The organism is Vibrio sp. 1F263, from assembly GCF_041439035.1.
GTDB lineage: Bacteria > Pseudomonadota > Gammaproteobacteria > Enterobacterales > Vibrionaceae > Vibrio > Vibrio tasmaniensis_A.
On record NZ_JBGONI010000003.1, the window covers coordinates 104621 to 161414 of the forward strand.

56 protein-coding genes (1 of these 56 only partly in view) are annotated in these 56794 nt (G+C 43.1%); 25 read left to right on the plus strand and 31 right to left on the minus strand.

Annotation, left to right across the window (positions count from 1 at the left end; all coding sequences use genetic code 11):
• The 3 genes from ACED25_RS02950 to ACED25_RS02960 all read right to left on the minus strand — a co-directional run.
• Nucleotides 1–834 carry the 5' portion of a GGDEF domain-containing protein gene (locus tag ACED25_RS02950; protein WP_029222878.1) on the minus strand. It extends 384 nt beyond the left edge of the window, so 834 of the gene's 1218 nt are visible here — the first part of the coding sequence; the start codon lies at nt 832–834; its stop codon lies beyond the left edge, outside the window.
• A gap of 171 nt (nt 835–1005) precedes the next feature.
• A complete protein-coding gene (gene pyrC, locus ACED25_RS02955; protein ID WP_012600249.1) occupies nt 1006–2034 on the minus strand; it encodes a dihydroorotase in 1029 nt (342 codons plus the stop codon).
• A 192-nt stretch (nt 2035–2226) separates the two neighbouring features.
• Nucleotides 2227–2385, minus strand: a complete 159-nt coding sequence (locus ACED25_RS02960; RefSeq protein WP_008215717.1) for a YqaE/Pmp3 family membrane protein — start codon at nt 2383–2385, stop codon at nt 2227–2229.
• A 218-nt stretch (nt 2386–2603) separates the two neighbouring features.
• Here ACED25_RS02960 and ACED25_RS02965 point away from each other — a divergent pair, with 218 nt between their 5' ends.
• Nucleotides 2604–4445, plus strand: a complete 1842-nt coding sequence (locus ACED25_RS02965; RefSeq protein WP_017102749.1) for a hybrid-cluster NAD(P)-dependent oxidoreductase — start codon at nt 2604–2606, stop codon at nt 4443–4445.
• 107 nt (nt 4446–4552) lie between these two features.
• Here ACED25_RS02965 and nadE read toward each other — a convergent pair whose 3' ends face one another.
• Nucleotides 4553–5383 (minus strand): ammonia-dependent NAD(+) synthetase, encoded by an 831-nt coding sequence (nadE, locus tag ACED25_RS02970; RefSeq protein ID WP_017102750.1) that lies wholly within the window; start codon nt 5381–5383, stop codon nt 4553–4555.
• Nucleotides 5384–5492: 109 nt separating this feature from the next.
• Here nadE and ACED25_RS02975 point away from each other — a divergent pair, with 109 nt between their 5' ends.
• Nucleotides 5493–6014, plus strand: coding sequence for a nicotinate-nicotinamide nucleotide adenylyltransferase (locus tag ACED25_RS02975; protein ID WP_017102751.1), 522 nt, complete (start codon nt 5493–5495; stop codon nt 6012–6014).
• 22 nt (nt 6015–6036) lie between these two features.
• Nucleotides 6037–6528 carry a hypothetical protein gene (locus ACED25_RS02980; protein WP_017102752.1) on the plus strand — a complete coding sequence of 164 codons (492 nt, stop codon included), beginning with the start codon at nt 6037–6039 and terminating at the stop codon, nt 6526–6528.
• 115 nt (nt 6529–6643) lie between these two features.
• Here the strand turns inward: ACED25_RS02980 and ACED25_RS02985 are convergent, their stop codons facing one another.
• Complete coding sequence (locus ACED25_RS02985; protein WP_371694592.1) at nt 6644–7270, minus strand: AraC family transcriptional regulator; 627 nt, start codon at nt 7268–7270, stop codon at nt 6644–6646.
• Between the two features lie 175 nt (nt 7271–7445).
• On the opposite strand from ACED25_RS02985, the gene ACED25_RS02990 reads away from it, so the two are divergent.
• Nucleotides 7446–8552 carry a 1-acyl-sn-glycerol-3-phosphate acyltransferase gene (locus ACED25_RS02990; protein WP_029223825.1) on the plus strand — a complete coding sequence of 369 codons (1107 nt, stop codon included), beginning with the start codon at nt 7446–7448 and terminating at the stop codon, nt 8550–8552.
• A 126-nt stretch (nt 8553–8678) separates the two neighbouring features.
• On the opposite strand, the gene ACED25_RS02995 is transcribed toward ACED25_RS02990, so the two are convergent.
• The gene (locus ACED25_RS02995) at nt 8679–9278 is read right to left on the minus strand and encodes a hypothetical protein (protein ID WP_371694593.1); all 600 of its coding nucleotides are present in this window, start codon (nt 9276–9278) and stop codon (nt 8679–8681) included.
• 101 nt (nt 9279–9379) lie between these two features.
• Between ACED25_RS02995 and ACED25_RS03000 the strand changes: the two genes are divergently transcribed.
• Nucleotides 9380–9682, plus strand: coding sequence for a YnjH family protein (locus ACED25_RS03000; RefSeq protein WP_371694594.1), 303 nt, complete (start codon nt 9380–9382; stop codon nt 9680–9682).
• Nucleotides 9683–9718: 36 nt separating this feature from the next.
• Here the strand turns inward: ACED25_RS03000 and ACED25_RS03005 are convergent, their stop codons facing one another.
• Nucleotides 9719–10018 (minus strand): YfcZ/YiiS family protein, encoded by a 300-nt coding sequence (locus tag ACED25_RS03005; RefSeq protein ID WP_009845739.1) that lies wholly within the window; start codon nt 10016–10018, stop codon nt 9719–9721.
• A 529-nt stretch (nt 10019–10547) separates the two neighbouring features.
• Between ACED25_RS03005 and ACED25_RS03010 the strand changes: the two genes are divergently transcribed.
• Nucleotides 10548–11009 carry a TetR/AcrR family transcriptional regulator gene (locus ACED25_RS03010; RefSeq protein ID WP_009845738.1) on the plus strand — a complete coding sequence of 154 codons (462 nt, stop codon included), beginning with the start codon at nt 10548–10550 and terminating at the stop codon, nt 11007–11009.
• A gap of 392 nt (nt 11010–11401) precedes the next feature.
• Here ACED25_RS03010 and ACED25_RS03015 read toward each other — a convergent pair whose 3' ends face one another.
• The 6 genes from ACED25_RS03015 to ACED25_RS03040 all read right to left on the minus strand — a co-directional run bounded on the left by ACED25_RS03015 (nt 11402) and on the right by ACED25_RS03040 (nt 16286).
• Nucleotides 11402–12184, minus strand: coding sequence for a heme ABC transporter ATP-binding protein (locus ACED25_RS03015; RefSeq protein ID WP_371694595.1), 783 nt, complete (start codon nt 12182–12184; stop codon nt 11402–11404).
• A complete protein-coding gene (locus tag ACED25_RS03020) occupies nt 12184–13221 on the minus strand; it encodes a FecCD family ABC transporter permease (protein WP_371694596.1) in 1038 nt (345 codons plus the stop codon). Before ACED25_RS03020 ends, ACED25_RS03015 begins: the two co-directional genes overlap by 1 nt.
• 123 nt (nt 13222–13344) lie before the next feature.
• Nucleotides 13345–14235 (minus strand): hemin ABC transporter substrate-binding protein, encoded by an 891-nt coding sequence (locus ACED25_RS03025; RefSeq protein ID WP_371694597.1) that lies wholly within the window; start codon nt 14233–14235, stop codon nt 13345–13347.
• Nucleotides 14236–14410: 175 nt separating this feature from the next.
• Nucleotides 14411–14824 carry a biopolymer transporter ExbD gene (locus tag ACED25_RS03030; RefSeq protein ID WP_009845734.1) on the minus strand — a complete coding sequence of 138 codons (414 nt, stop codon included), beginning with the start codon at nt 14822–14824 and terminating at the stop codon, nt 14411–14413.
• Nucleotides 14821–15522, minus strand: a complete 702-nt coding sequence (locus tag ACED25_RS03035) for a MotA/TolQ/ExbB proton channel family protein (RefSeq protein ID WP_371694598.1) — start codon at nt 15520–15522, stop codon at nt 14821–14823. Before ACED25_RS03035 ends, ACED25_RS03030 begins: the two co-directional genes overlap by 4 nt.
• A 2-nt stretch (nt 15523–15524) precedes the next feature.
• Nucleotides 15525–16286 (minus strand): TonB family protein, encoded by a 762-nt coding sequence (locus ACED25_RS03040; RefSeq protein ID WP_371694599.1) that lies wholly within the window; start codon nt 16284–16286, stop codon nt 15525–15527.
• 160 nt (nt 16287–16446) lie between these two features.
• Here ACED25_RS03040 and hutW point away from each other — a divergent pair, with 160 nt between their 5' ends.
• The 3 genes from hutW to hutZ all read left to right on the plus strand — a co-directional run bounded on the left by hutW (nt 16447) and on the right by hutZ (nt 19108).
• Nucleotides 16447–17856: a heme anaerobic degradation radical SAM methyltransferase ChuW/HutW gene (hutW, locus tag ACED25_RS03045; protein ID WP_371694600.1), complete on the plus strand. Its 1410-nt coding sequence runs from the start codon at nt 16447–16449 to the stop codon at nt 17854–17856.
• 58 nt (nt 17857–17914) lie between these two features.
• On the plus strand, nt 17915–18436 hold the full coding sequence (hutX, locus tag ACED25_RS03050; RefSeq protein ID WP_371694601.1) for a heme utilization cystosolic carrier protein HutX: 522 nt from the start codon (nt 17915–17917) through the stop codon (nt 18434–18436).
• A gap of 141 nt (nt 18437–18577) precedes the next feature.
• Nucleotides 18578–19108 (plus strand): heme utilization protein HutZ, encoded by a 531-nt coding sequence (gene hutZ / locus ACED25_RS03055; RefSeq protein WP_004731858.1) that lies wholly within the window; start codon nt 18578–18580, stop codon nt 19106–19108.
• A 53-nt stretch (nt 19109–19161) separates the two neighbouring features.
• Here hutZ and ACED25_RS03060 read toward each other — a convergent pair whose 3' ends face one another.
• Nucleotides 19162–20076 (minus strand): chemotaxis protein, encoded by a 915-nt coding sequence (locus ACED25_RS03060; RefSeq protein ID WP_269334661.1) that lies wholly within the window; start codon nt 20074–20076, stop codon nt 19162–19164.
• A 283-nt stretch (nt 20077–20359) separates the two neighbouring features.
• Between ACED25_RS03060 and ppiC the strand changes: the two genes are divergently transcribed.
• A complete protein-coding gene (ppiC, locus tag ACED25_RS03065; protein ID WP_009845728.1) occupies nt 20360–20638 on the plus strand; it encodes a peptidylprolyl isomerase PpiC in 279 nt (92 codons plus the stop codon).
• A 283-nt stretch (nt 20639–20921) separates the two neighbouring features.
• Nucleotides 20922–22307, plus strand: a complete 1386-nt coding sequence (locus tag ACED25_RS03070; RefSeq protein WP_269334662.1) for an alpha-amylase family glycosyl hydrolase — start codon at nt 20922–20924, stop codon at nt 22305–22307.
• A 152-nt stretch (nt 22308–22459) separates the two neighbouring features.
• Here ACED25_RS03070 and ACED25_RS03075 read toward each other — a convergent pair whose 3' ends face one another.
• From ACED25_RS03075 to ACED25_RS03090, 4 genes are all read right to left on the minus strand, one after another.
• On the minus strand, nt 22460–24331 hold the full coding sequence (locus tag ACED25_RS03075) for a methyl-accepting chemotaxis protein (RefSeq protein WP_012600268.1): 1872 nt from the start codon (nt 24329–24331) through the stop codon (nt 22460–22462).
• 455 nt (nt 24332–24786) lie between these two features.
• A complete protein-coding gene (locus tag ACED25_RS03080) occupies nt 24787–26157 on the minus strand; it encodes a YjiH family protein (RefSeq protein ID WP_012600269.1) in 1371 nt (456 codons plus the stop codon).
• A 228-nt stretch (nt 26158–26385) separates the two neighbouring features.
• The gene (locus tag ACED25_RS03085; RefSeq protein ID WP_135380741.1) at nt 26386–27060 is read right to left on the minus strand and encodes a YoaK family protein; all 675 of its coding nucleotides are present in this window, start codon (nt 27058–27060) and stop codon (nt 26386–26388) included.
• Nucleotides 27061–27210: 150 nt separating this feature from the next.
• The gene (locus ACED25_RS03090) at nt 27211–27693 is read right to left on the minus strand and encodes a GFA family protein (protein ID WP_017100814.1); all 483 of its coding nucleotides are present in this window, start codon (nt 27691–27693) and stop codon (nt 27211–27213) included.
• Between the two features lie 32 nt (nt 27694–27725).
• Between ACED25_RS03090 and ACED25_RS03095 the strand changes: the two genes are divergently transcribed.
• The 3 genes from ACED25_RS03095 to ACED25_RS03105 all read left to right on the plus strand — a co-directional run bounded on the left by ACED25_RS03095 (nt 27726) and on the right by ACED25_RS03105 (nt 30315).
• On the plus strand, nt 27726–28373 hold the full coding sequence (locus tag ACED25_RS03095; RefSeq protein WP_371694602.1) for a hypothetical protein: 648 nt from the start codon (nt 27726–27728) through the stop codon (nt 28371–28373).
• A gap of 123 nt (nt 28374–28496) precedes the next feature.
• The gene (locus ACED25_RS03100) at nt 28497–28796 is read left to right on the plus strand and encodes an isoamylase early set domain-containing protein (protein ID WP_012600273.1); all 300 of its coding nucleotides are present in this window, start codon (nt 28497–28499) and stop codon (nt 28794–28796) included.
• A 226-nt stretch (nt 28797–29022) separates the two neighbouring features.
• Nucleotides 29023–30315, plus strand: a complete 1293-nt coding sequence (locus ACED25_RS03105) for a peptidoglycan DD-metalloendopeptidase family protein (protein WP_371694603.1) — start codon at nt 29023–29025, stop codon at nt 30313–30315.
• A 192-nt stretch (nt 30316–30507) separates the two neighbouring features.
• Here the strand turns inward: ACED25_RS03105 and ACED25_RS03110 are convergent, their stop codons facing one another.
• Together ACED25_RS03110 and ACED25_RS03115 are read right to left on the minus strand one after the other, a co-directional pair.
• Nucleotides 30508–32352: a putative bifunctional diguanylate cyclase/phosphodiesterase gene (locus ACED25_RS03110; protein ID WP_371694604.1), complete on the minus strand. Its 1845-nt coding sequence runs from the start codon at nt 32350–32352 to the stop codon at nt 30508–30510.
• 180 nt (nt 32353–32532) lie between these two features.
• Nucleotides 32533–33429: a LysR family transcriptional regulator gene (locus ACED25_RS03115; RefSeq protein WP_009845717.1), complete on the minus strand. Its 897-nt coding sequence runs from the start codon at nt 33427–33429 to the stop codon at nt 32533–32535.
• Nucleotides 33430–33537: 108 nt separating this feature from the next.
• Between ACED25_RS03115 and ACED25_RS03120 the strand changes: the two genes are divergently transcribed.
• From ACED25_RS03120 to ACED25_RS03130, 3 genes are all read left to right on the plus strand, one after another.
• On the plus strand, nt 33538–34743 hold the full coding sequence (locus ACED25_RS03120; RefSeq protein WP_371694605.1) for a multidrug effflux MFS transporter: 1206 nt from the start codon (nt 33538–33540) through the stop codon (nt 34741–34743).
• Between the two features lie 122 nt (nt 34744–34865).
• Nucleotides 34866–35216, plus strand: a complete 351-nt coding sequence (locus ACED25_RS03125) for a hypothetical protein (protein ID WP_004731829.1) — start codon at nt 34866–34868, stop codon at nt 35214–35216.
• A gap of 242 nt (nt 35217–35458) precedes the next feature.
• A complete protein-coding gene (locus ACED25_RS03130) occupies nt 35459–35593 on the plus strand; it encodes a hypothetical protein (protein WP_012600279.1) in 135 nt (44 codons plus the stop codon).
• A 179-nt stretch (nt 35594–35772) separates the two neighbouring features.
• Here ACED25_RS03130 and ACED25_RS03135 read toward each other — a convergent pair whose 3' ends face one another.
• The 3 genes from ACED25_RS03135 to ACED25_RS03145 all read right to left on the minus strand — a co-directional run bounded on the left by ACED25_RS03135 (nt 35773) and on the right by ACED25_RS03145 (nt 38493).
• Nucleotides 35773–36390, minus strand: coding sequence for a glutaredoxin domain-containing protein (locus ACED25_RS03135; protein ID WP_371694606.1), 618 nt, complete (start codon nt 36388–36390; stop codon nt 35773–35775).
• A 68-nt stretch (nt 36391–36458) separates the two neighbouring features.
• A complete protein-coding gene (locus ACED25_RS03140) occupies nt 36459–37349 on the minus strand; it encodes a DMT family transporter (RefSeq protein WP_017097059.1) in 891 nt (296 codons plus the stop codon).
• A 154-nt stretch (nt 37350–37503) separates the two neighbouring features.
• A complete protein-coding gene (locus tag ACED25_RS03145; protein ID WP_029223821.1) occupies nt 37504–38493 on the minus strand; it encodes a porin in 990 nt (329 codons plus the stop codon).
• 376 nt (nt 38494–38869) lie between these two features.
• On the opposite strand from ACED25_RS03145, the gene ACED25_RS03150 reads away from it, so the two are divergent.
• On the plus strand, nt 38870–39883 hold the full coding sequence (locus ACED25_RS03150; RefSeq protein WP_371694607.1) for a succinylglutamate desuccinylase/aspartoacylase family protein: 1014 nt from the start codon (nt 38870–38872) through the stop codon (nt 39881–39883).
• Nucleotides 39884–40049: 166 nt separating this feature from the next.
• On the opposite strand, the gene ACED25_RS03155 is transcribed toward ACED25_RS03150, so the two are convergent.
• The 4 genes from ACED25_RS03155 to ACED25_RS03170 form a co-directional block, all read right to left on the minus strand.
• Entirely contained in the window at nt 40050–40499 is a 450-nt protein-coding gene (locus ACED25_RS03155) for a PTS sugar transporter subunit IIA (RefSeq protein WP_041473047.1), read from the minus strand.
• Entirely contained in the window at nt 40496–41752 is a 1257-nt protein-coding gene (locus ACED25_RS03160; protein ID WP_009845708.1) for a PTS ascorbate transporter subunit IIC, read from the minus strand. The genes ACED25_RS03155 and ACED25_RS03160 overlap by 4 nt, the downstream gene beginning before the upstream one ends.
• Nucleotides 41753–41762: 10 nt before the next feature.
• Nucleotides 41763–42032 (minus strand): PTS sugar transporter subunit IIB, encoded by a 270-nt coding sequence (locus ACED25_RS03165; RefSeq protein WP_009845707.1) that lies wholly within the window; start codon nt 42030–42032, stop codon nt 41763–41765.
• A 284-nt stretch (nt 42033–42316) separates the two neighbouring features.
• Nucleotides 42317–42793, minus strand: a complete 477-nt coding sequence (locus ACED25_RS03170) for a hypothetical protein (RefSeq protein ID WP_009845706.1) — start codon at nt 42791–42793, stop codon at nt 42317–42319.
• 420 nt (nt 42794–43213) lie between these two features.
• Here ACED25_RS03170 and ACED25_RS03175 point away from each other — a divergent pair, with 420 nt between their 5' ends.
• From ACED25_RS03175 to ACED25_RS03190, 4 genes are all read left to right on the plus strand, one after another.
• Nucleotides 43214–43834, plus strand: coding sequence for a hypothetical protein (locus ACED25_RS03175; RefSeq protein ID WP_017100968.1), 621 nt, complete (start codon nt 43214–43216; stop codon nt 43832–43834).
• 441 nt (nt 43835–44275) lie between these two features.
• Complete coding sequence (locus tag ACED25_RS03180) at nt 44276–45484, plus strand: NupC/NupG family nucleoside CNT transporter (RefSeq protein ID WP_009845705.1); 1209 nt, start codon at nt 44276–44278, stop codon at nt 45482–45484.
• A gap of 358 nt (nt 45485–45842) precedes the next feature.
• Complete coding sequence (locus ACED25_RS03185) at nt 45843–46112, plus strand: hypothetical protein (protein ID WP_371694608.1); 270 nt, start codon at nt 45843–45845, stop codon at nt 46110–46112.
• A 45-nt stretch (nt 46113–46157) separates the two neighbouring features.
• The gene (locus tag ACED25_RS03190; RefSeq protein ID WP_065678147.1) at nt 46158–46769 is read left to right on the plus strand and encodes a trans-aconitate 2-methyltransferase; all 612 of its coding nucleotides are present in this window, start codon (nt 46158–46160) and stop codon (nt 46767–46769) included.
• A 108-nt stretch (nt 46770–46877) separates the two neighbouring features.
• Here the strand turns inward: ACED25_RS03190 and ACED25_RS03195 are convergent, their stop codons facing one another.
• Complete coding sequence (locus tag ACED25_RS03195; protein WP_371694609.1) at nt 46878–48086, minus strand: DUF3541 domain-containing protein; 1209 nt, start codon at nt 48084–48086, stop codon at nt 46878–46880.
• A gap of 273 nt (nt 48087–48359) precedes the next feature.
• Here ACED25_RS03195 and ACED25_RS03200 point away from each other — a divergent pair, with 273 nt between their 5' ends.
• Entirely contained in the window at nt 48360–49715 is a 1356-nt protein-coding gene (locus ACED25_RS03200) for a diguanylate cyclase (protein ID WP_371694610.1), read from the plus strand.
• Nucleotides 49716–49879: 164 nt separating this feature from the next.
• Complete coding sequence (locus tag ACED25_RS03205) at nt 49880–51451, plus strand: DEAD/DEAH box helicase (protein ID WP_371694611.1); 1572 nt, start codon at nt 49880–49882, stop codon at nt 51449–51451.
• Nucleotides 51452–52365: 914 nt separating this feature from the next.
• Here ACED25_RS03205 and ACED25_RS03210 read toward each other — a convergent pair.
• Nucleotides 52366–53898, minus strand: coding sequence for a DUF3612 domain-containing protein (locus tag ACED25_RS03210; RefSeq protein ID WP_017097047.1), 1533 nt, complete (start codon nt 53896–53898; stop codon nt 52366–52368).
• Nucleotides 53899–54068: 170 nt separating this feature from the next.
• On the opposite strand from ACED25_RS03210, the gene ACED25_RS03215 reads away from it, so the two are divergent.
• Nucleotides 54069–54671, plus strand: a complete 603-nt coding sequence (locus ACED25_RS03215) for a malate synthase (protein WP_102249384.1) — start codon at nt 54069–54071, stop codon at nt 54669–54671.
• A gap of 272 nt (nt 54672–54943) precedes the next feature.
• On the opposite strand, the gene ACED25_RS03220 is transcribed toward ACED25_RS03215, so the two are convergent.
• Nucleotides 54944–55960 (minus strand): GGDEF domain-containing protein, encoded by a 1017-nt coding sequence (locus ACED25_RS03220; RefSeq protein ID WP_009845697.1) that lies wholly within the window; start codon nt 55958–55960, stop codon nt 54944–54946.
• A 401-nt stretch (nt 55961–56361) separates the two neighbouring features.
• Nucleotides 56362–56574: a cold-shock protein gene (locus ACED25_RS03225; RefSeq protein ID WP_004730009.1), complete on the minus strand. Its 213-nt coding sequence runs from the start codon at nt 56572–56574 to the stop codon at nt 56362–56364.
• Nucleotides 56575–56794 lie beyond the last annotated feature (220 nt).

Below are 56794 nucleotides of genomic sequence, written 5' to 3' on the forward strand. Positions count from 1 at the left end.
AGTCTGGTGACCATGTTGATCGTTGACCTGTTTAAAGTGGTCGATATCGAGAATGATCACCGATAAGGGGTGATGATGCCTTACGCTGCGCATCCATTCTCGTCTTAACATTTCATTCATAGCGCGGCGATTATACAACTGGGTTAAGCTGTCTTTCATTGATGAGCTATAAAGTGATTGCATCAATCTGGCGTTTAGAAGCCAGTTGTAAGTGAAGCCGATCGTGCTAAGCAAAATAGCAGTCATGATGAACGCAAGTTGATGGATGCTACTTGCTTGTAAAAAGTCGTCAATATTAGGTTCCTTAAGGGTTATCCAGATCCTAACTAGCATGAAAATAGAGTGAGCACTGAATACACTCATCAATAGTACAAGCGCTGCTTTGACATCAGCGACAGTGCCTGTTTTTATGACCAATACACTGGCCACAGTACATAACGTGATATAAAAACTCATCGTTATCACTCTCGCATTGGTTGATGCATCGTAGAGGGTGAAGTAAATCAAGGTAACGATGACGACTGGTAATCCCAAGAAAACGCAAACGCTATAGAGCGAGGGCGATTGTCTTAATTGAGTCAGGCTAAACACCATTGAAGCGAATCCGCCGGCTATTGCCATATTTGATGTTATTTTTGAGAGCCAAGGTGAAATGTGGGAGCCAAAGCTCAGTAATGAAAACCCTACCATTAATAAAAATATGGCACAGAAAAAACTGCGCATTCCTAGAATACGAGCTTGGCTTTGTTGTTTGATTACTAGACCGATACAGTACGTACCAGACAAAAACACCATAATTAAACACAAAGTTCGAATATCTAAGTCTAGAGTCATATTTTACCGCTGATTTTTAACCGTACTTTTTGGGTGGTTATAAGGTAAGGTTAGGCGCTAATTGCCTAGAATCAAGGGTATTAAGAGATAATAAAAAAGCCCTTCACTTATGTGAAGGGCTTAGTGTTTTATAAGTTGTAATGAGCGCTTAAGCTTTACAACATCGGACTACTATTTTACAGCCCAAGCAATCGTTTCACCGCCACGGATTGGCACAACGATGTCTGAACCGAAAGGCATGGTTTCAGCAACATTCCACTCTTCTTTAACGAGCGTGATTGTGTCTGCATTACGTGGCATGCCGTAGAAATCCGGACCATTGTGGCTTGCAAACGCTTCCAAGTTCTCAATCTTGCCTTCTAAATCGAATACTTCAGCGTACAGTTCAACCGCAGCGTGTGCTGTGTAAGAACCTGCACAACCACATGCTGACTCTTTAGCGCCTTTCGCGTGTGGCGCAGAATCGGTACCCAAGAAGAACTTCTTGCTACCGCTTGTTGCCGCTTCGATAAGTGCTAACTGGTGTGTGTTGCGCTTAAGGATAGGTAGGCAGTAGAAATGTGGCTTAATGCCGCCAACCAGCATGTGGTTACGGTTGTAAAGCAAGTGGTGAGCTGTGATGGTTGCCGCTACGTTCTCGTTAGCGTTCTTAACGAAAGTCGCTGCATCTGCAGTCGTGATGTGCTCTAGAACGATCTTCAGGTTAGGGAAGTCGTTAACAATCGGTGCTAGAACCGTGTCTAGGAACTCTTTTTCACGGTCAAAGATATCAACATCGTGAGCCGTTACTTCACCGTGTACCAGCAGCAACATACCCACTTCTTGCATCGCTTCTAGTACGTGGTAGATCTTTTGAGCTGAAGTTACACCTGAATCCGAGTTTGTCGTTGCGCCAGCAGGGTATAGCTTCGCCGCTACAACAGCGCCAGATTCTTTCGCTTTGCGAATTTCATCAGGTGTTGTGTTGTCTGTTAGGTAAAGTGCCATTAGAGGCTGGAACTGTTCACTTGGCTGCTCTGCCATGATGCGTTCACGGTAAGCAAGAGCCATTTCGGTATCGGTTACCGGTGGGATGGTGTTTGGCATGATTAACGCTCGACCATTGTAGCGGCTGATATCGCGGACTGTATCTTTTAATACTTCGCCATCGCGTAGATGAACGTGCCAGTCGTCAGGACGAGTAATCGTAAGTTGTGTCATTGAAGGCTCCCACCATTTGAAGTGTTATGTAGTTGGAGCCTAAACTCAGCGAAATCTGTGAAAGCAATCGCTTACGTTTAGGCGACAGGATGATAGTGGAAAAGCACTTTCATTTCATCCTATTTTTAACTCTTCAGGGTTAGGAGCTTGTTTTTATGGATATTTTATTCGGTATCTATTTGTTAATAAGGGTTAGCGGGTGGCTACCCACAGACCATGGATCATTCCTGGAACCCAGAAGAAGAAGGTCAGGACGATGTTAATCAGTAAATCTTTACCTGCACCGCGAGCGAAGAACACACCAACGGGCGGAAGCAATACACATAAAATGATAATGACGAGTTTGTTCATGATAAATCCTTTTTATTCAATGAAAGTTCAATGCGATAACCGTGTTCATATTATAGAACGTATAGAGAGTGTTAATGCATTGCTGTCTTAATGTATACAAGGCAGTGATTTAAACATCTCAAGATATTAGCTTAGTATCAAGTGTTTAATGCCTGCCAGTTTATCTATTTATAACCATTTGTTAGCATTGGGACAAACAACAAAACATTGGAATCGTTATGTCGCAGTCACCTTTAGATCAAGCTCCCTCTTTATCTCAAATCAATGTGTTTCCGGTTAAATCAGTGGGCGGGATCGCACTCTCTTCTGCTTGGGTCGAAAAACAGGGTCTTACTTTCGACAGACGTTTTATGTTGGCACTGGCTGATGGCTCAATGGTGACAGCGCGTAAGTATCCGAAAATGGTCAAGGTATCTTCAAGCCTGCAACCAGACGGTTTGATCTTTACTTATGAAGGTAAAGAGCCGCTGCGTCTAAAGTATGCAAATTTCAAGATGCAAGAAGCACCAGCAACGGTTTGGAAAGACAATTTTACGGCTTACACCACCAATGATGAAGCCGATGATTGGTTCAGTGATGTGCTCGGAGTTCGTGTTGAGTTGCTGTTTTCTGGTGAGCAATCGAATCGAGTGCGTGAAAAGCTTGGCCATAATGTCAGTTTCGCTGACGGCTATCCAATGTTAGTGATCAGCCAAGCCTCTCTAGATGAGCTTAATCGCCGCAGCCCTGAAGTTCACTCTATGGATCAGTTCCGGACCAACTTTGTTGTTTCGAATACAGAAGCTTTTGCTGAAGATGGTTGGAAGCGTATCCGTATCGGTGAGGTTGAGTTCGAAGCGGTGAAGCCTTGCGAGCGTTGTATCCTAACGACAGTTGATGTTGAGCGTGGCGAATTTAGATCAACAAAAGAGCCTCTTAATACCTTCTCTACATTCAGAGCTAACGAGCGTGGTGGCGTTTTCTTTGGTCAGAATCTTGTGGCTAAAAATGAAGGTTTGGTTAAAGCGGGTGATGTGGTTGAAGTACTCGAAACCAAAGAGAAAGAACACTACGAAGACACTTGGGTTGAGTCGTTACATTTAACGTGTGTTGAGCGTGAAGAGATCGCTCGTGACTTTACGACCTTTTGGTTAGAGCCTGCCAAAGAGAACCATTCATTGCCAAGTTATCAGCCAGGGCAACATCTTCCGATTGAGATGGTGATTGATGGCGAGAAGGTTTCTCGTCGTTACACGTTATCTTCTAGTCCTTCACGAGCGGGTCGTTTAGCGATTTCAGTGAAGCGAGTGGACGATGGTCAAATCTCTAACTGGTTAAATGATCACTTTCAAGTGGGTGATACTTTGGTTGCTCAAAATCCAGATGGTGCGTTCTACTTAGAAGCGAATCCAACTCACCCGTTACTGCTTTTATCTGCTGGCAGCGGCATTACGCCAATGCTGTCGATGCTTCGCTACCTAGCCGACCATGGTCAAATTGATGATGTGGTTTTCTACCATCAATGCAGCAGCGAAGAAGACATTCCTTATCAAGCTGAGATTGATAAGATCGCCAGTGAGCACGCGGGTCTTCGTGTGATTTATTCATTAAGCCAACCAACCAAAGAGTGGGATGGTTTATCTGGGCGTCTAAGCGTGTCGCATGTCGCTAAAATTGAAGATCTACACAAGCGCCAAGCGTTCGTGTGTGGCCCTGACGGCTTTATGGATAATGCAAAGAAATTGCTGATTCAAATGGGGCTCAACCCTCAGCATTACCATCAGGAAGCGTTTGGTGTGGCTCAATCGACCGAGGAAGCTGTGAAGCAACTGCAGTTAAGTGTGAACGGCTACCTGTTCGAAGGTAATAATCAATCAACCTTGCTAGAGCAAGCGGAGTCGGCGGGGGTGTCTATTGCTTCAAGTTGTCGTGCGGGTTTCTGCGGTGCTTGTAAAGTGACGCTTGAGTCCGGACAAGTTCATCAACCGGATGTCCCTGCATTGCAAGATCATGAACGTAATATGGGGCAGATCTTGGCGTGTTGTAGCGTGCCTCAAACCGATATCGAAGTCGTAGATTAACGACTCGTTAGATCATTACGAAAAACGCATTAAAGAACACTAAATAGAAAAGGCCGGAAGTTCGTAAATGAGCTTCCGGCCTTTTTGATTCTGAGCTAATTCAAAGATTAATCGTAGATCGTTGGGATTGGTTGACGCTTGTGCTGTGTTGCTTTGTAGATGCCAACTAAGCGATCGGATACGTCTTGAGGTACTGTTTTACCTTCAAGGAAATCATCGATTTGATCGTAAGAAAGGTTCAATGCTGCTTCATCGGCTTTCTGTGGATCAAGCTCTTCTAGATCAGCAGTGGGTACTTTCTTAACAAGTTGCTCTGGAGCGCCCAACGTTGCTGCAAGCTCACGAACTTGGCGTTTGTTCAAACCAAATAGTGGTGCTAAATCACATGCGCCGTCACCGTGCTTAGTGTAGAAACCAGTGATGTTTTCCGCTGAGTGGTCAGTACCAATCACCAGACCGCCAACGTAACCAGCAATTTCGTATTGTGCGATCATGCGAGCACGAGCTTTCACGTTGCCTTTCACAAAGTCGATTTTTGCTGAATCTGTTGGTAGTAGACCTGTGCCTTCAAGAGCAACGTGAGATGCAGCGTGAAGCCCATCAACACCCGCTTTAATGTTGACAGAAACAGATTGAGAAGGCTGAATGAAAGAGAGAGCAAGCTGTGCTTCGTCTTCATCTTTTTGTTCACCGTAAGGTAGACGAACCGCGATGAATTGGTACTCGTCGCTACCAGCGCTTTCATTTAGGCTATCAACGGCCACCTGTGCCAAGCGGCCACAGGTTGTTGAGTCGACACCACCACTGATACCAAGGATCAGTGATTTGCATCCTGACTGTTGAAGTTTCGTTTTGATAAACTCCACACGACGAGTCACTTCGAAGTGAGGGTCAATTGAAGCTAGTACGCGCATTTCGTCACGAATTAACTGTTCCATTCGTATTCCTTTCCTGCAAGCAAATTAAAAATCTAGTGTTATCATACCTAAATCATCCGATTTAAAAACCTCTTTGCACAAGCTTAGAAAGAGAAGGCAGTAATAAGTAATGGAAAAAATAGCCATTTTCGGTAGTGCGTTTAATCCACCGAGTTTAGGGCATAAAAGTGTGATTGATTCATTGGCTCACTTTGACAAAATCCTGCTCGTTCCAAGTATTGCCCATGCTTGGGGAAAAGAGATGCTAGACTTTGATACGAGATGTCAGTTAGTTAACGCATTTATTAGCGATCTTTCATTGGAGCAAGTGGAGCTTTCTTTGGTCGAAAAGAGCCTATTTACTCCAGGTGAAAGCGTAACGACTTATGCGGTGCTTAGCGCACTTCAGAAGTTACATCGTGATGCGGAACTCACGTTCGTTATAGGTCCTGACAACTTCTTTAAGTTCTCATCTTTTTATAAATCAGATGAGATTACTGAGCAGTGGTCTGTAATGGCTTGCCCTGAAAAGGTGAAAATTCGTAGTACTGATATCCGCAATGCGCTGATAAGTGGAAGCGATGTTGCAAAACTGAGTACAAAGTCAGTTACAAAGATATTGCAAGATAATGGACTGTATACAATAATGTAGATTCACTCACTCAAGAGGTCTGATGACTATGCTAAAGCGCGCGATACCAGCGACGATGATCATTGCAGCATGCAGTTTACCTGCATATGCTGAGTGTGATTTTTTTAGCCTAGATTCGGTAATGCTGACTTCTGATGACGAAAATAGCTGCTTGGATTTCTCTACTAGCCTTGAATCTTTCGGTCAACGTATGATTGAGCTCAGTGGGTTAAGTGAACCTGAATCTGAGTCAAAGCCAGACTATTGGTCTGATTGGGTTATTCAAAGCAAAGATGCGCCTTTGTTAACTCAGAGCCTTGAGTCTAACTATGTTGGTCTCGGTATGTGGTTTCCAGAAGAGCTGGAAGATGAACAGTATAATATGTCGACAGAAGAGTGGTTGATGAACCATGGTCTTCAACTGAGCATAGGTTTTGGTGATAAAGTTGAAGGGCAGCCGCGTATGCGTTTTGATTACCGTTGGCATGACTCTAGTGATGCAGACTTAATGATGCAGGTTGAGCTGCCATTCTAGACAGGTAGTTCATTCTTTTCTGTCTAAGTGCTAAGAATTAAAAAAGCCGCAAAAACTCAGTTTTTGCGGCTTTTTAGTATCTAGTCTGTTGCTTTCAATATCAGCTATCGCCAGGTTATAAATCTTCACCAAACACGAGCATGCACAGTTGCTCGAACTCTTCTTCTTTGCCTGAGAACAGATCATCAATCACAAGAGTACGTTTCTGACCTGATTGCATACGTTTCTTCGCCTCGCGCATTACCATCACCAATGTGTGCTCTTGCGGTAAGTTCGAGTCATCAATATTCCATTGATTGAATCGCTGAGACAGAGCACTTTCACAAAGCAGTGGTTTAAACGACAACACTTCTTGCTTCAATACAGAAAGCATATCTTTAAACGCTTGCTCAGTATTATTCGTTTTTACACTACGAGACTTAGTAAGTTCTAGCTTTTCTAGTAACGCAGAAGAGAGGTTCGTTTGCGTGACGTATCCCGCTTGTCTTGGGAATGAATCCGTCAAGCGCACAGAAAAGTCGACACGATTAATCTGTGTGTTTGGAAAGTAGGTCAGTGATGTTAGGCAGTCATATGGAACCCAGACGCTCTGACCTGGCTCGACGGCATACTCTTGTTTGCCCAGCTTAATCAAAACCAAACCACTTTGAACCGATACAAGGCTATGCTTAAGTACTTTTTTGCGTGGTGTAATCACCAGGTGTGAAAAGTAAGCCGATGTATATTCAATAGCGAAGTTCATAGATAGTACCTTAGTCTTGGGGCGTCAAGATTACCGTTAATCTTAAAGAATGCCAATAATAACAGGGCATTTTCGATGTTTCTGGTCTGACCTTGTCAAAAGTATGGGCTCTGTAGCTGCGATAAGTCAAAACAACGCGTAGAATGAGCCAGCTTTTTATTATATGAATGAAAAAATGACCTCTCCAACCGATCCATATGTTGATATTCGTCCTTACGGCGATGATGAAATTCCTGCGGCACTAAACCGTCTTATTAATGATGAAGAATTTATCAGTGCAATCTTGCACTACCGTTTTTCAAACCATGCGTCTTGGTTCAAAGCATTAATGAGCCCGATTTTGCGTGTGTACTTAAAAATGAAATGGAGCAAGCTGACTAGCGTTGAATCCATTCAGATTGAAGTGAAAAAGTATTTACGCGATACGCTCGCTAAAACCACTAAAGGGGTGACATACACGGGTTTAGAGTCACTGGATGCGAACCAAGCGTACCTGTTTGTATCAAACCATCGTGACATTGCTATGGATCCAGCGTTAGTTAATTACGCTTTGCATCTGAAAAATCATCAAACTTGCCGTATTGCCATTGGTGATAACCTACTAAAGAAGCCATGTGCGACTGAATTGATGCGTCTGAACAAAAGCTTCATCGTAAAGCGTTCTCTAAAAGGGCCACGTGAAATGATGAAAGCGCTAGGGCAGTTGTCTTCGTACATTAAGCACTCTCTAGAAACAGGTAACTCTATTTGGATCGCTCAGAAAGAAGGTCGTGCAAAAGACGGCAATGACTTCACAGAGCCAGCAATTCTGAAGATGTTCCATGTTGAAGGGCGTAAGCAAAAAATCGTATTTCCTGAGTACGTTAAATCATTGAAGATCGTTCCTGTGGCTATTTCATACGAAAACGATCCATGTGACACAGCGAAAGCAATAGAGCTTTTTGAAAAAGACGTAAACGGCAGTTACGAAAAGGGTGAGTTTGAAGATATCGAAAGTATCATTCAAGGCATCATCGGTAATAAAGGGCGTGTTCATGTTGGTTTTGGTCAGGTTATTGACCAAGATTTCGATACGCCTGAAGCACTTGCTCAAGAGATTGACCGCCAGATTCATGATAACTACAAACTATTTCCTGTGAACTTACTGGCTGCAGAAAAAGAAGACGAGTCGATTACAGCTGCGGTGAAGCAAGAGTTTGAAGATAAACTATCGAGTTTGCCACAAGGTGCTCGTCAGTACTTGATCGATAGCTATGCGAATCCAGTGAAGAATATTGGTTAACGAGCGTTAGCAAACAAGTTCGTTGATTGAATTGAAAAAGGAGCCTAAGGCTCCTTTTTTTATAGCGATATAGGTGTCTTTTTCTAAGTACTGCTATTACCGTCAATCAATCAATCGAACAGCAGGTTAGCGAGCAACAGCACCACCAAGATCTAGTTGGGTCGGCCACGTGGTAATCGTGTTACCACCTAGGTAGATATTGCCTTTGACCGTCATGGTATCGGGAAATTCTGTAATTGCAGATCCGCCAATATATAAATCGCCATCAACCACTATCCCGTTTGGCAGCTCGGTTAAAGGAGTTCGGATCACGCTTAGGTCTCCTTTCACTCTAAAGCCGTTGGGAAGCCGTATTAGGGGGGTATCTGTGAGGTTGATGAATCCACCCACTCTCACACCTCTTGGCCAACGGGTAATCTTACTTCCTATCAAGTCGGCGTAGCCTTTTATTTTTACGCCCGATGGAACTCGGGCTAGTAGGCTGTTACCGCCTTTAAGGCTTCCGTTAACTTCCAACCCTTTGGGAAGGCGAGTGATTGCGGTTTTTTCTATATTTAAATTGCCATCGACGACCAATCCTGTCGGTAGCGATGTATAGGGCTTATTTCGTAAATATAAGTTTCCGTAATTATCCAGATGGTTCAATATTTGATACTGATCGAGTGGTTCTGCAGTCACATTTGTTATGGTTAAAGAACCAATAATAAGTACAATTATTCGGAGCATAACAAGCTTCTTATTACGATAGACGTTAACACTATAATGAAAAAATTGTTCTCGCATAGTGTTTTACTCATTTGTTGGTCGGTAAAAAAGAATAGAACACAATGAAAGGCGAATCTGTGATTGAAATAAAGCGTCAAATTCTAAAAGGCTTTGTGATTGTAACTTCTGTATTTTGTTCAGTATCAGCGAATGCTAATAAAATAATACCAACGCCCGCTAAGGCTGCAGTCGTCGTCACTCAGAGTAGTTCACAGCAACGAGTTTGTTATTATGATGATAAGGCCTTTAGCCTAGGTGCGGTCGTTGAGGTTTCTGGGGTGTTGATTCGATGTGCTGCCGAAAACGATTTTGAGACCAATGGTGCTCTAGGTTGGATTGAGATTATAAAAAAAGACGAGAAATAAACTCGTCTTTCATTGGTATGAGTGTTGGTGCTTATATTAACGTGCTAGAGAGCGAGTCTTAAGTTCGAAAATAATCTTCTCAGCACTGACTTCAAACTTAAAGCGAGCATTTAATTCTGTGCTTTCTTCTGTCAGTTCTGATGCTTCAAACTCAACGTTGCTAGACACTTGTTTAGCAAGCTCAACGTACTTAGCAAACTCAGTTTCAATGAGTGCTTTAGAGTTACCGTAAACCGTTACTTCGGCAACATCGTCGCCTTCTTTAATGATAAACCCGATTTCACCTGCGCAGCCGCAAGCCTCACATACATCATTGTTACCAATATCTTGGCTCATAAATAATCCTCTTACAAAGTCTGCGGTTATTCTAGCGAGCAATTTGAACTGTATCTACAAAAATCAAAATCTTTGAACTAAATTTTACTAGTATGCTATGCTGTTTGATAGGATATTTAATGAATATGTATATTCGCGACGATAAATATGTATGTGATTAATATCACGTTTTCCTGAAGAGGTACGTTATTTATTTGTCAGAATATCATTCACTTAGTTGCGCCAGGAATGATTTTATAAGAGTATCTATCGCTTGACAGTTATTTATACAATGAATTTTTCGTTGGGTATTTCATATTCTAAGTAGTTATTTAAACTTATCGACTTAGGATTGTAAGGTGATTTTCGAAGAATAATTAGACAAAGTGCCCAAAGAGGCAACACTGTAAAATTGTTCGTACAAAGTATTTGTGGGTATTTAATGGAAATACTTGCGAAAAAATACCTTGCTCACATAATGCTGATAACGATTTTCATTCTGACTTCATTCGGTTGAGTTAGATGGATTTACAAAGAGAAGAACCTGAATATGCCAAAGCGTAGTAAAGAAGATACAGAAATCACGATCCAGAAGATCATGGATGCCGTTGTAGACCAGTTATTGAGATTGGGTTACGACAAAATGTCATACACGACGTTGAGTCAACAAACAGGCGTTTCTCGTACAGGTATAAGTCATCACTTTCCAAAGAAAACGGATTTTACTGCTGCCCTAGACGGTCGTATTTTCAAGATGTTTATGGAACACATTGACTTTGAAAATGGCCTTGATGCATTTTCGGCTAGCTGGGTTGCAGCACTTGAAGATGCTGAGTTCCTAGCGATCTTACGTTTACTTTTCCATCATATCGTTACAGCTGAGAATGCACATGAGTTCGCGGCAAACGGTATCGACCGCTTGTACAAGCTAACTGAAACTCAGTTTGGTGATGCTAGTGGTAAAGAATTAGAGTGGTTGATTGGTAAATCATTGATTCATATGAGCCAATAATCAACACGCAATGAAAGAAGCTCCTGAGGGGGCTTTTTTTGTACCTGTAGTTTCACTTTTCTTTCTTTTTTCTCTAGCTCTCACGCCGTTGTCGTTATCTTGTCTTTGTGCTGAGTAAGGTTATTTCTTTTCTTTTTAGATGATTAGGGTTTCGCCTGCATTTTACTGAGTAACTAAAAGCTTACTAACATTAACTGATGGTGTTTATTTCTAGAGCCTCAAACGTTCAAGGTGAGCCGTTTTAAGGGGTATTGCCATGGTAACTAACAAAATTGATTTTAAGGCGAGAGAGGGACTGTGAGACAATAAAAAGCCTCGAAGAAATCGAGGCGTTGAATGGTGTGGTTGTTAGAGAAAGCGAATACTCAAAACAAACCTGTTCTTAATCGGACTTATTGTGCGGGGTGAACCTGAGGGAAGCTCATGGTTGGGTGTTTTTCTACGATACTTTTGTAACCATACACATCTTCTATCATCGAAGGTTTCAGCGCATCCCAAGGCTTGCCATCACACACCAAATTGCCATCTTTCAATACCACCAATCGATCGGAATACTGCGCGGCTAAGTTGAGATCATGCAAAACTACGATAACCGCGGCATTGTGGTTGTCGGCTAGCTCTCTCGCGATCTTTAATGTGTTGTGCTGATGGGCAAGATCCAGTGCTGATGTGGGTTCATCAAGCATCAAGATACATTGGTCGCCAGAATAGTGAAGTTGGGTTAGCACTCGAGCCAAGTGAACACGCTGTTTTTCACCGCCAGATAGAGAAGGGTAGAGTCTTTTACTTAGGTGAGACACATCGGCAATATCCATTTTCTGGCTAGCTATGCTAGTGAGCTTCTTGTTGGACTCTTGCAACGGGATACCACCAAGCTCGACAACTTCGTGTGCCAGAAAAGGGAAGGTCAACGTACTATGTTGCGGCAACATCGCCAAGTGCCTAGCCAACTTTTGAGAAGACCACTTGTCTTTGGTGTGTCCAAAATACTGAATATCACCAGTGCTCGATATCTCCTGACATAAAGCTTTCAGCAGCGTACTTTTTCCTGCGCCGTTTGGTCCAAGTAGTGTGGTTACCTTTCCTGCTTCAATCTCAATAGAAACGCCATCTAAAATCACTTTGCTGCCGAACTTCACTTCGATGTCGGTTGCTTTTAACGCTGCAGGAAACATTAAAGGATTCTCCCTTTCTGTTGAAATAGTAGATACAAGAAAAATGGAGCGCCGATGATCGCAGTGACAATGCCTACTGGTAGCTCTGCTGGTGCAAGTACCACGCGCGAGGCCATGTCTGCAGCTGTTAGTAGTAACGCGCCTAGTACCGCTGAGAGGGGCAACAGAATTCGGTGATCTGGGCCTGCTAACATGCGACCTAAATGAGGAATAACCAGTCCGATGAAGCCAATCATGCCGGACAAGCTAACCGTGATACCAACGCCTGCCGCAGTAAGTAGAATGAGCTTTCGCTTGAGTTTCTGTACTGGGATGCCAAGGTGTTGTGCTTCTGATTCGCCCAGTAATAGAGCATTCAATGACATCGCTTGGCGGTAGAAAACAACAAACAATCCAACGAGTGTGACAGCAGCAAGTAAAATACCGGACCACTTAGCGCCAGCCAATGAACCCATCGACCACAACGAAAGATCACGCAGCATTTGATCATCAGCAATGAAGTTTAAGAAGCCAATACCTGCGCCTGATAGTGCGCTAATTGCCACCCCCGCTAATAACATGATGGTCACCGAGGTACCGAATTTTCCCGTACCTAGCTTATAAACCAACAGGGTAGTTAAAGCGCCACCTAAAAAGGCAAATACTGGAACGGCGGCAAAGTTCATGAAAGCAGGGTATTGCAGTGAAAGTTCAGAGAAAAGAACAATAGCCAACGCCGCGCCTAACGCAGCTCCGGCAGAGACGCCGATGATCCCAGGCTCCGCAAGCGGGTTTCTAAACAGCCCCTGCATGACCGCACCACATAACGCGAGAATCGCGCCGATTAGCATACATAAGATGGTTCTCGGTAAACGGATCTCTTGAATCACTAAATTGATGTGGGGAGCTAAGTCATTGCTGGGTTGGAATAGGCTGGCTGCGCTGTCAGCTAAGCTTATGTCCATAGGTCCAACGGTGACCGAGTACAGCGCGGTTAAGACTAGGATAGCGCCAAAGCCTAACATCGATGTTTTTAGTGGGACGGATCGTAACAACATAAAGAGCCTCAATGTCTATCACTAGCTTCAATCCTCGTAACCGACTTTGCGAAAGCGACGCAGTAATGAGGATTGAGCAAGTAACAGTAAAAATAGGGTAGTGAGTTATAGCGGGTAGATAAGTTATAGCGGATAGATAAGTGCGTTTATTCGCTTCGCTTCAGAAAGGCTTTCAAGACCAAGCCCTCCAACTAGAGCGCTGCCCTTTACGGTAATGATTTGCTTGTTCATGCCTGCTGGCGTTGCCGCTAGCATAGGTAACGATTTAAGAATGGCATCAGCGCCGCCCATTTTCTGGTAGCTACGGCCACTGACTAAAATCACATCTGGTTGCATTTCAACGAGTGATTCCATCGACAGTGGTTTGTAAGAGGTCAGGCTTTGAGCCGCAGGGTTAACACCGCCTGCCAGTTCAATGATCGCGTTGGGTGATGTTTCACCGCCAGCAACATTTGCAGGACGACCTTCATGCAGCAATAGGAACAAAACTTTCTTTGCTTTGTTGCTTGGTACTTGATTCGCTTTCAGTGCTGCGATTTTTTGATTCACTTCGGCTTTCACTTGCTGCGAGTGAGCTTCGGTATGCGTTATCTTAGCTATTTGGTCGATTCGCTTTAGTAGCCCTTCAACGTTTGCTTCGGTGTTGACGATTTCGACATCGACACCCACAGATTTTAATTGAGAAATGGCATTGTCTGGCCCCATCTCATCTGAGCCAATCAGTGTGGTTGGCGATAAGGCAATCAACCCTTCTGCAGAAAGGTTTCTGTGATAACCAATCTTTGGCAGCTTTTTTGATTGAGGTAAGTGACTGGTCACATCAATTGCAATCAACTGCTCTTCAGCACCCAGAGCAAGAACTAATTCGGTAACGGCGCTGCCAGCACTGATGATTCTAAGTTGTTTTACGTCGTCAGCATTGGCGATAGGTGCTGCAAGTACCAACCCCATAGCGGCGATTGCGAGTAAATGTTTGTTGTTCTTTAATTTATTGAGCACTTTTAAGTCTTTCATAATAATGTATTTGTACTTTCTTTTGATGGAGAGTAATCGCGAAGATGGCTTGTGATCAGCCTGTCCGCATGTTGAGTTTGAATCGATAGAGAGCTGGCTTTGGTTATTTGGTCTTATCAATAAAGAGTCCAATCTCATAAAAGGTGCTAGGTCTCATGAAAATTTAAGAGTCGTTCTAGCCTTCCTCCGTGAGTAATTGGGTTGCTGGAATACCGTTTTCTTGTAAGAACGACAACAACTTCACTAAGTTCTCAACGTTAGCTGCTTTATCGGCGCCAATGATGATCGGTTTCTTATCCGATGTGCCTGTTTCTTCTAACAGTGCGATCTTGAAGTTTTCCCAGTCGATGTACTCTTGGCCGTTGATCGCCCAGTAAGGTTCGTGATCTAAGATATTGACGCTAATCGAATCTTTATGAACTTCAGAAACGTTTTTAATATCAGAACTCGGAAGCTCCACTTCTAATGACTCCAACTTCACTGATGCTGTCAGTAGAAGGAAAACCATCACGATAAATATAATGTCCAGTAAGGGTGTTAAATCCGGAACTAAGCTCTGTGTTTGAGATGAGTGGGGCGTTTTAATCATGCTTGGCTCACATCACCGATAGAGGCTTTGCTGACGGGAGTACCTTGAGTGTCGCCAGACTGACTGGTTTGAATTGACATGCCTTCTAGCCAAACATTCACATAATTCAGAGTGTGTTCTAACTGAGCTAGCACTCGATCGGCCCATAACCCGAGTAGTTGAGCTCCTGAAATAGCAGGAAGCGCAATCATCAAACCCGCAGCAGTGGTTCTCATTGCTAATCCAAGACCGTCTGCCAAATCATTAGGCGTGATGCTGCCTGTTGTAGCTGCAACGCCTTTAAACATCTCAATAAGCCCAAGTACTGTGCCAAGCAGGCCAATTAGCGGGCTGATGACGCCGATCAAGCCAAGCAGTCTTAAACCTGCGTGAAGCTGGTGGCGTTTCTCTTGTAGCCAAATCCCTGCTGCATCTTCACGTAAACCTTTTGAGAAAGAGTGGTGAGCAAGCAGCATCGACACGCCCTTGTACAGCAGAGGTCGTTTACCAGAAATAGATTGTGCTAATGCTTCGATTTCTTTGCTATTGGTTGGTGAAATCTGATTGAGCTCACGACGAATAGCGCGTTTGCCAACCCCAATGCTTAGCATTACTTGGAAGATACGCTCTGCGATGATCATTGCTGTTAATGCTGAACAGATTAGAAGAGGCCATGTCATTAGGCCAAGTTGATCTTGTAAGTAACTGATTTGTTGCATGGTTAATCCAACTTAAAACGAACAGGTATTTGCACACGGTGAGCAATTGCTCGACCATTTACAGTATGAGGTGAGAACTTCCATTTCTTAATGGCTTTCAAGGCAGCGTTGTCGAGCATTAGTGCGCCTGATGAGTTGACTAATGCCTGTTTAATTTGTTTTCCTTCAGCATCTAACCAGATCTCATAAGTTGCGACACCTTCAACGCCTCGGCGCCTTGCTTGGCGTGGGTAGCTTGGTGGTGTTGGACGAGCTGAAAAAGAGGGCCTAGTGATTAACACCGGCTCTTGGTTAGATACGCCTTGATTAACTTGTCGAGGTTGGTTGGCGGACTCGTCCATATTTTTATCGACTTTTTTGTCGGCCAGCTTTTCTGGTTGAGTCACCGGTTTTTTTTGAATCGGCTTTTTCTCGGCTGTCTTCTCCACAACCTTTTTCTCTACTTTCTTGGGCTGAGGTTTATTGGTGATCGCTTTTTTCTTTGGTGCAGGTTTAGCTTGCTTTGGCTCTACTGCTTTCGGTTCGACAGGTTTAGGTTCTGGGTGTGAGACCGTTTCCTTGACTGGCTCAGGCTCAACTGGCTCTGTAACGGTTTTTTTCTGATCTTGTGAGGGAGCGCTCTTTGGAGTGAAGTTGATCGATACCGTGTTCGATTGGCTACCTGCAGGCATTGCAAAGACTTTGGATTCTTGAGCGACAAATAACATCGCCGCATGAATCACTAACGATGCACCGCCTGCAATAACATATCTAGGTACGTTCACATTCAATCCTTCACCAAATCTAAAATATGTATCGGATTATTGCTTAGAATCTAAATAAGATCAATTATCAATTGCATTATCATTTGCGTCTATTTATGATTCTCTCAGTTTTAGCAAACAGTCTTCCAGGCTTTGCTATATAAGTGTTTAGAGAGATTATATGAGCGTTGATATATATAAGTTTGACGAATCAATTCTGGGCGTTTCTAGCCCAGACCCACTTCGTTTTGCATTTGCCAAAAAGCAATCTGCACATGCTGGGGGAAGCTCAATCCCGGTCGACCCGAGCAAGAAATTGGAAATCTTTGATGAATTGATGCTGAGTGAAGGAAAGAAACAGGATAAACGTTGTTTGTATATCCATATTCCTTTTTGTCGCGTGCGTTGTACGTTCTGCAATTTCTTCCAAAATGCCGCAAGCCGTAAATTAGTGGATGAGTATTTTGATGCACTGATGGTTGAGCTAAAGCAAAAAGCTAAAACCTCTTGGGCTCAGTCTGGACTATTTCACGCCGTCTATATTGGTGGTGGAACACCCACCGATTTATCTCCTCTACAAGTTGAGCTGTTAGGTAAGGCTATTCGTCGATACTTCCCATTAGCGAACGATGTGGAAATGACCTTAGAAGGGCGTATTAATCGATTTGGCGACGAGATGTTTGATCGTTCGCTGGAAGGTGGCTTCAATCGTTTCTCATTCGGTATTCAAAGTTTCAATACTCAAGTTCGACGTAGTGCTAAGCGCTTGGATGACCGAGAAGTTGTGTTGGAACGTATCAGTTCACTGAGTCGCACTGAACAAGCGCCTATCGTTCTTGATTTGCTATACGGGTTGCCACACCAGTCTATGGAAGTATTTCAACAAGATTTAGAAGACTACATGTCGACTGGCGCACACGGTATCGACCTCTACCAACTGATTGTTTCGGGCAACGCGCCTATGCTTAATCTTGTTGAGAAAGGAAAAATCCCACCACCGGCTAATACGCCAGATAAGGCGAGTATGTACTTGGCGGGCGTTGAGTTCATGGCAAAGCACAAGGTTAAGCAACTGAGCGTGAATCACTGGACTCGTGATAACCGAGAACGCAGCATTTACAACAGCTTAGCAAAAACTTATGCCGAAGTTCTACCCATTGGTTGTGGCGCTGGTGGCAACATCGGTGGTCATGGTGTGATGCAACATCGAACTTTAGACAGCTACATGGAGTCTATAAAGCAAGGTCAATTGCCAATAGCCATGATGACCAAGCAAAGCTCACTAGAGCCAACCTTCTCTTCATTGAAAGCCGGTTTTGATTCTGGTGTTGTAAGAAGAAGTAAGTTGCCGAGTTTTATGGGGCAAGACACGTTTGACTACCTGAAGCCTCTGTTTTCACATTGGGAAAAAAATGGCCTAGTTGATCTTTCGGAAGATTACCTGAGCCTGACTATAGCTGGCAGTTTCTGGGCGGTAAGTCTTGCACAGACTGTGATTCAAGTGCTTAACACGGAATATCAGACCTTGCACCCAGCACCAACTGCCTCTGGCTTGGGTGCTCACCCGCATGCAAGTTTGAAGCACGCTTAATCTCGAATTTTTAGTTTATAACTTACGTAAATCACTCGTTTATACGGAAACTTATTCAATGACAGATACAACATTCGCAATGACAGAAACTTTAGAACAACGTGTCGCACGCATTCTAGAAGAAGAACCAAAACTACTTCCTACTGCGATTGCTGAGAAGCTAGGAGTTTCAGAAGTTGAAGTAGTGGCTGCTTTTCCTGGAGACATGGCGGTGATGCTAGATGGCAGCCGTGTTCAAGATATTCTAGAAGGTTTGGTTGGTTGGGGCCCAGTGACCACAATTATGCATTCATTTGGCTCAATCTTTGAAGTAAAGGCGCCGTTTCCTAAAGGCAAAGTAGCGCGTGGTTACTACAATCTGATGGGTAAAGAAGGCGAGCTGCATGGCCACTTAAAACTGGATAACATCAAACATATTGGTTTGGTGAGCAAGGCGTTCATGGGGCGTGAAAGTCATTACTTCGGTTTCTTCAGTGAAACAGGCGAGAACATTTTTAAGATTTACCTAGGTCGCAATGAAAAGCGAGAGCTGATTGTCGACCAAGTGGAACGCTTCAAAGCACTAAAAGAACGAGCTTAAGTACAGTCAACATCAAGCTTAAATAAGATTGCCAGCTAGCTTAAAGAAAATATGAATGCTCGAGGTCCACTTAGTTTACTAATGAACGCTCAACCTCGGGTAAAAATAATAAATAAGAGAAAGTGAAGAAAGGAATTATCGATGGAACAACAAGTAAAACAAGAACGTCTACAAGGTCGCCTAGGTCCAGAAATTAAAGAATTTCGCCAAGAGCGCCGTACCCTTCAACTTGCAACGGTTGATGAAGAAGGTCGCCCGAACGTAAGTTACGCCCCTTTCGTTCAGAACCAAGAAGGTTATTTTGTTCTAATTTCTGATATTGCTCGTCATGCTCGTAACTTGAAAGCAAACCCTCAAGTCTCTTTGATGATGATTGAAGACGAAGAGAGCTCGAAGCAGCTTTATGCACGTAAGCGTTTAACGTTTGATGCTCAGGCAAGTGTTGTAGAGCGTGAAACGGAGCTTTGGACTCAAGTGATCGGCCAGATGCAAGAGCGTTTCGGCGAGATCATTGATGGTTTGAGCCAGCTTCAAGATTTCTCTCTGTTCAACCTTAAAGCTGAGAATGGCCTGTTCGTAAAAGGCTTTGGTCAGGCATACCAAGTGTCTGGTGATGATCTGGTGGATTTCGTTCACCTGCAAGAAGGCCACAAAAAAGTATCTAACGAATAGTCTCGTTTAACTGGTTACCTAAGAAGCCCTCCTGTGAGAGGGCTTTTTTATGTCTAAGCAGTCATAGCCGCGTCGTTTAAGACTTTCGCTCCGCGCAACATGGCTTCGATTAATTCGCCTGCATTGAATTTCTCTAGCGCTTCATGTGCACCCACCTGATTAGCTCGGTCAACACAGATCTCACTGGATAGTGAAGTATGTAAAATACAGTAGGCATGACTGAGTGCGCTGTCGTTTTGTACTTCAAATGCAAGTTCATAACCATCTAACCCGGGCATCTCGATATCACTCACGAGAAGATCAATTGCTGTACCTTTTGCAGCCTCACCTCGCATCAGGTCAATAGCATCTAAACCGTTGTTACAAATGCTATAAGGGATGTTGATGCTGTCTAAGGCATCAGACAGCTGCTTTCGTGCAATCAAAGAGTCATCAACCAATAGAATGTTCAGAGCTTTTAGGCGTTCTCTCTCGACATCAGTCAGCATCGGAATATGTGCGTTTTCATAAGCAGGGTAAATCTTAGAAAGTAATAACTCTACGTCGAGCATCTGCACGATACGATCTTCAAAACGTGTAATGCCGGTAACAAACACATTGGTTCCTACACTTGCGGGTGGCGACTCAATACTCTTCCAGTCACATTCAATGATTTTATCAATCGAACGAACCAAGAATGCTACAACGGTTCTTAAGCAATCTGTCACGATGAGCACACAGTCTTGGTATTCCGTCGGTGTGATCGGCCGAAACCCAATAGCTGCGGACATATCAATAACTGGAACCGTAAGATCGCGAATCGTGATGGTACCAATCACATGGTGATGAGAGTAAGGAATTTGGGTCATTGGCTGGAAAGGAACGATTTCTCTGACCTTAAGCGTGCCTATCGCAAAACTTTGAGTGAGGGATAACTTGAACATCAGCATTCCCTGTGACTGACTCGCTTTACTTATCGGTTTGGCCATAAGTGGCTCCTACTTAATACGCGCTTAATCTATAAGGATTAATTTAAAGGGAAATGGCATCCGCAGCAAGTCACTATGCGGTTTTTAAAGATCTTTAAGGGGGTTGTTTTCGGTTATAGAGTGAAGAATGATGATTCTTGGGTTAAAATCACGCTAAACGCAGGCGTTTGATGGACTTTTGTCGACAAGTCGTTAGCCGTAAGCTGAATTACAACAGTCAGTACTCTGATGAATTCTACGTAATCATCACAAATAAACTGACCGCAACAAACTGAGAATTATCATGGCAAGAACAGCAGCAGCGCTTCATATATTGGTGAAGCATAAAGAATTAGCAGAAGACATCATGACGCAGCTTAAAAAGGGCGCTAAATTTCAAACGCTAGCGAAGAAGCATTCAACCTGTCCATCTGGTAAAAAGGGCGGCGACCTAGGCGAGTTCAAAAAAGGTCAAATGGTGCCTCAGTTTGATAAGATTTGTTTCTCTGGCGAGACGCTTGTACCACACCTGGTAAAAACAAAATTTGGCTGGCACGTAGTGAAGGTTCTTTACCGAACTTAGTTATTAATATGTGTTAGATTGAATAAAAGGAGCGTAGATACGCTCCTTTTTTGTCATTTTTGGGCGCATTTAAAAACATTATGGCTGAGTGTTCATCCCGGACGTTATGCGATAATTGGCGCTACGCCCTTAACTATCCACCTTGACTAATCGGTGGGAGGAGGAGGGGTTTTAATGAGTAACTCATATAATAAATACCATTCTTAAGGAAATTTATGCAGCTTTGCCTTTTAGCCTTTGTATTTATCTAGAAAGCTGTAAACGAGTTTGGTAGGAGAACAACATGGAGAGTTCAGCTATGTTAAGCACCCCAGCGACAGATGTTATATTGCATGCTTTTGACTGGTGCTACGCTGACGTAATGAAGAACGCCCCTCTGATTCAAGAGTTGGGTTATAAATCTGTTTTAGTCTCGCCGGCAATGAAGTCGTTACGAGGGCCTAAAGGCTGTGATCGAGATACAGGTACCCAATGGTGGCAGCGCTATCAACCCCAAGATTATCGTGTGATCGATAATCAGCTTGGTGATACGCAAGACTTCACTGCAATGGTGAACACGTTAAAGCAACATGGGCTTCGTACCTATGTGGACGTTGTGTTTAACCACATGGCTAACGAGTCGAGTATTCGCGGTGATTTGACGTATCCAAATCAACAAGACATGGCGTCTTACCAACAAGATTCTGAGTATTACGAATCCGTTCGTTTGTTTGGTGATCTTTCTAAACCTTTGTTTGATGAGAACGACTTTGTCGAAGCGTTTGGTATCAAGAACTGGAAAGATACTTGGGAGGTGCAAAACGGACGTATTACTGGTGGAGCAAGCGATCCAGGCCTGCCAACGCTGTTAGACAACGACAATGTGGTTACACAGCAGCGAGCTTACCTAAAAGCCTTGAAAGTGATTGGTGTGAAAGGGTTTCGCATCGACGCAGCGAAACACATGACACTGTCACATCTACGTAAGGTTTGGACTGATGATATTTGTGAAGAAATGCATATCTTTGGCGAGATCATTACTGACGGTGGTGCAACCAAAGAAGAGTACGAACTGTTCCTCGAGCCTTACCTTAAACACACTCGTTTAGGGGCGTATGATTTTCCGCTATTCAATACCATCTTCAAAGCTTTTGAAGAGCAGGGCAGTTTTAAGTCTCTGATCAACCCATACTGTTTTGGTCAAGCTCTGTCGAACATGCGAGCGATCACTTTTGCTGTCACTCATGACATTCCAAATAACGAGGTGTTTTTGGAACATGTGATGGATGAAGTCGACGAGCAATTAGCTCACGCCTTTATTCTTGGACGAGATGGCGGTGTGCCGCTTGTTTACAGTGAACTCAGCACCAGTGGTATTCTGGACAAGAGTGGCCAACCTCGTTGGCTTAACGACTGGCAAGCGCCTTATATGAAAAACATGATTCAATTCCATAACCATGTTCATGGCGAAGCGATGCAGGTGGTTGAAGCCAATGATGACTTGTTGGTGTTTGTTCGTGGCGACAAAGGCATTGTGGTGATTAATAAATCGAAACGAAGCAAGACGGCCTCATTAAATTGGACAGGCGCTGTGACGGATCTGTTGTCTGGTAAAGTGTTCGAATGTGTTGGTAAGGACTTAACTATTAAGGTTGAATCCAACCAGTGCATGATGCTGACGACCAACTAGCTCGAGCCTGTTACGAGTTAGAAAGCAAATTTTGCAAAGAAAACCCCGCTTACTGATTACCAGTAAGCGGGGTTTTTTATTTAAAGCTGTTTATTGCTTACTAAACAGGGTGTTAGTTAAACAAGGTGTTAGTTAGCTAAACGCTAAGGCGGTTAAACCGTAAACTTGTTTAATAGTTCGTCTTGTTGGCGAACATTGTCAGTTTGAACTTGCATTGCTGTGTTTGCGTCTTGAGCTGCGTTCGATACCTGTGTTGAAAGGTCTTTGATCTTAACTGTGTTGTTGTTGATCTCTTCCGCTACTAAACTCTGCTCTTCAGCTGCTGAAGCAATCTGAATATTCATATCAGAGATGCGCTGAATCGCGTCGCGGATGCGGTCAAGTGAAGAGTTTGCTTGCTGAGCGCGTTCAACGGCGTCAGTGGCTGTGTCTTTACTTTGATTCATCGCGTTAGATACAGAGCTTGCACCCGCTTGGAGCTGCTCAATCATGTTGCGGATCTCTGTGGTCGATTCTTGAGTACGTTGCGCTAGTGTGCGAACTTCATCGGCAACGACAGCGAAACCACGGCCCGATTCACCAGCACGCGCCGCTTCAATAGCAGCATTCAATGCAAGTAGGTTGGTTTGGTCTGCGATATCGTTGATTACTTTAAGAATCGTCTCGATATTTGCTGTTGCTGATTCAAGTACTTGTACTTCTGCAACCGCTTGGTCGATACGTGCTGAAAGGTTATCAATCGCTTGAGTCGTGTCACTTACTACAGATGTACCGTCTAGTGTCGCATCGTCAGCTTCACGAGCCGCGGCGGCTGCGCCTTGAGCGTTGTTTGCTACTTCCGTTGCGGTAACGGCCATCTCGTTCATTGCGGTGGCTAGCTGTTCAAGCTCTTGCAGCTGAGTATTCATCGCATTCGCTGACTCACCCGCGCCTTTTACTGTGATTTCAGTGCCACGTTTAATCTCTACACCAATCGCTTTGGATTGAATGATTTGATTTTGCAGGTTTTCAGTAAAGGTGTTGAAGCCTTTCGCAAGGTCAGAGAACTCTTTATCTGTATTGGTATCTAGACGTTTAGTTAAGTCACCTTGTCCGCTCGCAACATCTTGAATGGCTTGGTTAAGCGTCTCAAGCGGGCGCATTAACACACGAATAAGGACGGTTAATGCAATGATGCTGAGAATAACCGCAATTAAAGAGTAGATTATCGAGCTGTTTTTCAGATCTTCAACCGTTTGGAATGCGATCTCTTCATCAAGTATTGCGCCGATGTACCAATCTTCACTTGGGATGTGAGTGAAGTTCACTAGGAACTTTTTACCGTCGACTTCAATTTGTTGAGATCCCTCGCGAATAGTCGCTTGTGGCAGGTAGCTTGATAGCGTTTCGCCATTGTTCTTAGCATTAGGGTGAGCAATCGTCGTGCCGTCGGCAGTGACTAGGAATAAGTAACCCGCGTCAAACAAGTTCACTTGGTTTACCAAGGTCGCAAGGTTGGTTAGTTCTAGGTCGTAGAACATACCTGCAGTGAAACGGCCGTTTTCTTGCACTGGCGTACCAATTGAAATGATGACTTTCTTGCTTGATACGTCCACATAAGGGTCGGTAACAACTAAACTGTTTTTGGACTTAGCATCAATGAACCAAGGGCGGATTCGTGGGTCGTAATCCGGGCCAGCTTCCCAACCATCATCATTTTCAATAACGAAACCGTTTGCGTCATAACCAAAACCAACCGCGAGAAAGCTGCCTTTAAGTTTTGGCTTTTCTAGGATGTTTTGAACGTATGTACGATCTTGAGGGTTGATTTCGATGACTTCAGTCGTCGACTGAGCCAGTGCTTTTTTAGCATTCATCTCTGATGCTACGGTGTTCTTAATCCCAGAGACCATCTCTTTCAGGCTTGCATTGACGTGGTTCTCTACAGCACTTTTTACGGTGTAAAGTTGCTGTATTGAAAGCAATGATACTGTCACTAATAGCAAGGCTGATGATGCTGCAACCACCTTATGGCTAAATTTCATTGTGTTTTCCTCTTCTCACAAGCTTTGCGAAAACTAAAGCTAATCGTGTTTTTGTAATTATATATATCGACATTGTTGGGATTTACTTGAATGTAATTTCACAAAATAGACTACAAAAATACAACAACCCGCACAACGTAAAACTCAGTTAATTACATACTTGCTACTTTTGTTTTTTGGTTCAATGAGTTAAAGAGTTGGCTTAATCAAAGGCAAACAAAGTAAGGAGGGTATTAATTAGGCGAATATGCGTATGGTTTATTATATAAGGGAGAGGTGTAAGGGAATTAATATGAAATCAAATGATATTCTCAATTCGTATATTGGCGATATTTTAAACAGGAGAGTGTATGTATTTTAAACCGGAGAGTGAATATATTAGGCGAAAAAAAGCCCCACAAAAGTGAGGCTATTATAAATCAGGTTATTTATTACACTGTATCAGTACGTCTAATTTAAAATATTAGATGCGCTACACCTGCGATAACTGGAAGCGTAATTAACGTACGTAGAATAAAGATAATAAACAGTTCTAAGATGTTCACTGGAATCTTACTGCCTAGAAGTAGAGCGCCTACTTCAGACATGTAGATCAGCTGAGTTACCGACATTGCTGCAATAACAAAGCGAGTCATCTCGTTGTCGATAGAAGCGGCAAGGATCGCTGGGATGAACATATCCGCAAAACCAACAACAATGGTTTCAGATGCTGCAACCGCTTCAGGTACTCCAAGTAGCTCAAGGAATGGAATGAAAGGCTGACCTAGGAATGAGAACACAGAGGTGTATTCTGCAATCACCAATGCCATTGTACCTAGCCCCATTACAACAGGAAGAACGCCGAATACCATGTCGACTGCGTTACGAATGCCTTCACCAAATACAGACTTAGCAGACTTCACTTGTGATGCCTTATTTACCGCGAGTTCAAGACCCCAAGAGAAAGTCGAGTGACCCGCTGGGATTGCATCAGCATCTTTGTGAGGCTTTGTACCATCAATGAAGGTGTCTTTCTTCATGCTCAGTGGAGGAAGGCGAGGGATGATTACCGCGGCCACAATACCTGCTAAGCAGATTGCTGCGTAGAAAGGTAGGAATAGGTGCTCTAGTTCTACTTGAGCAATCACTACAAGGCTGAACGTGATAGATACTGCTGAGAAAGTCGTACCAACAACAGCGGCTTCACGTTGAGTGTAGAATTTCTTCTCGTACTGTTTGCTTGTAAGCAGGATACCAACGCTGCCGTCACCTAACCAAGAAGCCATACAATCGATAGCACTACGACCCGGCAGGTTGAAGATTGGACGCATCACTTTACTTAGTAAGGTGCCAAACAGTTCTAACAAACCGAAGTTAAGTAGAAGTGGTAATAGTAAACCGGCAAAGATGAATACTGAAAATAGAGTCGGCAATAGGCCCTCTAACACGAGACCACCGGTGTTTTCTTCCCAGATAAACTCAGGGCCAACTTGGAAGAAAGCCATGAATGCTGCAGCACCACCGATAATACGAACCAATAACCACAGTGGAGATGGGTTGAAAAGACCGTTTAGAAATGAATTCGATGTAATGAATGTAGGTTTGAAAATGGTGCTTAACACGGAAGCTACAGACATGAAGGCAACGATTGCAGTGATAATAGCAACTAGAGACTCACCGAAAACCGCTTGAATTGATTTAGCTAGAATAGCGACAGGGATCGTGAGATCACCTTGGTAGCTAATTGGCGCCATGAAGAGGAACAAACCAATTAGAGATGGGATTAAGAAAACCCAGAAACTGCCTTTAGATTTCTCTGGTTGAGCAGTATTCGTGTTGTTAGACATGTTAATTATTCTCGTATTTCTACATGTAAAAAAGCCACATCCTTGGCATTTTTATTCTCTAAACATCCGTATTTTCTCATTGGGTGCAAGATTACCGAGTATTAATATCACTTGCAATACTATTCATCAAATATCGCTAAATATTCACACGGGTTATTCTGCAACACATTATGAGTTTAGAATAAAGTGTTGCAGATGTTACATATTCTCATGGTTATTACTAGGCGTTTATAAATTTACTGAGGCTTCAGTTCGATAAGTTAGGTAAAGCCAGTAGCTAAACGCGATAATGAACGCGAAAGAGGCAGGGAACGCCAGTGCCAAAATTTCAAAGCGCTGGAACAGGCAAGCACCACTTAAACCACCAAACAGAAAGCCAACAACGATGAACATAAGAAGTTTGGCTTTACGGCGGTCAAAAGGCATCCCCTTTAAGCGTGCGCCAATCATGATCCCAAGGTCTGTGATGATCCCGCTCATGTGTGTGGTGCGAATGATCGCCCCGCTATAGGTGGTGATCATTGCGTTCTGCAAACCACACGCGGCTGAAGCGAAATACTGGCCTGAAGTGTAGCCTTGTAACAGTGCCCAAAGCGCCAAGAACAGCAATCCACCCTCAATACATAGCGCAACACCGTAACGGCGTCCTAACTTCAATGCTTGATTTTCGATAAAGAATCCGCTGAACGCGGCACCTAGCATAAAGCTCATAATGATTAGCAGGAGGTGCATAGAAGTTGAAGTCGGCGTGAGCAGGCTGCTGCCAAGTAAAGACATGGTGCCTGAAATATGGGAGATAGCTTGATGTTGGAAGCCGAGTAAACCAATAGCATTAACGCTGCCAGCAAGGCCCGCTAACAGTAAGGCGCCGTATTCAACCCAGCGAGGTAGTTTAGAAATCATGTGGTTCACCCTGGGTTAAAAAGAGGAGCAGATTATAACGCTAGCGAAAAGATACGCTAGCGTTGTAGAACGTTGATATTTGATCTTAGGCAACAGTCTTGCAGTTTGTTCCAATACTGTTGCTTTATAGAGAAAATGGTCAGTAACAGGCTAGTTGTAGTGACTCATCTGGTGGTCAAATTTGACCCATCCGTGTTTGCGTTCTTCGTAGACTGAAAAGCTTGGTAGCGGAAAGTCTTGCTCTTTAAATAGTCCGAGCGGGACGACATAAAAATCGGCGGCGGCAACCGACTGCAATAGCATGGTAGTGCCACATTTAGGGCAAAACTGGTAGGTGACTTCATTGCCCGTGTCACTGATACGTGAAAAGGAGGTGACCTCTCCGTTGAGTGTCACTTGTTCTATGGGAAATCGAGCCTGAACCCCGAACACACTTCCGGTGCGCTTCTGACATTCATAACAATGGCATACGGAGGTGCGTTGAGGCTCGCCTCTGCAGACTAAATTGACGGCTCCACAGCGGCATTCGCAACTTCTGATATTTCTCTCTTTAATATGATTGATATCCATCCATGCTCCACTTCTGGTTAACCCTGTATTGATAATTATACTAAAGCCCTTTATGGTCTGCACAACTGGATGAAAACAAAAGAATATAATTGCTCATGAAAAAGAAAATCTTACCTATACCTCTGATTTTACTGATTCCTATTATCATGCTGGTTGTGGTGATACTGGCGGGTATTTATCGCTTTAGCTTAAGTGACGAAGAGATCTTGGCGAAGTTTCCTTCTTCTCAAGTCAGTTATGACCCTGTTGTTGAAACCGTTTTTGATTTGAAGACGACTAACCCATGGACAATCAAAGTTCCTGAAACCAACGCGTACGCCTTTATTAATGAAGTCGATGGACCAAGATCAATCGCGTTTGGGCGGTATGACTCCGGTGTTGAGCGTGGTGTGGTCACCGTAGACACCAACAACCTTTCAAGAGTCATACTCGGCGAGGCGAGTTTCTTTGTTGCACCTATGTGGGTATCTAACCAAGGCAGTGGCGTTTTCTATTATCTTGGCCTGTTTAAACATGACCAGCATCGAAGCCGCGTCGTGTTAGTTGACCAATTCTTTCTTGGTGACCGTGTGAGAATCCAAACTTTAGAGATTACTCAGCTGCTCGATTCACAAAGCAAACTCTCTGGGGAAGGTTTTATCGGCTTTACTCGACATTCTGCGGAACAATCTTTTCCAGAATTGCAATCTGAAAAGGTGTTAATGAGTTTTTCTTTCAATACGCAATCAATTGATGAGCAATGACGTTTTTGTTAGAGCAAGGAACTGTTGTTTATGTGAGCTAAATTACATATTATCTTAAGTAGATGAATGAAATTTAGACACACTTAGCTTTGTGTCTGCTTACTTTACAAATGGAGCTTGCGAATGATTAATAAACGTTTTTTTAAGACGAAAGATGAAGTTGAAGTGACTTTCGAGCTAGAAGCTCAAGAAGCTAATTCTGTATCAATCGTTGCTGACTTTCTGGATTGGAAAGCGACGCCAATGAAAAAACTGGCGAAAGGGAAGGTTTACAAGTTTAAAACTCGTCTTCCGAAAGATGGCGAGTTTCAATTTCGCTACTTAGTTGATGATCAACAATGGGTGAACGATGCGAATGCTGATCGTTATATCCCGAATGAATTTGGTGAAGATAATTGCTTGGTATCGACAGTTAACGTTTAATTGAAATAGTATGAATTAATTAAAAAGCAGGAGCTAGATGCTTCTGCTTTTTAATGTCTAAATCGTTCGTTCATTAATTTTTTGAGTTGTGCCTATTTCATTAACGGTAACTCAATGACTTAGTCGAGATTGCGCAGATTCACATCATATTATGACAATGCAATGATGATTTATACGCCTGAAAAGCATATCCTGTGCTTTTATATCGTAGAAAGACCTGTTTACCGTGTATTCAAAAATATTTTCCTCTCCGTTTGCTGAGCTTTCACCTGTAAAAAAAGCAGCAATTTTAGGACTGCCACTTATTGCAGCGATTAGTGTTGCTTTGCAATATTCACAATCAAATCTGACGAAAACGATCGATCTTGATTTGCCAAACTCAACCGTTATTGAGTCAATTCTGTCACCTCCTTCTGCTACCGTTATTGAGCCACCGACGTTTGAATATCAAATTCAATCAGGTGATAACTTAAGTAGCATCTTCACTCAGCTTGGGTTTTCTTATAACTCGATGATGAGCGTGATGGAAACCGATTTGAACTTCCTTGCGTTAGACACGCTTCGTCCGGGTAATACATTACGCTTTTGGCGTGACGAAGCGACGGGCAACCTTTCAAAAATGGAACTTCAATTTAGTGTCGCGGACAAAGTGGTTTATCGACTGCTTGATGACGGCAGCTACGAATTTGAAGACATTTCTATTCCGGGTGAATGGAAGCAGAAACCTCTCGTGGGTGATATTCAAGGCAGTTTCTCTATGTCAGCGAACAAAGTTGGCCTGAACAGTATTGAGATTGACCATATTGTGACTCTTCTCAAAGATAAGCTGAATTTCAGCCGAGACTTACGTGCTGGCGATCAGTTTGAAGTGCTTCAAAAAGCGCAATTCGTTGATGGTGTCGCAACCGGGAAACGTGAAATAGAAGCCATCAAGATCATGAACCGTAACCGTGTTGTTTCAGCGTACTTACACACTGACGGACAATATTACGATGCCAATGGTGATAGCTTACAACGCGCTTTCCAACGTTACCCTGTGAGCCGTGGTTGGCGTCAGAGTTCTCAGTTTAATCCTAAGCGCTTACACCCTGTGACAGGCCGAGTCTCACCTCACAACGGTACAGATTTCGCGACGCCAATTGGTACGCCAGTTCAAGCGACGGGTGATGGTAAAGTGATCATGACTCGTAAGCACCCATATGCTGGTAACTATGTGGTGATTCAGCATGGCAGCACATACAAAACACGCTACCTACACTTGAGTAAGATCCTCGTTCGTAAAGGACAAACGGTATCTCGTGGTCAGCGTATTGGCTTATCAGGTAAAACGGGCCGAGTGACGGGGGCGCACTTACATTACGAATTGATCGAACGTGGTCGTCCTGTCAATGCAATGAAAGCGAATATTCCGATGGCCGATTCAGTACCTAAAAAGGAAAAAGCGACATTCGTAGCCGCTAGAGATGAAGCCGACAAGCTATTAAAGAAAGCTCTAGAAAAACAATCGAATAATAGTTAATAGTTAATAGTTAATAGTTAATAGTTAATAGTTAATAGCTAATAGCTGACTGTATGCCGTCAAGGTAACCGTTAGCTAGATGGTTGCGAGTAATGATGTAGCCTTTAAAGCCGTGAGTGCAGAACTAAATACTTAAATGTTTAGTGATACGCTCGCGGCTTTTTGATTTTAGGTTGAGGTAGTAAACGGCGTTTAGGCTAGAGGTTCTGAGTGAGTGACGTAGCTAACGATAGCTTCTGGTCGCATAGGTGGAGAGTAGAGGTATCCTTGAATTTTGTCACACCCCATTGCGTGCAGCTTTTCTAATTGCTCACGCTTCTCTACGCCTTCCGCAACCAATGACACATTGAGTCTGTGTGCCAGTTGAACAATCAACCACACAACACTTTCGGATGTTGAGTTTGTCAGCAAGTTTCGAATAAAGGTGGCATCAATCTTAATACAATCGATAGGGTAGCTATGAATGTAATTTAAGCTTGAGTAACCAGTACCGAAATCATCTAGAGCGATCGTGAACCCTTGTCCCCTTAGAAAGTCGAGTGCTGACTTTGTTTCTTGAGTTGGAGATAACAGCACGGTTTCGGTTAGCTCAATGACAAACTCGTTTGCTTTAAAGTGATGCTGTTCAATCGTTCGAGTGAGATAGGAAATATAACGCTTAGAATCGGTAAGCTCGTGAGCGGAGCAGTTTATTCCAAGCTTAACTTTGTAGCCTAAGCCGCGCTCCAATATTGTTTTAGCGCGGCATACCAATTCGATGATCCGTTCACCCAGTTCCACAATCAACCCTGACTCTTCTGCCACTTGAATGAACTCTACCGGTGAGATATCGCCATGTCTCTTGGTTTTCCAACGAGTGAGCACCTCAAAGTAACCCCATCGTGTATCAATGTGATCAACGATTGGTTGTACAACCACGTACATTCCATTGTCATTAGGTGCCTGACTGTCTGATATGGGGCTGTCAAGCTCACTTCGTAAGGCGGCGATTAACTCGGTTTTCCTTTGGTAACGAACCCTTAGGTGAGTGTCGTAACATTGAATGTATGTATCTTGACTATGCTGGCACTCTTTTAGCGCCAAACTGGTGTTGAAGATGATTTGTTCTACGTCTTTATTGTCTCCATCTGACCGGGCAATGCCGATGCTGACGTCGAAATCGATTTTGATATCAATACTAGTGTAACCTTGCTTTATCTTATCCAGAATTTGTTCGCAAACAGCTATTGGGTCTGAATGATAGGTAATGAATGCGAACTCATTGCCAGCCGTCCGGAACGTCAGGTTGTTGTCGGGCAAGGTTCGGCGCAAGGTCTCTGCAACGAACTGAAGTACCTTATCGCCAATATAATTACCGTGCATATCATTGATGGCTTTGAAGCTATTGATGTCGAGCAGAGCGAGCGTGAAGGGAGTGACACTCTGCTGAGTGATCGATTCCAAGGTGTCTGATAAGCAGCTACGGTTTAATAGCCCAGTTAGACTATCGTGTGATACTTCGTAGCTGAGTTGATTAACCAGCTGCTCAGAACGGTCGTTGAACCACATTTCACGCAAGGTGTGAATGACGATATCTGCGAACAACTGGTGGTGTTTTATCACGTCTTGTTGCTGATCTGTACTCAGAGGCGAACTAAAGGTTGAGAAAAGCACACCCATGACTTCGCCACTTTGACTGCGTGCTGGGATAGCGATTGAGTTTTGTGAGGTGATTTCCTGCCTAAATGCCGATGTTGGGAGTGACTGAACGATATACTGAGCAAAGGAGCAATCTGGGTGTTTTTGATTGACGGCTTGTTGGTATATGTGACCATGGCGTGCGTTTATTTTGTCATGCAGTACATGGTCAGAATGGGCAATGACCAAAGGAACCATTTGATCGGGAAAGTGCTTTTTCTCAATGATACTGGTGTATTGAGTACCGAAGGTTTGATGCAAAGTAAGTACGGCAGACTCTAAAAGGTCGATACCTTCCAATTTGAGTAAGCGCCCAATGTGCTCTGTGTCTATCATGCTATTGCGTGTATGTTGAGTCATAGTCACCATCCGTAGCCAACCAGAATCGTGTGTAAGCTGTATGTGTATGATCTTGTGTATACGATCTTGTAGCAGCGCTGTCTTAAGTATTAACAATGCAACTTGCATTAATAATCTTGATATGCGTCTAGTTTATTATTGGTCGTATTGTGTGATTTTTCAAATTTAGTGCGATATATTTCACAAAATTTGACTATTTCTTTCTTTGTCTAGCCTATCTTTTAGGTGGTCTAAAAATAGCTTGGTTCGTGTATGTGAGTAGTCAAGCTTAGGGTAGTACGCGTAAACCATCACTTCGTCGGCTGTTATATTTGGTAATACTGGAACCAGTGTCCCTTGTTTAAGATCCTCTTTGATCATTGCTTTGATGGTTAACAGTACGCCCATTCCTCGCTTCGCGGCATGAAACAAAGCCTCAGGGTTGGTGGTCGCAAAGTTACCGTTCAGAGTGATGCGTTGTCCTTTAGTTAGCGTGACTTCACGAATAGGACGCTCTCCCCATATTAAGGAGTTGTGTTGTTCTAAGTCTTGCTCGTTGATGGGATAACCATGTTTAGCCAAGTAACTTGGTGCGGCATAAAAGCTGGCTTTGTGTTCGAACAGTGGTGTTTTCTTGAAGCTTAACGAGTTGAGTTGTTCCAGTTCACGACTGATCACCAGGTCCAAGCCAAGCTCAGGTAATTGACCTGGCGTGGTGGTGATAAGCTGTACTTTAATGTCTGGATACTTTTCTAAGAAGTCGTCCATGTATTGCACGAGAAACTTAGAACCAACAGCAATGGTTGCGCCTATCTTTAGTAGGCCCGCAGGCGTTTGGTTAACCGATCGAGTTTCATCAATAATCGATTGCCAATTATCGAGCTGATCCTTGGCTCGCAGATAAAAGAGAGCTCCCGCTTCGGTTTGGCTGATTGAGCGCGTGGTGCGCTTTAATAGTTGAGTGCCGATACGTTCTTCTAACCAGTTCACTCTTTTGCTGATCGCTGAGCTGGTGGTATTGAGTTTACGCGCTGCGCCATTGAAGCTGCCTTCTTCCACCACTTTTACATAACTTTTTACGTTAAGAATCCAATCCATATTATTTCCTGTTGGGACTTAATTAAATTCCAATTTAGCTAATTATCAATTACTGGTTTTGAATGTAAACTCATCTGATGAACAAATAACAAACGAATAGGGAATTTTTTGAGCCAATCGACCTTTAAAAAAACACCGCTACTCTTAGCCATGATGATCATAGCTACAGGGCAGGTAGGGGTGAGTATCTATTTACCATCATTGCCGCTAATTGCTTCAGACTTAAGTGTGACTCAGGTAGATGTACAGCTGCTCGTTACGCTGTTTCTTGTGGGTTTTGGCTTGTCTCAGCTATTTTACGGGCCGATGTCCGATGCCGTGGGGAGAAGACCTATCTTCTTGTTAGGTCAGGGTGTTTATTTGATTGGTACTGTTGTTTGTGTTGTTTTTTCCGACAACATGACGGCGTTAGAGGTTGGTCGCTTGTTGCAAGGTCTAGGGGCGGGTAGTGCCTCGGTTCTTGGGCGAAGTGTGCTGCGCGACAGCTATGATGGCCTTCAACTGACCAAAGCACTGTCTTATATTTCGGTCACCGCTTCGATCATGCCGATTATTGCGCCCGTGTTTGGTGGTTGGATCTCATTCCACCTCGGTTGGCAGGCGGTGTTCCTGTTTGTTCTTGTGTATTTACTGGCGATATTCACTCTCGGCTATTTTGTTCTTCATGAAACTTTGCCATACGGGAAGAGCCGCTTTGAAGTCAGTCAAGTGGTCAAGAACTATGGCCGTTTGTTGACGAATCGCCAAGTGTTGAGCAGTGCCAGTTATAATTGGATGAGTTACATGGCGAGTTTGGTGTCGCTATCGCTGTTTCCATTCTTAATGCAAGAGCAATTGGGGCTGACAGCCGCTGAATACGGATCGTTGATGATAGTCCCTTCGGCTGGCTTACTGATTGGTAGCGTGGCTTTGAACTTGCTCAATCGTAGGTTTAGTACACCACAATTGATGAGTCTTGCGATTTTGATCATTTTAGCTTCAGGGACTTGGTTACTTACTCATGAGTTATCCATCTTTAACTTAGTGTGGGCATTTACGTGGTTAGCTATCGCTCAAGGTATCTCCTTCCCTCTATCGATCAGTATGCTATTAGAACCTCATAAGAAGAAAGCGGGCGCGGTGTCGGCACTGTCAGGTTCAATTCAGATGTGTTTGGCGGGTTTACTTGGTGGATATCTAGTCGAGAGTTGGGTGACGACTCACCTACAGCTCGGCGTGTTTTATCTGATTATTGGTGCTTGCATGGCTACAGTACTTTGGTCTTCAACGAGAATGAATAAGAAAGCCACAGCTACCGAAGTTGAATACAGTTAAGCAGCTGAAGTACAGACCAGTTAAACAGCTAGCTCGCTATAGTTCAGCATACAGTCGTTAATACGTTGTATTTGTATGGATGGTTTTCTACAATACCTGCGTCCATTTAATAGGTAATAAACATGCAGCAAAATGAATTTGAAGTACTGGTAAAAGCTATCTGCGCACTAGATGGCCTGCCTCAAGCACTTGAGTTATTGAAATCCAATGAGGATACAGAAGTCGCTGAGGCTGCTGGATCACTAACAGGTCAATTTGCGCTAGCTGAAGTTGAAGGCGAAAAGCGTATTTACCACGTGACGCTTCAAGAAAATGAACAAGGCGAAGAGCAAGAGTACATCGAACATGTGATGAATGAAGGCGATGACTTAATCAAATTTGCAGCTTGGTTCTTTGAAACTATGTTCGAATTAAAGCAAAAAGACACATACCAAATTGCAGGTAAAACTTACAGACAGCCAAAGCGTAGCTAGTTTTCTTAACTGTTTGTTTTCTAAGTTATTTCTTCATTTTTGTTGATTTCTAAGCAATGAGGTTTCTAAAAAACTATTTTTAAAGCAGCTCTCTTGAGCTGCTTTTTTATGGATGTTTAAATGAAAATTTGAATTGTAACTTAATGGTGATATTACACTGAAAGTGTGATTTAGATCTTGTTTTTGGGCGCTTTAAGTGTAGAATCCGCGCATAAGAAAATCGATTATGTGCGGAGATAAGCATGAATTACGAACTAGGCCACGCATACCTTGGTCAAATGGTAGCAAAAAACATGATGCACGAAGCATTGTATGGCAAGCCAAAGCCCAAAAAAGCATCATTCATTAAGCGAATGATGAAGAAAATGGCGAAATAAGCATTTTCAAAAACGGATTTTAAAAAGGCCTTAAACTTACTGGTGTCCAACTATTGGGGCTAGTTCAGTTTAAGGCCTTTTGCGTTTTAGCGATTAATGAAGGTCATCGCTCGTTTTGTTGTGGATGGACACAAAAAACACTGATTAATTCACGATCGGATTTGTAACTCTGTGTGAGTTTAGCCTGCCGATTGGTTGGACAGGTCGACAACGTTATTTGGAATGGTATCTAAACCATTTTCTTTCATCCATGCTTCTAAGTTGTCTGCTCCACCGATGTATTTACCATCGAGCCAGATCTGAGGAACGGTTACTGGTGTTTTCTCACCAATGTGCGCTTTGACCTCTGGAATCATACGATACAAAGCTGCGCTGTCTTTTACGACATCGTGGTATTGGTATTCAACACCCGCTTCATCAAGCATTTTCTTGGCCTTAACGCAGAATGGGCAGGTCGCTTTACCATAAACGATGTTGCCTTTTAGGCTGTCGCGTTTGGTCCACTCTTTAATCACAGATTGAACTAACACACCGCGGTTAAGCGCTTCGCCTTGGCTTACAACCTTGCCTTCAACAACAAGGATTGGAGCATGCCAAGAACCCAGTTTTAGCGGCTCCCACCAGTGAGACAACCAATCTTTCACTTCCAGTTCGACATCGACACCTGATAATTCATTCTCAAAAGTATCCTTAAGAATGTCTTTGGTAAGGGTACATTCCCCACATGGGATATTAACTTTAAATGGACCCCAGCTGCCTGCCCAACGGTATAGTGTAATCTTGACTGGTTTCTTCATGCTTACGGCCTCGTTTGAATTCTCTTATCCATATAGAACGGACAGTCGAACTATTTATTTCATCGATCCTAAACTTTCTTTATTTTCGCCGGTTTTTTCGTTTCCCAATGGGTAATAAATGCAACTGACGCAATAATAATAGCAGCCCCTAGCCATAAACGACCCGGTGGAACCCAACTAAATACAATCCAACCCGCTAGAACATTTAACGGTAATTTCGCGTGGTCAAAAGGTTGCACAAACGAAGCATCAGCAACTGAGTAGGCTTTTACAATTGCCCATTGAGCGAGTGCCGTCATAACACCGATAACAATCAAGATAGCCCAAATTGTACCGCCGCTTGGAGTCTGCCAATCTGGCGCGGCAAGCAGGATGTTAAATGGTGTGATCAATAGCAGCAAGTACACCACCATGGTTGAAGGACTGTCTTGCGAAGAGAGTTTTTTCACCATGAGTGAGTAGCATGCCCAGAAGAAAGCCGCGCCAACCGGTAACAGTGTTGCCCAGTTAAAGTCTTCTGCCCACGGCTCTAGAATCACCATCGCACCAGCGAAGCCGGCTAAGGTCGCGCCCCAGCGAGCAGCCCCAACTTTCTCTTTGAGGAAAAGTCCTGAGCCTATGGTTGCAAACAATGGCGACGTCATGAGAAGGGCAATGCCTTGCCAAATAGGTACTGGGTAAGCCAATGCCCATATCCAAAGTTGAATACCAATAACAGACAAGAAGACACGGAATACGTGCAACTTTAGGTTGTCGGTTTTTAGCGCGCGACGAATGCCCAGCGTTTTCAGATAAGGAAGAATAGCGAACAACGCGATGGCGTATTGAATGACGGCAACGGTGGTAGAAGTAAGTCCGAAATGAATGCTAGCGACTTGAGTTAGGCTATTAATAACGGCAAAGGCTAGGCCTGCGGTTAGCATCCAGCTAGCGCCTTGGATCGGATGGTGTTGTGACATGATGCTTCTAATTATTTGATGTGGTTCACCTATGATACGGATTTAGCACCACTTAACCAGAAAAAGCATTGATGAAGTTGGTCAGAATATTTGAATATGAAAAAGGTTGAGCAACCGCCCAACCTTTCTAGTCTCTATCTAAAGTCGATTTAGATTAGAAATCGTAGCGGACACCTAGGCGAAGTGTGTCTTCACCAGCTGTCACGATACCTTTTGCATTTTTAACTTCGTCTAAACCGTTAACGTAGTAAGAAAGGTATGTGCGGAAATTGCTGTTTAGTTTGTAGTAACCGGCTAATTCAATACCGTCGACAGCGTCTACTTTTGCTCCGCTGTTGATTTCATCTTCCTGGTAAGTATATACGACTGCAGCAGATACTTGCTTGGTGAATTTGTATTGCGCTGCAAACTCCATAGCAGTGAATGACTTAGCATCGGTACCTGTCGCTTTATCATCTAGGTCGCCTGTTGAATAAGTCGCTGCTAAGTACAGGTTGTCTAGAGAATACGCTAGGCCGGCAAGGATTTGGTCTGCGCTACCTTTATTTTCCCCTAGGTCTTCACCTGAGTAGGCTAGGCCAAGATCTAAGCCCATTGGTAGTGAGTAAACACCAGAAATGCCGTAGCCGTCAGAGTCTTTTTTGCTGTTGGTTTGGTAAGTGGCTTCTAGTTGCAGAGCATCAAAACCGCCACGGTACGCAAATACGCCATCTTCTTTATCAGAAGCTGCACCGAATGCTTGCTGCACACCAGAAAACTCAGTGATATCCGTAAAGTCAGATACGATAACTGAAGCCATATCTTGGCGACCGACAGAAATGGCTTGACCGTCAAAATCAACACCTGCGTACATGTAACGGTTTTCAAACTTATCAGAACCTGTGTCTTGCTCTGCTTCGTAGAAACCGAATGCCGTTGCAGTATCTGTAAGTTCTGTTTTACCACCAAGGTTTAAACGGAAACGAGTTTTATCTTTCATTGAACCTTCAACTTCAGCACCACCAGAACCAATGAAATCACCACGGAATTCTGCACGACCGCCAATTTTAAGTTCTGTACCATCAGAGCTGTAAACCGTTGCTGCTAACGATGAACCTGAAACTAGTGCCGCTACCACTGCAGAAGCTAGAACTGCCTTTTTCATAATCACTTACCTTGTATTTTAAAATCCGTGAGCAATGCGCTCTCCGTTTCGATATGAAACTAATCTAGAGCAGCTAAATTAAGCTTTCATTTCTGTAAAATTACATTTTCGTGAATAGGGAACTTTTTAAGTTTTGATTTTATTGCACTTTTATTTCAGGAAACTGAGTGGTTTGTGAATGGGTATACAACTCGTATTTCCTTATTCGGTTACTTTTTCAAGTTTCTATTTGGGTGAGGTGATAATGATATGGGTGAACCTTATGGTGAGGTTAGAGCTTCTTCATCTTATTAACTGTTTGTACTGATTAAGATATCCTCTATGATGCCAAAACTTAGAAAAGAATAAATTTTGCTCAACAAGATGGAGACGTTGGATGAAAACAGAGTACTTAGGCGATGTTTTACAAGGTAGGCAGGTTATTGGCGCCTTAAATGTTGAAGACTTACCGATTGGAGAGCATCAGTTTTGGTTTCAAGTAACCAGTGATGGGTTAGGGCAACCTAAAAACATGCCGGTTTCTGTTTTCAAAGGCAGTCAAGACGGCCCGAAGTTGATGATCACTGCCGGGATTCACGGTGATGAGCTAAACGGTGTGTTGGCTGCTCAGCAAATTATCCGAGATTTAGTAGGCAAAACATTAAAAGGCACGGTGACAGTTGTACCAACTGTGAATTTGTCTGGCTTGCTTAACCACAGCCGCGATTTTATCTCTTCGGATCCGGGCTCTTGCCCTGCCAACCTTAATCGACTCTTTCCGGGGGATGCACACGGCTTAGCCGCGGAGCGATTCGTCGCATCTCTGTGGGATCGCTTACTCAAACACAACGCGACATTTGCTGTTGATCTACATACCCAAACTCGTGGTGCGGTGTATCCACTTTATGTGTTTGCTGATTACCGAGTAAAGCAATGCTTGGAGATGGCGAGGTTAATGCTGCCCGATTGTGTTCTTAATGATCCCGGCGATCCGGGTATTCTTGAAACGGTCTGGAATCGAAGTGGAATTCCGAGCATTACAGTGGAAGTAGGGATGGGGAAATTTACTCAACCTGACATGATTCAACGAGCCGTAGATGGTGTTTTCAATATTCTTTCTTACTACGAGATGCTTGATGCTGAAGGTTTAAGAGACAAAAAGCCACTGCCGAGTATAGATTGGATAGAGGGCAATAATGTGGTGTCTATCCGCGCTGATATTGGTGGCTTTGTGTTGCCTCAGGTCGAGCTTTTACAAAGCGTAGAGCAAGATGATCTTTTGGCGATTCAATATGACGCTTTTGGTAACGAATGTCGTCGTTATCATGCGCTGTCTGCCGGACGTGTACTTAGCTATAACGTGGATGCATTAAGGGAGCCAGGGGCTCTTGTCTGTCGACTATTGAGTTGAGATGCTTTTAGTTGAGAAGCTCTCAGTTGGTAAGTACTGAGTTGAAAAGCTCTTCGGCGGGCGTCTCTTTGTCAATCTGGTGCATCGTCACTTGAAACGTGTAAAAAAAAGACCGAGCAGGGCTCGGTCTGATAGTTTTTCTCGGGAGTAACAGCTTTTAGCGTAACTAGTATCGCTTTAAGATCTCGATGATCGCTTGATCTGTTTCCGCTGCGATAATGGCATCAATGTCATCATCATTTTGGAACAACTCTGATAGCGCCATAATAGTATGGATATGGCTATCTGAGTCCATCGCTGCCAGAGTGATTGAAAGGTAAACGTCACCGTTGTCTTCCGACTCTAAATCAACACCTTTTTTGAATACTGTCACCTGCAGTGATGCTTCGTTCACACCATCTTCAGGACGAGCATGAGGCATCGCAATCTTTGGTGCTAGAACATAGTACGCGCCGATGTCTTTGTGCTTTTGCTTGATAGCTTCAACATAGCTTGCTTCAATTTTCTTGCTTGCTAACAGTGTTGAACAGGTTAAATCAATCGCAGCATCAACCGTTAGGTTCTCTTCAGAGTTGATGATAACGCCTTGGTTACCGATTAAATCGAATAGGCTCATGAAACAATCCATCCTAGAATCAGACCAACAACACCGAAGTCGAAGTCAGCAAATGTTGTCGCTTCAAGCCCAAGACCACCTAGTACTGGAAGTAGTAGCATTGGTAGGAAAGAGATACACAGACCTTGCGTGAATGAACCTAGAATTGCACCACGTAGACCGCCAGTAGCGTTACCGTAAACACCTGCCGCACCACCTACGAAGAAGTGTGGAACCACACCCGCTACAATGATTGTCCACCCAAGTGCACCTTGAACTGCCATTGCTAGTAGGCCTGCCGCGAAAGAACAAAGGAAACCGATTAGTACCGCGTTTGGTGCTACTGGGAATACCATAGGGCAGTCTAGAGCAGGTTTTGCTCCTGGTACTAGTTTGTCAGAGATACCTTTAAATGCAGGAACGATTTCAGCAATTAGCATCTTCACACCTTGCAATACGATGTAAACACCACCAGCAAAGATTAGAGATTGCATGAAGGTAAATACAACCCAGTTTTGACCGCTTGATACTGTTTCTACAAACTCGCCGCCCGCAATAATAGACGCAAGCATGAAGAAGATAGCCATTGTTGTTGCTACGGCTACTGGCGTATCACGCAGGAACATTAAGCTTTTAGGAACTTGGATGTCTTCTGTTGATTTTGATGTGTCACCGAATTTGCTACCAATGAAGCCAGACACGATGTAAGACAGTGTCGAGAAGTGACCAATAGCCAGTTGATCAGTACCCATCACTTTTTCAGTGTACTTTTGGCCTAGCGCTGGCATCACAACCATTAATGTACCCACAATGATAGAGCCGATTGCGACTAGAACTGTGCCTTCAATGTTTGCTGTAGACAGAATTACCGCTACTAGCATAGACATGAACATTGTGTGGTGACCCGTTAAGAAAATATATTTTAAAGGAGTAATACGAGCCAATAAAATATTCACAACGAATGCGAAGAACATAATTAGAGCCATTTCATAACCGAATGCTTCTTGTGCTAATGCAACAATTGCTTCGTTATTTGGAATAACACCACTTACGCCGAATGCTTCAGTAAATACAACTGAGAAGTTATTTAGTGCGCCAACAAGAGCGCCAGCACCAAAACCTAAAATTAGGAAACCCATTACGGTTTTAATTGTGCCTTTTAGAATGGTGGAAATATCAGCTTTCTGTGCAACAAGGCCAATGAAAGCAATTAAGCCTACCATGATTGCTGGCTCTTTTAATAAGCCGAGCATGAATTCGAAAAAGTTCTGCATAATTTTGACCTTACATGAAAGTTTTTAGTTGTTCTTCGATTGATGCTTTGTCAAAAATATTTTTAAGGCTGATTATGTTCTCTTTTCCGCCTTCTTTCAGTTGGTTTGCAACGTCTGTCGCTGCTACCCAAATATCCGCGTTGCTTGATGCAGCTGATGACAGATCTTCGTGATCAACTTCCGCTTCGAAACCGATTTTTTTAGCCACTTCTTTCACTGCCATTTCCATCATTAGTGAAGTACCAAGGCCGTTACCGCAAACTACAAGAATCTTTTTCATAATATTTGTCTCAATTGGATTTTAGGGGTTGAGAAACTGCGTTCTCTTATTGTGTGGGAGCATAGTAATGGAAATATTGAGATTCCAATAAGATCTCCATCACAAAGCTAAAATGAGATTGTGACGGAGGTCTCGCTTGTGTGTGGTAAAAATCCAGAGTGAGACTTTGATCAAATTTAACTTTTCACACGAATATGCAACGTATCTATTGAGAAAGGTTGGGGGGAATGTATTTGTCTATTGGAATGTAAATATATAGAGGGTCTGTTGAAGAAAATAGAGAATTAATCGTATCGACCGTAGTCGGTAAGCATTTTCTTAAGCATGCTATTAACGTCTTTGGTCTTTTTATTTCTTTTAGTTAGTTGGCTAAGAGAAGTCGGTTTTGGCGAGGTAACATTTTCACCATCTATTTCTTCGGTTTTATCTTTCATTTTCTGTACGGCAGGCAATAACATTCTAATTTCTTCATTATTGATATTGGTCAGAACCACAATATTTTCAGATTCAACTTGGGTAATAGTTAATATGCCATGCTTAACGGATTCAACCTTTTCACCAATCATAATTGATTCAGGTGCGACAGAGCGATCGGTTAACTGACCTGTACGTAATTTCGCCGCACTGATAGCGCGGATATTTCCGGTGTTTTCAAACGCAACAATAACAGTATAGGTATTATAATACTCAACTACTGTCACATAGCCGTGTCTATTTGTTTTGAATCTAGCTCCATTGTTCATGTCGTGCGGAGCTTCCATTTTCTTCACGTGTTTCCTCTCTTAGTCTCAATGGCAGTTATATCTAATCAGCTCGTCTCGTTTTATAGATAATGAATGGGTGAGATAATACAAAGTATATACGCATCTAAACTTAAGATGAATCTTGAAGTCATAGTAAATGAGGGAGAACACAGAAAAGTGGTAATAATCACACAGAATTAACCGAGAGGTTACGCAGCTCTCTACATAGGTTGAACATATCACATTCATTTCATGATCTTCATTTACAACGCCTGCTGCTTAAAGTTTTATTGGGTAATTACTCAATAAAACCAACCTGATATGTGAGCCAATTTATATAAATAAGAATTGTATAAATTATTGATTTAATGAATGTTTACTGAGTAAGACAATTTTTGTTAGAACACCATCTTCAAAACAATAAGATAGGTAAATCTAATGACAAAACTCGTCAGTTTGCTCCTTGCCACAATCACGCTAGGGCTTTCAGGTTGTGCAACAGTATTAACTCCAGAACAGAGTGCGCCACAATTGAGTGTCGTACCTCAAGAAAAAGCACTGACTATTGCAGTGATTGATAAACGCCCATACGTTTTAGACCAAGATAAAGAGCCAAAGTTTGAGGGCATTATCCGTAGTTCTCTCGGTATTCCTTATTCACACAACACGGCGACACAACAGCCGATGTCTCAGTTTTTGACGGATAGACTTGTTGCGGGCTTAAAGAAGCAGCAAGTGACGGTGGACTCAGTCGAGACGACACCAAACGAAGACATCACTAAAGTCGCTGAGCAGATGAAAGCGTTCGACAATAAATCGATGATGTTCGTCTTGAATGAATGGAAATATGATTTCCATGCGTTTACGGATAACTCTTGGTACAACGTAAATGTGATTATTTACGACGAAGTAGGTAAGAAACTGCTGAGCAAAAATTTCCAAGGCGAGAACGATGTGCCAGATGGTGGTGTGATCATTAATGAAATGCAGCTTATCTATAAACAACGTTTCGAAGAGATCTTCCAAGACGTTGAAGTGAAAAGTGCATTGCTTAATTAATTTTGCCCATTTCGATAATATCCTTTAGAAAGCCACACTTTGTGGCTTTTTATTTTAAACTTCCTGCCTCGACGTTCTTTTTGACTGATAAGTTAAAAATGACGATAAACACTGCGTTTTGTTTAATCCTTGACCGCGCGATCGTTTGCGTTGAAAAATGTGATGAAAGTCTCACTTAACTGTTTATACTTCTTTTCCGGTTTTAAGCCGGTGCTTAGCCAATACAAGCCGTCACATGGATATGTGAATGACCCCACGGACCGGACCAGCTACGTTCCACTGCTTGTATAAGGTGATTTTTACATGAACAACTCGTTGTTACATTCGCTAACCCTGTTAGCTCCTTCATCGCGTAGCGTTTTGCTTGCGGTTCTTTGTCCTATTCCTTTGATGTCATTCGTTTGGCTCATGTTCACTCTTTAAGGATTACTAGGACACATTATGAATATTCTATTTGGTTTTGTCGGTGTTCTTGCACTGATTGCTTGTGCGTACCTGCTATCTGAAAGTCGTTCTTCGATTAACTGGAAAACAGTCTCTCGTGCACTATTACTTCAAATCGGCTTCGCGGCTTTGGTGTTATATTTCCCTTGGGGACAATTGGCGCTAACAAGCCTAAGTAATGGCGTTTCTAGCCTGCTTGGTTTTGCAGACGCTGGTATCGCATTCCTTTTCGGCGACCTTGCAACTGAAGGTTTCATTTTCGCGATACGCGTACTTCCAATCATTATCTTCTTCAGTGCTCTGATTTCTGCACTTTACTACCTCGGCATCATGCAAAAAGTGATTCAAATCTTGGGTGGAGCGGTGCAAAAACTGCTGGGCACCAGTAAAGCTGAATCCTTGGTAGCAACAGGTAATATCTTCCTTTCTCAGGGTGAGTCTCCTCTTCTTATTCGTCCGTTTTTAAAGTCTATGACTCGTTCGGAACTGTTTGCTGTAATGGCAGGTGGTATGGCGTCCGTAGCGGGCAGTGTGCTTGGTGGTTATGCTGGTTTAGGTGTTGAACTTAAATACCTTATCGCAGCAAGTTTCATGGCAGCTCCAGGTAGTCTGTTAATGGCGAAGATCATCGTTCCAGAGCGCAGTACACCAAGTGACTACGACCATATCGAACTCGATAAAGCTGACCAAAGCAACGTGATCGATGCACTGGCAAGCGGCGCGATGAACGGTATGAAAGTCGCGGTGGCTGTCGGTACTATGTTGATTGCATTCGTGAGTGTGATTGCGATGGTGAACACTGGCCTAGAAAGCTTAGGTGAGACGTTTGGTTTTGCGGGTATTACGCTGCAAGCTATCTTTGGTTACCTGTTCTCACCACTAGCATGGCTGATCGGTATCCCGAGTGATGAAGTATTGATGGCGGGTTCTTACATTGGTCAGAAGATCGTAATGAACGAGTTTGTTGCTTTCATCGACTTCGTTGAAAACAAAGCGCTGTTATCTGAACATAGCCAAGTCATCGTCACTTTTGCTCTATGTGGTTTTGCTAACATTGGTTCTATTGCTATTCAGCTGGGTTCAATCGGTGTTATGGCACCAGAGCGTCGTGCTGAAGTGGCAAACTTAGGCTTGAAAGCAGTCGCTGCTGGTACGCTTGCAAACCTAATGAGTGCGTGTTTAGCGGGTATCTTCATCCTGCTTTAAGCGAGATTCAGTTCAAGCGCCTAAATTTAGTTAAAGCGCCTAAATTCAGTTGAAGCGGGCACCTTTCTTGCGGATTTAACGTGAGAAGGGTGTCCGCTTTTTTGTGCCTGCTCGTTAAGTTGATTCAGATTTTGAACCACCACTTTTATTGCTATGCGGTGTATAAGGCTCACTCGGAAGAGTAATAGAGCAAGCCTGTTTTATCCGATATACTTGAATATCATTAGGTTGCGATTAATAGCATTCGGCTTCAATTAAGAAAATCCGGTTTCTATTAAGAACACTCGGTTTCGAATAAGAATATTCCGTTCCGACTAAGAATACGGCAACCAAGCTCAAATTTATCAAGGGTCTCTCTATGAACATGCGCGTTCTTATCGGTCTTATTACTACCTTCATTGGCTTGTTTGCGATGGTTTATCTTATTGCTGGTGGTACTCAGTTTCCTCTCTATCAGTGGCCGCAAGAAGCGTATCTCGGTTTAGTGTTTAGCGTAGTATGGGGCACTGGCGTTGCTGCATCGGTGGCTTATGTCTTCTCAGCTTTGGTGTTTGTGACTGTCGCCGTGGTTTGCTATGCGGTCGGTTATAAGATTGGTGGACTCTTTTCTTCAAATTCTGACGTCTAAGTTTATTGAGGCGTACTTATGTTCATTGAAGTGAGATTTGTTTGAATGCACTGGCTCGATCGTTGGAAAGTGTATCGCTATCATCGAAAGCAGGCTAACCGCTCGAATGGCGACAAGGCTAAAGCTTTAGGGTGGACTAGCGAAGAGAGCCAATTGTGTCGCTTTGAAGTGATTGCTCGTTCGGCTGACTTCGAAAAGAAGAGTATTTTAGATTTGGGTTGTGGCTATGGCGAGCTGTTTGAACTGCTCGACAGCATCTATCGCATTCAATCTTACACCGGCGTTGACCAACACGCAGGCTTTTTAAAGAAGGCGAAGCAGAGTTATACAGAAGATCGTTGTCGGTTTTTGTCGGGTGATATGAGCCAAATGAGCCTTGAGGTACACGATGTAGTTATCGCCAGTGGCTCATTGAATTACATCTCTCGCGACTCGGATTATCTGACTAACATGATTACTCGTATGTTTGGACTAGCGAATCAGACGGTGATTTTTAATCTGCTCAATTCAAGCCAATATCCTTCACGTAATACCTTGATGAGTTATCACCCTCAAGGCGTATATCGATTCTGTAAAACACTCTGTGATGATGTTTCCTTGATAGAAGGTTACGCTGAAGGGGATTTCACGATAGTGATGAACAAAATCTGCCCCTGAACATAAGACTAAGCTTGAGTGAAGTGATTGTTTGGTAAGAGTTAAAAAGCCGCAGACCTTGAGAGATTTGCGGCTTTTGGGGTTTTAAAATCAACTTAAGTATTACTGCTAGTGCTTCAGCGGTTGATTTTCAAGCAGTCCGTAAGGGATGTTAGTAAATACTTTTGGGTTACCTTCATAAGTCGGTGCTTCGTTCACTTGCTGCCAATCGAGTAGCATGATAGCGAGTACGTTGCGGTGCTCTCCATACTTGAGATCAAAATCACCGGTGACTGAAGGGATCATACCTTTTGTCTTATCGATAGATGCCTGGATTGCGAGCCTAGTTTTCTCTACAACCGGGTCATTCTCTAGACCGGCTAATAAGAAAGTCAACCCAACCTCAGCAATCACATCCTCTTTAGCTCGTAACAGGATAGTATCGATGTTTTCTCTGAAGTAATCGTAGATCCATTGGTGTTCTTGCTCGCTTACTTGGTGCTGGTAATACTCAGAATCTCCAAAGATCACATGTGTCATACCATAGATCTTATTGCCGTATTGCTGGCTTGAAAGCTTCTTGTCGTTATCGTCTGGGTAGGCTTTTTTGAAGGTATCGACAAATTCATCAACGACATCTTGTTCACCCAATTGGCGTAGCCAGTAAACTTGATTAGCGAGTTGGGCTGCCCACGCTTTCACCATATCTTCATTGGTCACGTATCGTGAAAAGTCATAACGACGAATAATCTCGCGCAGTTTGACATCGTTCTTGTGTTCTAAACCGTACTCATTGGCGCGCGCCATAGAGCCGAGAAGGTCAACACCAAGATATAGATATTCTGGCATGTGCTTGGTGATGTTGTAGCGTCGAACACTGCGTTCATCGCTGTCGCCAACATAGGAAGCAACACGCTTTTCTGAGTACAGTACGATTTGTTCCATGGTGTGAACATCATTCGATAAGCGGCTGAGCTTACTTGCGACACGTGCCATGTCACTCCATACCGCGGCAGAATATTTGTCGTCTAATGTTTGTCGATACATACGCAAACCATAGTGACCCTCTTTGAATGCAGGCAGAGTGTAAAGTTGGCTTTCGTAGGTTGTGCGAATCAGATCGGCGGATTGTTTAAAAGATTGCTCTTGAGAGTCGAGAACACCAGCTTGTAATTGAATACTTGGTACGCTTGTTGCTTGTATGTTAACAGGCTCTTGTATAGTAACAGTCTGTTGTGTGTCAAAAGCCGTTAGCGTATCTGAAGTAGCTTGTGCGTGAACCGCAACCGCAACTGAGATTGATAACAATGTGCACAGAGTTAGCGTTTTTAGCTTCATGTTCGTAAGGTACCAAGCTGATTAATTGTGAATATAAAATAACACTCATGAATCTTTCAATGTAAGGTTTTGGTCAATACATTGTAATCTTTAATAAGATTGATTCGATATTTGGTTCAGTAATCAATGTGTCTAATGGACTTTAAGTGATGAATGACTCAATAATGAAATGAGCACTAGGCTAAGTGTATGTATTTAAATAGCTTAACGGCATACTTAAAGAGTTAGTCTGATATGAGCAAATTTAAGAACAAAAAGGTTTAGGGGGTCTGAATGCCAAGTGGTTCTAGCAAGCAATGGCCTGCCAAATTATTATCTTTACTGTTTTTTTTAGTGGTAATGAGTGCTATCGAGTTTTTTCACTCTAAAGAGTTATCCTACCTGAAAGATGAATCCTACTCTGAGGCAAAAAAGCAGCTATCGATCATTCGTTCTCGAATCGAAGCCGCGATCGTGTCAGATATGTATATCCTCAATAATTTTTCGACCTTAGTGACCATAAACCCTGATGGTGAGGTGAAAAATTGGGACAAGATTGCTGAAAGTATTATTAAAGATGGTTTCCATATTCGTCTTATTGGGCTAGCCAAAGACGACATTCTAAACTTTGTTTACCCTATGGAAGGCAATGAGCAGATTCTCGGTATTAATTATCGTGATTATCCAGACCAATGGGAGTCTGTTGAGATAGCCCGTAATCTTGGCAACACCTTTATTGCCGGCCCTTTTGAGTTGTTTCAAGGCGGGCAAGCCCTCATTACGCGCACTCCGATCTTTCGAGACCCGCCTTTTAACGAAGACTATTGGGGTGTATCCAGTGCCGTTATTAGTTTAGATGAGCTGTTTGAAGATGTCGGAATCGGCAAGATCGAGAACAAGTATGAACTCGCGATTCGTGGTGCAAACAGTTCAGGTAAAGATGGTGCAGTCTTTTATGGCACTCAAGGTGTGTTCGACAATGCGTTTGCCACTGAACAGGTGAGTTTCCCACATGGTGGTTGGTACCTTGCTCTTTCTGGTAACGAACATGTATTGATGGATGAACCTTGGTATCGAATTCAAGCGGTAAGGCTGGTGGGTTACTCCATAATGGTAGTGCTGGCGTTTGCCTTCTTTACTATTTATCGCCTGTACCGAATTGCAGATAGCCGCTCTATGCATGATGAACTCACCATGTTACCTAATCGTCGATACTTTATGTACAGCCTAAAGCAGGCGTTCAAAGTCACCCAAAAGCAGAGAGCAAGAACCTTTGCTGTGGTAAATATCGATCTTGATGGCTTTAAAGCGATCAATGATACTTTTGGGCATGCGGCTGGCGATCAGGTGCTTATTGAGTGTGCTAATCGCATTAAGAGCGAGTTACGTGGTTCAGATATCGTTGCGAGAATCGGTGGTGATGAGTTCTTAGTTTTGTTACCACGCATCATTGATGATCAACATGTCTCTTCGATTGTAGCTAAACTTCGAAGAGCGATATGTAGCACACCTGTTGTTTATGATACGCACTCGATTTATCTTCGAATTAGCGTTGGTTGGGTAATTCATAGCAATAACTACAGTGATGTCGATGCACTACTCAAAGCAGCTGATGAAAAAATGTACGAACAGAAACGACAAATTTTATAGGTTGGATTGGATCTGTTATTAGAATTTAGTTGCTGAATGTGGGGAAAAGCCTCAGAATACCGCGCTTTGCTCTTTATCAATCCTATTGATGAGCGAAAGCTGTAGCAACGACTTCTTTCTGCGCGTTGCTCATACTAAATGTTATTCAACTGAGAAAATAATCTATGAGTTTTACCTCCCTTGGCCTTTCTGAACCGATCCTTAAAGCTATTGAAGCACAAGGTTACGATAAGCCATCACCAATCCAAGAGAAAGCCGTACCAGCTGTCCTAACGGGCAAAGATGTAATGGCCGCTGCTCAAACAGGTACAGGTAAAACTGCTGGCTTCACGCTACCTATTCTTGAAATGTTATCAAAAGGCCCTCGCGTACGTCAGAACCAAGTTCGTGCACTAGTGCTAACACCGACCCGTGAACTTGCTGCGCAAGTGAATGGCAGCGTAGTTAAATACGGTATTAACTTACCGCTTACTTCTACGGTCGTGTTTGGTGGCGTGAAAATTAACCCTCAGATGCAAAAACTTCGTAAAGGCAGTGATGTGTTGGTGGCAACACCGGGTCGTCTACTTGACCTATACAACCAAAATGCAGTGCGTTTTGATCAGCTAGAGATTCTAGTATTAGATGAAGCTGATCGCATGTTAGACATGGGTTTCATCCGCGACATCCGTAAGATCTTGGCTTTCCTACCGAAGAAGCGTCAAAACTTACTGTTCTCTGCAACGTTCTCTGATGATATTCGTAGCTTGGCTAAAGGCTTAGTAAATAACCCAGTTGAAATCTCGGTAAGCCCTGCAAACTCAACAGCACCAACTGTTGAACAAAGTATTTATCCAGTAGATAAAAAGAAAAAAGCGCCAATGCTAGCTAAGCTGATCAAAGATAATGATTGGCGACAAGTGTTGGTGTTCAGCAAAACAAAACACGGTGCAAACAAGCTTGCTCGTTTCCTTGAAGAGCAAGACATCACTTCTGCTCCTATCCATGGTAACAAGAGCCAAGGCGCGCGTACTAAAGCCTTAGAGAACTTTAAAACCGGTAAGGTACGAGTACTCGTAGCGACCGATATCGCTGCTCGTGGTATTGATATCCCACAACTTCCTCAAGTGGTTAACTTCGACCTTCCAAACGTATCAGAAGATTACGTTCACCGTATTGGTCGTACTGGCCGTGCTGGTGAAGTTGGTAAAGCAATTTCATTGGTTTGTGCTGATGAAGTGGGTGAGCTATTCGGTATTGAACGCCTTATTCAACAAGTACTGGAGCGTCGTGAACTGGAAGGTTTTACACCCGTAAACAAGTTACCAGAATCTCGCTTGGATTCGCGTCCGATTAAGCCTAAGAAACCGAAAAAGACACGCGAACACTCGGATGGCCAACGTTCTGGTGAGAATGCTCGCGGCCATAAGCCAGCAGGCAAGAACAAGCGTCATGTAGCAGGTAATGGATCTGCTCCAAAGCGTAAGCCTAACTCAGGCAACAAAGCTTCAGACAGCAACTCTGCAGCTGCTGGTGATGATAAGTCTTTAAGAAATAATGGCAGCAACTATAAGCGCGGTAATAAGCCTTCTACGAATAGTTCTGGCAAGCCAGGTGGTGCAGGTAAACCCAAAAAGTCTGGTTTCGGTGGAAGTAATGGTTCGAGCAAACCGTCTAACAAGTCAGCAGGTAACAAGCCTACAGGTAACAAACCTTCACCATCTAGAAGCCGTTCTAAGCCTGCATCTCAGAAATAGTAGCTCTTTGGTAGACAGAACGTTGAGCATAGCTTTGCAAAGATTATGTAACGAGATCGCTTCGTAGGAGGGGTCTCGTTCATTGACGACTTCCTGCTATCGAACTCGAACAAGCGCGAATATTGAATTTCAATGTTCGCGTTTTTTTATGGGTGTAATTAGGGCGTGTTGACCTTTTGCGGTTAAATTTTGTTCGAGCTAAAAGTGTTTTAATCGCGGCGAGGGGGAAGTCGCCTAGTCATTCTAAGCAAATCTCCCTCAACAAAGAGTAAAACGCTTTTAGCTGAACCCTTTGGGCAGCGTTTGCTGGTCATTTCTACTACGTTATCGGCTTCTCATGTAGGCTAGCTACACATCGAAACCTCTGCCTTGTATAAATACCCAGCAACTCGCTGCAAAAATCAGCTCGAAAGATCAACACGCCCTAAGCAAACAAGAAGAGGTTTCTTCAGAGTTGAAGCTATCGAATTTATTGAAAAGTAGGTATTTATAGGAAGAGAAATTAATCTTTAATGATCTATTAATAACAACATAATCACTAGCGATTTGTTGGGTTTTGCAATTTGCAATTTCAGTTTGCAAAACAAACAAGCATTTATGGCGAATACGTGTTCAGATGCGTAGTAAATACGTATATTTAAAGTTGGCACGTATAGTGCATTAGTAATAGTGACCCTTCTTAAGCCGAGGGTCACCTAGCCAACTGACGTTGTTAGTGAACCCATATTGTTCACACAAAATATATGACCAATCACCCTTTTGTGATTGGTTTTTTTTTGCCTGAATTTTGAGTTCTACTTGTTGGTATTACTTTTTATTAATTGTTATTACTACACTTATTATTAAGTGCAGTTAGCTCAAGCAAAACAAGCAGAGCACGACAATTTACTAATCATGCTCATACCATTCTTGCGCTAACACTCACCACACTTTGAGTAACAGCTTGGTTGGCGCGGGCATTCTCCACCTCGGGAGCAGATAAGCCTAGCCTCTGTCTCAATCCCACGTTCAATCCAATTTATATTTAGAATCTTGGCTATTGTCGTGAGATCTTTCTTGATGTTACGCGGGATTACCACTGAGCCACCATTGTTAACGCATGACGCTTTAAGTTGCTCTGCAATGTCTCTTGAATTACCGCCTTGTGCATCAATTGCAGGGTTAAGGTCTATGCCAGCACACAATACGCGATTGTTACCTGCAGGATCCGTCATATTGATGGATTCACAGCAGTAGATTCTTGGTTCATCACCCACATTTAAAATAGATATTTGAGCCGAACTCCCTGCGCGAGGTTCTGACAATCGACGGAACACAGCCCAATGTTGACATGGGTCGGCAACAGTTCTCATATTTCCCCAAGGCAGTGGAATCCCGTTACCGCGGTACACCGCCTTGAGTTTCCCTGGCCCATAAGCATCAAAGTAGTGCCAGTGAGGGTAGGGCGATACTACCGTCATTCGACGCATAGCAACAGAGGGGGAAACCCCCGCTCTTTTGTGAACGTCGATTTCGTAACCAGTGCGGTCAAGCAACTGTCTAAATGGAACTTTCGGGCAAAGAAGTGCGCCAGCAAAGAAGCTAGATTCAAAGTCTCGCCATGCTTGAAGAATATCTTGAGAGTTAAGTTGCGAAGAGCCTGAAACCTGGTTGTCGTCCCATGTGTTGTTGTTGCCGACCGACAACACACTCTTTAAGCCTTCTTTGCTGTGCAGAATACAATGGCCAATATAGACCGATAAATCGTATTTCAGACGAGTGGGGTACTCTTTCAGGATTTCGTTTAAGAAGATTGTGCTAGGAGGTTCAAAGAACGAAGTGACTAGCTGTTTGGCATTAATTCCGAGTTCATCAACAACGTCTTTCGGTGTGCGTGTTACCCAACGGATGTTAATTCCTAGGCTTCTAGCGATGTCTATAAGGTCTTCTACGCTGAGGTTAAGACGTTTTAAGCCAACTTCTTCCGCTGCGCGCTCAAGGTCAGGGAAGTGGTTCTGATTGCTTTCTTGGTGTGCTCGAATTAAGAGGTGTGCAAACTGGCGGCCTGAGATCCCCGTTTGAGATAGCATCTCTGGAATTGCAATTTGCAGGATGTCGTTGGAGAAAAGAAAGCTAGGCTCGAGTGCCATGCCACTTATCCCACCACGATTCCCTTTATCAGGAGCAATGGCTTGTTGTTCAGATTCGTCGTCAAGGAACCAGGTTGGGTTCTTCTGAAAGACCTGCGCGATTACTTCTAGCATATCGATGCTTGGGACGCGCTTTCCACGTTCAATCATTGAAAGGTAAGAAACGGAAGGTGCGTATTCTGGGTTGATTCTAATACAACGCGCAGACAGATCTTCCATCGTTAAATGGTTACGTTTTCTTAGGTTACGTATTTTCGTACCTAGGAAATGAGACTGACGAACTAAACTTTTTGACAAGGCCATATTTGTAAAATTCACATTGTAAAATTTTTGTTGTGAAATTGTAGGCAAAAAAGCGTTAGTCTACAAACTAAGCAATTCACAAAATGACAAATAAGTTAAACGTTAGTTTGGAATAATTGCTCTAGGACACGTTTTTGCTATAAAAATCGGTGAATGTTCACCGGGTTAGTCAAGAGGGAAAGACTATGAATATGCTTACATTCGATAAAACAGAAATCCAAAAACAAACAAAACCATTTATCGCTGAAGCTGTCTTTGCCGTGGAGACTATCAGTGCCAAACAGCAAACTGAGAAGCAACTCAAAGCGAAGCAACTGCTAGACAGATTGTTCCCATTAGAGAACGGCTCACATCAAGATGTAACGAGCTACGTAGTTGATTACCGCCATATCATGGCTTATTTCAAAGATGGCCAACACAGCGGTCTAAAGCATCCTAAGCAGTTTGTAGCTTACATGGGTGAGAAGTGTGACCCAGACTCAATCTTGTTCCGAGATAGCAGTGGAAGCCATTTAGAAGTGATGTTTGGTTGTCATAAAGGGACGGGGTGTATTGAATTGGTCGATATCGACGATATTCAGTTAGAGTCATGCACTACTTTTGGCCAGTCACCAATGGAAGTGGTACAAACGAATACTGAGCGTCAAGGCATCACTACAGCAATACGTCACTGGATCAGCTTAGTTCAAGGTGATGAGAAGGGTAAACCAAAAGCATGCAGCGAAGACAAAGAGTTCCGAGCTAAGAGCGGTGAAGATTACTGTCTTAATTATTGCTACGCCCTTTAATGTCACAGCTACATCTTTGGCATTTATGAAAGATGTAGAACCAGTGTAGTGTTAAACACTCTGAATGTATTTAGCATTAAACACTGACGACTATGAATAAACGACAAAGCCCCAACGATTAACCTACTGGTTATTGATTGGGGCTTTTTGCTTTCGGTGTTAATTGCGAGTCTATTTTTGTGCCTAGAGCCTAGAGCCTAGAGCCTAGAGCCTAGAAATCAGGGTTTAGTTAGTACGTCGTTTAACTGTAAATTTGTTTAGATGATTGCAGACTACAGCGGCATCACTCTATTTCGACCAAGTGACTTCGCTTCGTAAAGTAGCTTATCAGCGCGTTCGATCAGTGATTGTGCCGATTCACCGGGTTCAAGCTCAGCAACACCAAACGATGCGGTGATGCTACCTACCTGTTGCCCGCTACGACGATCTTTAATCGATAGCTTTTCTAGAGAGCGGCGGTTGGTGTCTGCAAGCTGACGTGCAATGCGTAATGATTTGTTTGGCACGATTATCGCGAACTCTTCACCACCAAATCGGTAAGCAGAAATACCTTCACGGCACATTTGTTTCAATTTGCGCGCAATGCCTTTAAGAACCATGTCACCAAATAGGTGGCCATAAGTGTCGTTGAAGTTTTTAAAATGATCGATATCGAGAAGAATTAAACACAGAGGTTGTTTCGCTTCACACAAGGTTTCTATATCACGGTCGAAAGAGCGACGGTTATAGAGTGTCGTTGTGCTGTCAAAGAGTGCATCTTTCTGCACTTCTACCAGCTGAGATTTTAGCTTAGTGATTTCTGATGTTGCAGAATTCAACTGAGAATTTAAAAATTGAGTAGAGTGACGAATATGACGAGATTCAGAAACTAACTGACGAACTAAAGACATGACTTCATCGATCGATAAACTTTCATTGTCAACGCGGGCCAAATCCTCGAAGCTTTTATCAATCATCTCAGAAAAAGCAGAGGTATCGGTCAGTGTGTCATTCATCGAATTCGAAACTTCCGAGACCAACAACTCTAAATTAGCGCGGAGGTCATTGATATTCGTTTCAGACTTGCTAGCAACATAATTATTGTAAAGCTGCTCACCAACGGCTGGAGGACAAATGCCATAGTATTCCAAGATACCATCCATGTCTTTAGTCAGCTGTGGGATAGCATTGTCAACATAGGTGTACCAAAGTGCATAATTTGCAGGTGTAGTAGACACCCGGTTCTTCATCATAAGAGGCACCGCTTTTTTTAGATTTGCGGTGGATTTTTGAAATTCGTCTTTTTTCATGATTTTTACTGCAGATACCAAACTAACTAAGCCACTGCGACCAAGATTAGCGGATTTTACCGATCTTTGCTTTAAAAATTATATAATTAATGGATGAGGATTGGGTAAACAACTCATTTTCATTATGGAAATCGATTGCATATTTATATCGAATAATAAATAGGGTGTTATTTGACCAAAGAGGAGAGGTCCGGTTGGGGGGGGCGGCTGTTGGTAAGGGTTGGCTGCAATACCAATCGCGGTCAATAATGGGTTAGCCAAGCTTGTTCAAACACTCTGCCGAAAAATGGGTAATACGGGTGAGTGTGGAAGAGGTAGTAACTCAGTGGAAGTTTTATTTCAGGCATAAAAAAGCGCCGATAAAAATCAGCGCTTTAAAATTCTTTTTAGCTAAAAGCTAATTATTGAGCAACAACGTTTGCTGCTTGTAGGCCTTTTTGACCGTTTTCAACTTCGAAAGAAACCTTTTGGCCTTCTTTCAGAGTTTTGAAACCTTCAGAAGCGATAGCACGGAAGTGTACGAATACGTCAGCGCCGCCGTTGTCTTGAGAAATGAAACCGAAACCTTTCTCTTCGTTAAACCATTTTACAGTGCCAGTATTTGTGTTAGACATAATTTGTCCCTTATTCATAAATTTTCTAAATTGTTGATTGCATTACTGCAATGCGCTGATAATTGAATTATTTAATATTGCTAAGAAATAAGGAAAAACTACTTACAAAAACGGGTAACGATTTTACATGTCATTTTTTACTATTCATCTAACTTAAATAACTCCGGCTAACAGAGCGAGTGCATGTTAACACAGTCTTTCGGGTTGTACACTCATTGAT

What these genes read in the sequence shown, in the direction of transcription:
- ACED25_RS03145 (WP_029223821.1), bottom strand. Translation starts at nt 38,493, where the DNA reads ATGAAAAAGGCAGTTCTAGCTTCTGCAGTGGTAGCGGCACTAGTTTCA.
- ACED25_RS02995 (WP_371694593.1), bottom strand. Translation starts at nt 9,278, where the DNA reads ATGCTCCGAATAATTGTACTTATTATTGGTTCTTTAACCATAACAAAT.
- ACED25_RS03075 (WP_012600268.1), bottom strand. Translation starts at nt 24,331, where the DNA reads ATGAAATTTAGCCATAAGGTGGTTGCAGCATCATCAGCCTTGCTATTA.
- ACED25_RS02980 (WP_017102752.1), top strand. Translation starts at nt 6,037, where the DNA reads ATGACTATGCTAAAGCGCGCGATACCAGCGACGATGATCATTGCAGCA.
- ACED25_RS03130 (WP_012600279.1), top strand. Translation starts at nt 35,459, where the DNA reads ATGAATTACGAACTAGGCCACGCATACCTTGGTCAAATGGTAGCAAAA.
- ACED25_RS03160 (WP_009845708.1), bottom strand. Translation starts at nt 41,752, where the DNA reads ATGCAGAACTTTTTCGAATTCATGCTCGGCTTATTAAAAGAGCCAGCA.
- ACED25_RS03165 (WP_009845707.1), bottom strand. Translation starts at nt 42,032, where the DNA reads ATGAAAAAGATTCTTGTAGTTTGCGGTAACGGCCTTGGTACTTCACTA.
- ACED25_RS03170 (WP_009845706.1), bottom strand. Translation starts at nt 42,793, where the DNA reads ATGGAAGCTCCGCACGACATGAACAATGGAGCTAGATTCAAAACAAAT.
- hutX (WP_371694601.1), top strand. Translation starts at nt 17,915, where the DNA reads ATGACAGATACAACATTCGCAATGACAGAAACTTTAGAACAACGTGTC.
- ACED25_RS03010 (WP_009845738.1), top strand. Translation starts at nt 10,548, where the DNA reads ATGCCAAAGCGTAGTAAAGAAGATACAGAAATCACGATCCAGAAGATC.
- ACED25_RS03135 (WP_371694606.1), bottom strand. Translation starts at nt 36,390, where the DNA reads ATGAAGAAACCAGTCAAGATTACACTATACCGTTGGGCAGGCAGCTGG.
- ACED25_RS03220 (WP_009845697.1), bottom strand. Translation starts at nt 55,960, where the DNA reads ATGAAAAAAGACGAATTTCAAAAATCCACCGCAAATCTAAAAAAAGCG.
- ACED25_RS03085 (WP_135380741.1), bottom strand. Translation starts at nt 27,060, where the DNA reads ATGATTTCTAAACTACCTCGCTGGGTTGAATACGGCGCCTTACTGTTA.
- ACED25_RS03150 (WP_371694607.1), top strand. Translation starts at nt 38,870, where the DNA reads ATGAAAACAGAGTACTTAGGCGATGTTTTACAAGGTAGGCAGGTTATT.
- ACED25_RS03000 (WP_371694594.1), top strand. Translation starts at nt 9,380, where the DNA reads ATGAAAGGCGAATCTGTGATTGAAATAAAGCGTCAAATTCTAAAAGGC.
- ACED25_RS03155 (WP_041473047.1), bottom strand. Translation starts at nt 40,499, where the DNA reads ATGAGCCTATTCGATTTAATCGGTAACCAAGGCGTTATCATCAACTCT.
- ACED25_RS02960 (WP_008215717.1), bottom strand. Translation starts at nt 2,385, where the DNA reads ATGAACAAACTCGTCATTATCATTTTATGTGTATTGCTTCCGCCCGTT.
- ACED25_RS03185 (WP_371694608.1), top strand. Translation starts at nt 45,843, where the DNA reads ATGAACATGCGCGTTCTTATCGGTCTTATTACTACCTTCATTGGCTTG.
- ACED25_RS03030 (WP_009845734.1), bottom strand. Translation starts at nt 14,824, where the DNA reads ATGATTAAAACGCCCCACTCATCTCAAACACAGAGCTTAGTTCCGGAT.
- ACED25_RS03195 (WP_371694609.1), bottom strand. Translation starts at nt 48,086, where the DNA reads ATGAAGCTAAAAACGCTAACTCTGTGCACATTGTTATCAATCTCAGTT.
- ACED25_RS03205 (WP_371694611.1), top strand. Translation starts at nt 49,880, where the DNA reads ATGAGTTTTACCTCCCTTGGCCTTTCTGAACCGATCCTTAAAGCTATT.
- ACED25_RS03180 (WP_009845705.1), top strand. Translation starts at nt 44,276, where the DNA reads ATGAATATTCTATTTGGTTTTGTCGGTGTTCTTGCACTGATTGCTTGT.
- ACED25_RS03110 (WP_371694604.1), bottom strand. Translation starts at nt 32,352, where the DNA reads ATGACTCAACATACACGCAATAGCATGATAGACACAGAGCACATTGGG.
- ACED25_RS03215 (WP_102249384.1), top strand. Translation starts at nt 54,069, where the DNA reads ATGAATATGCTTACATTCGATAAAACAGAAATCCAAAAACAAACAAAA.
- hutW (WP_371694600.1), top strand. Translation starts at nt 16,447, where the DNA reads ATGAGCGTTGATATATATAAGTTTGACGAATCAATTCTGGGCGTTTCT.
- ACED25_RS02965 (WP_017102749.1), top strand. Translation starts at nt 2,604, where the DNA reads ATGTCGCAGTCACCTTTAGATCAAGCTCCCTCTTTATCTCAAATCAAT.
- ACED25_RS03060 (WP_269334661.1), bottom strand. Translation starts at nt 20,076, where the DNA reads ATGGCCAAACCGATAAGTAAAGCGAGTCAGTCACAGGGAATGCTGATG.
- pyrC (WP_012600249.1), bottom strand. Translation starts at nt 2,034, where the DNA reads ATGACACAACTTACGATTACTCGTCCTGACGACTGGCACGTTCATCTA.
- hutZ (WP_004731858.1), top strand. Translation starts at nt 18,578, where the DNA reads ATGGAACAACAAGTAAAACAAGAACGTCTACAAGGTCGCCTAGGTCCA.
- ACED25_RS03100 (WP_012600273.1), top strand. Translation starts at nt 28,497, where the DNA reads ATGATTAATAAACGTTTTTTTAAGACGAAAGATGAAGTTGAAGTGACT.
- ACED25_RS03080 (WP_012600269.1), bottom strand. Translation starts at nt 26,157, where the DNA reads ATGTCTAACAACACGAATACTGCTCAACCAGAGAAATCTAAAGGCAGT.
- ACED25_RS03005 (WP_009845739.1), bottom strand. Translation starts at nt 10,018, where the DNA reads ATGAGCCAAGATATTGGTAACAATGATGTATGTGAGGCTTGCGGCTGC.
- ACED25_RS03015 (WP_371694595.1), bottom strand. Translation starts at nt 12,184, where the DNA reads ATGTTTCCTGCAGCGTTAAAAGCAACCGACATCGAAGTGAAGTTCGGC.
- ACED25_RS03025 (WP_371694597.1), bottom strand. Translation starts at nt 14,235, where the DNA reads ATGAAAGACTTAAAAGTGCTCAATAAATTAAAGAACAACAAACATTTA.
- ACED25_RS02975 (WP_017102751.1), top strand. Translation starts at nt 5,493, where the DNA reads ATGGAAAAAATAGCCATTTTCGGTAGTGCGTTTAATCCACCGAGTTTA.
- nadE (WP_017102750.1), bottom strand. Translation starts at nt 5,383, where the DNA reads ATGGAACAGTTAATTCGTGACGAAATGCGCGTACTAGCTTCAATTGAC.
- ACED25_RS03095 (WP_371694602.1), top strand. Translation starts at nt 27,726, where the DNA reads ATGAAAAAGAAAATCTTACCTATACCTCTGATTTTACTGATTCCTATT.
- ACED25_RS03225 (WP_004730009.1), bottom strand. Translation starts at nt 56,574, where the DNA reads ATGTCTAACACAAATACTGGCACTGTAAAATGGTTTAACGAAGAGAAA.
- ACED25_RS03175 (WP_017100968.1), top strand. Translation starts at nt 43,214, where the DNA reads ATGACAAAACTCGTCAGTTTGCTCCTTGCCACAATCACGCTAGGGCTT.
- ACED25_RS03035 (WP_371694598.1), bottom strand. Translation starts at nt 15,522, where the DNA reads ATGCAACAAATCAGTTACTTACAAGATCAACTTGGCCTAATGACATGG.
- ACED25_RS02990 (WP_029223825.1), top strand. Translation starts at nt 7,446, where the DNA reads ATGACCTCTCCAACCGATCCATATGTTGATATTCGTCCTTACGGCGAT.
- ACED25_RS03190 (WP_065678147.1), top strand. Translation starts at nt 46,158, where the DNA reads ATGCACTGGCTCGATCGTTGGAAAGTGTATCGCTATCATCGAAAGCAG.
- ACED25_RS03125 (WP_004731829.1), top strand. Translation starts at nt 34,866, where the DNA reads ATGCAGCAAAATGAATTTGAAGTACTGGTAAAAGCTATCTGCGCACTA.
- ACED25_RS03140 (WP_017097059.1), bottom strand. Translation starts at nt 37,349, where the DNA reads ATGTCACAACACCATCCGATCCAAGGCGCTAGCTGGATGCTAACCGCA.
- ACED25_RS03115 (WP_009845717.1), bottom strand. Translation starts at nt 33,429, where the DNA reads ATGGATTGGATTCTTAACGTAAAAAGTTATGTAAAAGTGGTGGAAGAA.
- ACED25_RS03070 (WP_269334662.1), top strand. Translation starts at nt 20,922, where the DNA reads ATGGAGAGTTCAGCTATGTTAAGCACCCCAGCGACAGATGTTATATTG.
- ACED25_RS03200 (WP_371694610.1), top strand. Translation starts at nt 48,360, where the DNA reads ATGCCAAGTGGTTCTAGCAAGCAATGGCCTGCCAAATTATTATCTTTA.
- ppiC (WP_009845728.1), top strand. Translation starts at nt 20,360, where the DNA reads ATGGCAAGAACAGCAGCAGCGCTTCATATATTGGTGAAGCATAAAGAA.
- ACED25_RS02985 (WP_371694592.1), bottom strand. Translation starts at nt 7,270, where the DNA reads ATGAACTTCGCTATTGAATATACATCGGCTTACTTTTCACACCTGGTG.
- ACED25_RS03020 (WP_371694596.1), bottom strand. Translation starts at nt 13,221, where the DNA reads ATGTTGTTACGATCCGTCCCACTAAAAACATCGATGTTAGGCTTTGGC.